Source organism: Streptomyces sp. NPDC001156 (genome assembly GCF_053598275.1).
This window is the reverse complement of the sequence record NZ_JBSFJX010000024.1, coordinates 1-56,900: the sequence shown is the minus strand read 5'-3', so window position 1 is coordinate 56,900 and position 56,900 is coordinate 1. Positions and strand designations below refer to the sequence as shown.

The window sequence follows — 56,900 nt, the reverse complement described above, 5'->3', positions numbered from 1 at the left end:
TGCCGATGATGGAGCGGAGCGACGACTGGGCGACCTGCCCGACGGCGAAGACGTAGTCCTGGACCTCGATGGCGGCCCGCACCGGGTCGGTCACCCGGAAGTACACGACGGCGTCGACCTTCACCGAGACGTTGTCCTTGGTGATGCCTTCCTGCGTGGGCACCGGCATGGTCACCACCTGCACGTTGACCTTCCGCATCCGGTCGGCGAACGGAATCAGGAACGTGACACCCGGCTGCCGGTGCTGCGGCAGCGCCTTCCCCCAGCGGAACACGACACCGCGCTCGACCTGGTTGACCACCCGCATTCCGCTGCGCAGCACGACGAGCGCAAAGACGGCGATCACCACGACCGCGACGACGGTGACTTCCATGGCACTTCACTTCCCTCACAGGGTGCCGAAGAGTGACACCCAAGTGGACATCCACGCACGGATCTTCGGATGCGGAAGCAGCGTCAGGAATTGGTCAAGAAAGCAGACGGCCGGGCTCAGGCGCCATGGCCGTCGTCGGGCGGCCCGAAGGTCGCGGTCGCGGTGAGGGCCGCCCTCGTCTTCCTCGGCGCTCTCACCAGCCCCGTGTTCCTACGAGGGGCCGGGTTGCGTGCGCGGGGACGGCACGCGGCACGGGGCGCCGGGCGGGAGGGCGGGTACCGGGACGGTTTTCGCCGTCCGGCCGGGCGACGACTGGACGCACATGCCGCCGGTCGCGTTCGCCGGGCCGAGGGATTGCCCGGTATGGGCGTTGACGTGCGGGGATGTGCCGCTGGTGGCCCGGGCGCTCGACGGGAGGGCGATCGTCAGCACTCCGGCCACACCGACAGCGGCAACAGCCGTGGTTAGGCGCTTCATTGGAGATCTCCTTCAAGGCGTACGGGAGGATTCGTCCTCAAACGGTTACGCGCCGAAGCGTCCGCCCCCGGGCAACACTCCCGACTGGGCCCACCGAAGCCACCGGACGGACTATCAGATAAGCGGCCACGCGACCGACTTCAGCCGCCCCCCGATGCCCGCCGCCGGGCCCCGGATCCGGCAGTGACATTTGAGAACTCCGCGGCGCAGGGTGTATGGGGCACCTTCTGTGACAGCCGTGTGCCCCCGAGCAGCAGCCGTCAGAACGAGGGGGAATCCGGCGTGGCCCACGGGCGCCACGTCAGCGGCCCCCCGCGTTCATCGTGTGGCCTGGAGCCACATTTCCTGAGGGTGGGGCATGAGAAGAGAGCACAGCGGCAGACGCGCGCGTCCTGCCGGGTTGAGAACGCGTGCCTGGGTGGCGGTGGGCGCGGTCGTCGCCGGAGGCACCGTGGCGGCGGTGGCCGTCGCGCTGACCGGGCCGGGCGGTGGCGCCGCAGCGTCGGCCGTGCAGGCACCGATCAGGACGCATGTGCACTCGCTCTCGCTGACCGGGACCGACGCGTCGCTCAAGACGCTGCAGGCCAGGTCCACAGCCCCGTTCAGCATGGTGGGCGTCACCTGGACCGGTGCCCACGCCAAACTGCGCGGCACGGTGGAGGTGCGGACCCGTTCCAGCGCCGACGGCCGGTGGACGCGGTGGCTGGAGATGCAGCAGCCGGACGACATCCCCGACGCCGCCGAACTGAACCGCCCCGGCGTGCGCGGCGGGATGTCCCCGCTGTGGTCCGGGCCGTCCGACGGCATCCAGGTCCGCGCGAGCGGCGCGCACAGGACGACCGCGCTGCCCGCCGGGCTGCGGGTGGACCTGATCGACCCGGGCAAGGCCTCCAGCAGTGGCGGGAGCGGCACGGGCGCCGGGATGGACCCGGCGGGCTACGCCGTGGACGCGACGGCCGGTGACTCCGCCACTCCGACGGACGACGCCACCGGCACGCCGACGGACACCGGCTCCCCGACCGACAGCGCCACCGGCAGCCCGAGCGCACCGGACACCACGACTCCGTCGGACTCCGCGTCCCCCTCGGTCACGACCGGCAGCCCGACGGCGACGGGCTCCGCTTCGCCGTCCACCACGACCTCCGCCCCCGTCTCCACCTCGCCCAGCGCGACGGCCACTTCATGGCCGAGCCAGCTCCCGACGCTCGCCCAGGCGTACCCGTCCTGCCCGGCAGGCCCCTCCGCCTCGGCGTCGCCGGCGCCCGACCCGATGCCAGCCGCGACCACCTCGAAGGTCGCCCCGCCGACGGTGGTCAGCAGGGCGGGCTGGGGTGCCGACGAGTGCGCCCGGGAGACGGGCTACCCGACGTACGGCTCGGCGGTGAAGGTGATGTTCGTCCACCACACCGACACCCCCAACGACTACTCCTGCTCGGACTCGCCGTCGATCGTGCGCAGTCTGTACGCCGCGCACCTCAGCCAGGGCTGGCGGGACCTCGGTTACAACTTCCTGGTCGACAAGTGCGGGACCATCTTCGAGGGCCGCTTCGGCGGGCAGGCGCTGCCCGTCGTCGGCGCCCAGACGTACGGGTTCAATACCAACAGCATGGGTGTGGCCGCCATCGGCACCTACACCGACCTCAGCGGAGGCGACTCAAATGAGACCACCTACACCGGAGCCGCGCCGAGCACGGCGATGCTGGCCTCCATCGCCCGGATCGCGGCCTGGAAGTTCGGCATGACCGGCGTGGACCCGGCCACCGGTACCGCCTCACTGCCCGAGGGTTCCGCGGACAGTTCCGGCTTCACTCTGGGCAACACCTACGGGTTCTCCGTGATCTCCGGGCACCGCGACGGCTTCGCCACCGACTGCCCCGGCAACCAGCTCTACCGCGCCCTGTCCACGATCCGCTCCTACGCGGCCGGTCCGGTCAGTGCCGTCACTGTCACCGGGATCTCCGGCGGAGCGGTCAAGTCCGGGACGAAGTACTACACCAAGAGCGCGGCCACGGTCAGCTGGACGACCTCCACACCGTCCGTGCTGATCTCGGGGTTCGACGTCCTGGTCGACGGCAAGGCCGTGGCGCACACCTCCGGCTCCGCCCGTTCCGCCACGTTCCCGGTCGCCTCCGGCAGTCACAGCGTCCAGGTACGGGCCACCCACGTCCGTGGATCGACCACGACGTCCGGCGCGGTGTCCCTGGTCGGTGACACCACCGCCCCCACCTTCCCGACCGCTCCCGCCGTGACCGTGCGCACCGGCACGGTCAACTCCACCGCGGTCCCGGTCACGGTGACCTGGAAGGCCGCGGACAGCGCCGCGCTGGCCAAGGTCGTGGCGACCTCGCCCTCGGCGGCCACCTTCGGCCCGACGGTGACCTCCTGGGCGACCAGCGCCAAGCCCGCCGCCTCCGACCTGTTCGCGCTCAAGGCGTACGACGCGGCCGGCAACACCGCCGGCGCCTCCGTCACCCGCAAGCCGAGCATCATCCAGGAGACCTCCACCACGAGGACCGGCACCTGGACCCGTAAGAGCAGCAGCAGCTACCTGGGCGGATACTCCTACAGCTCCTCCTCCGCAAAGGCCTCGATCAGCTGGACCTTCACCGGGCGCTCGGTGGCCTGGATCGTCTCGCGGGCCTCCACCTCCGGCCAGGCGTACGTCTACGTCGACGGCACCAAGGCCGCCACCGTGGATCTCAAGTCCTCCACCACCCAGTACCGGCAGGCGATCTGGACCAAGAGCTGGCCCAGCTCCGGCAAGCACACCGTGAAGATCGTCGTGGTCGGCACCTCGGGCCGCCCCGCCATCACGACGGACGGCATCGCGATCATCGGCTGACCGGCTGACCGGCTGACCGGCTGACCGGCTGACCGGCTGACCGGCTGACCGGCTGACCGGCTGACCGGCTGAAGACGGTGAGGGCCAACTCGTGCGGCAGACGCCCCGAGTTGGCCCTTTCGTCGTGCCGGTGCCGGCGACACCGCCGCCGGTGCCGGCGACACCGCCGCCGGTGCCGGCGACACCGCCGCCGCTGCCGGCGGTCTGTGCCTGCTTCTCGCCGACGGCTGTTTCTCGCGGCCCCATTACCGGGGCGGCAGGAGGAATCTTGACGGCGTATTGATGCCGCGGCCCGTTGATTCTGTGTGCCGCGCGGCGTTGGATCTTCTGTGCCCGTGCGGGGGTGCGGGCGTGGGGGGCGGGGCGATGGCTGAGGGGGAGTGCCCGGGCGGTTCGGCGCCCGGGGGCCGGTGTTCCGCGTATCGGCGGACCGGATGTGAAGCCGGGGCGTTTTTGTCCCACAGCGCCTCCGCGGGATCTCGGCCTTGGGCCGCAGTGCCTCTCCCCTGCTGCGAGGGATCGCAGGCGGCCACATGTGCCCGCCGCTGCACGCCGGCGTCCTCGGACCACGGAGCCGGGCCTTCGACCGGCCGTGGCACTCCGGCGCCCGCGGAGGCCGGGCGGGGACGCCCGGAACACCGCCGGTCGGCTCTGTGTGCCGAGCGTCGTCGCTCGTCCGGCCTGCCGAGCAGGGGCTCCCCGCTCGACGCGCTGTCCCGCCGCCGGCCGAAGCCGTCCACCACCCTTGCCGCCCGGCTGTTGAAAGGATTCCGCGCATGACGTCCGGCTCGGAAGTGACCTACCGTCCCCGCAGCAGAGGAGTCCTGTGGTCCTGCGTCGCGCTCGGGGCGGCCGGGGCGGCTCTGGCCGTGGCGGGCAGTGCGCGCTGGGGCGAGATCCCGCATGTGTGGGTGTACATCGGGCTGTCCGTTGCGGTCGTGGGCATCGTGTCGCTCTTCGCGGTCACCGCCCGGGTCGACGCCGACACGTACGGCCTGCGCTTCCGAACGCTGCTGCACCGACGGAGCGTTCCCTGGCGTGACATCGCCGATTTCCGCGTACGCGTGTACAAGAACAGCGGCAGCGCCCGGGAGACCCGCGGCGTCATCCTGGTGCTCCGGGACGGGCACAAGCGGCTCCTTCCGCTGCCGCGCAGCTCGTCGCCCGACGACCAGGACTTCGACGCACGGGTGGAGGCGCTCCGCGCGCTGCACCGCCGCTACGGAACCCCGGAGTCGGGCCACCTCGTGGTCGTCTCGAGCCGCACCGCCGGGCGCGGCTGGGTGGGTTCGCTGAGCCTGTGCGCGCTGCTGCTCGCCGGCGCGGGCGTGTCCGCGTGGTTCGCGCCGGCCGCCGCGTCGTACCAGCACGAGTGGAGGTCCGCCACCCCCTGCACCGCCGCGACGCCCGCGGCGCAGCGCAGCGAGTGCCTGACGACCATTCCGGCCAGGATCGCCCGGACCGAGGCCCACCGCCCCAAGAAGTACAGCTGGCTGTACTTCACCGACGGCAGGCCGCTGGAGCGTCTGGAGGTCTCCTACGAGGCGGCCCAGGACTTCCAGGCCGGAGACGCCGTCGAACTGACCGTCTGGCGCCGCCATGTGATGAAGGTCGCCGGAGCGGGCCACGTGTGGAACAAGCATGTCCCTGCCCCCGGGGACATGTCCGTCCTCGCCGCCGTGCTGGCCCTCGCCGCGGGCTGCCCAGCAGCCCTGGTGCTGCTGCGCCTGCGCGGGCGCCGACTGCCCGACGACGAGGTCCTTCCGTCGGCCCTCCCGTTCGCGGGCGCCCTCGCCGGTACCGCCCTGTGGCTGCTGCCCCTGTGCTACCTCCACCCCACGACGTTGCTCTCCTCGCACGTGGCGATCGGCTGGGAGGCCGCCGGCTCACTGGTCTCACTGGCCCTCTTCGTGTGGGCCTGGCGAGCCACCCGGATCCGTGCGCCCGAGGCGGTCACGGCGGCCGCCCGGCCCGTCAAGGAAGACCACGAGGTGTTCCTGGCCGCGCGCTTCCTGGAGCACACCGACTACAACCCGCACGGCTTCGGCACCCACATAGTCCTCGGTGACGGCTCCCCCGCGGTGATCCCCCACTCCGGTCCGGGCCGGTTCGCGGCGAAGCGGATTCCGGTGGAGCGGCTCACCGTCAAGAACGTGCGACGCGCCCGCGGCAGCGAGGGCGACATCGTCCCCAGCAGCTGGCACATCGCCGAACTCGACGACGCGGGCCAGCCGGTTCGCCTCGCGGCCGCTCCAGCAGACCTGACCCGCATCATCCGCGAGCTGCGCCCTGCGGCGGCTCAGTGAACAGCGCGGCGCGAGCGATGACGGCTGCGGCACCGCGACGGGCCCGCGACGGCCTGCGTGAGCGTCTCCCCGCAGCGATCGACGAACTCGGGACCTTCGCAGTCATCCAGGGGACGGACCTCCGCCGAGTCTGTCCGCTGCATCTGACTTCTCGTCACTTAATCTGTCGCCGTCACACAGCGATGGGTGAGGTGGGCAACGTGAACGAGACACCGGGAAGACCGCGGCGCCACCTCGTGCTCGGTGGAGCACTGATCGCCGTGCTCGTCGTGCAGTCGGCTTCGCTCGTCGCCCAGCAGATGCAGATCGACGATCTTCACGCACGGCACATGAGGCGCGGCCCCTCCGGTCCGCCCGGCCCCTCCGGTCCGCCCGGCCCCTCCGGTCCCGAAGGCCCCCGCGGGCTGGAAGGCAAGGACGGGAAGGACGGGAAGGACGGGAGGGAAGGGAGAGACGGCAGGGAAGGTCAGGACGGCCAGGACGGCCGGGAAGGCAGGGACGGTACGGGCGGCAAGGATGGTACGAACGGCAAGGATGGCACGAACGGCATGAACGGCATGAACGCCACCGCCAAACCGTCGCTGAGCGAGTCCGGCCGCCACAGCAGGGGCTCGAACAGGGCCCTCCCGGCCGACCCCTTCAGCCCGGGCGAGGCGACGTCCGACCGTTGCGTGACCGAACAGGGATACGCGCAGCCGCAGACGGCGACGCCCGATGGACCGCAGGACCAGCGCGACTGCCCACCTGGTGGGTCGGCACCGCGCCCGGAGCGGGGAGCCGAGCCGGAGCCGCCCGGTTTATGAGTGCCCTGCCGGACCTCCGGTGAAGGTCACCGGCAGGGGCGCGCCCGGTGGCCTTCAGCACTCTCGCGGCCCGGGTGTCATCGGTAGTCCTCCGGGTGGCCCTGCATCCATGAGTTGATCTTGTCGCGCGTTCCGGTGAGCAGGTTCCGGTGCTTCTTGAGGTTCGCGAAGGAGGTGTCGTCGCCCAGTTCGGCCCGCAGTCTCGCGATCCATGCGAGGGGTTTCGCGAAGTGTCCGGCACCCTGGGGGTCCGCTTTCATCGCCTCGTCGAGGCTGCTGAGTTCGTCGCGCACGCGGCCCAGGAAGTACTCGCAGTTGCCCGGGGTCGTGCATCCGTCGTTGTAGGTGGCCTGAAGCCGGGCGAACACATCGCGGACCTTCTCGACGCCCGGAGACGGTTCGCCCGTGCTCTCGGGGGTCGGCTCCTCGGCCGCGGCGGCCGATGCCGTGCTGCGGACACCGGGGCCGGGCGTCTGCCCGTCGCTCGACGTTCCGGCCGGGCTGCCCGAACAGGAGAGCAGGAACGAGGCCAGGGTCACGACGAGTATGGATGCACCGAAGGTGTGCCGTGCGCGCATGTCGATCATGCCCGTACGACTCCTCAGCGGGCGCAAAAGTTGTGTCCCGCATCAACAGCGGCCGGTCGCGGCGCGAGTCGGCGCGGGTTCAAGTCGCGTACCCACCAAGGCTGTCGTGAGGTCAGGGCCGGTGACCCGGCCCTTTCCCGGGCTGCGTGCGGGAACGCGTCACTCGCCGACCGGACCGATGAACGTCCCCGGGTGGGTCGCGCCGTCCTGCTTCAGGACGGCGTCGAACCGCCAGGGCAGGTCGTAGGAGGTGCGCTGGTTCGGTGCGGTGATGACCACCGTGGTCGGACTGAACGCGCCGGAGTCACCGCTGTGCGAGACCAGATAGGTGATGGTGAAGTGGGCGGACGCCCCACTCGCCACAGTGACCTTGTGCGGGGCGGTGCCCTCGCGCATCAGCGACCACTGCTCACCGCTGTTGACCAGGTCGACGCCCGGGAAGCCGTACATCGAGCAGGCGTGCCCGCTCTTGTTGGTGAGCGCCACGGTGGCCTGCATCTGGCCGCTGCCCCCGGAAGAGGCGGTCTTGGTGCCCGCCCAGGCGTAGCCGAGCTGCGAGGCCTGGCAGGCGGGTACCGAGCCACTGGCCGCCGTGCCCGTGCCGGTGGCGCCGCCCTTGCTCCCCGTGGAGCCGGCCGAACCGGTGGAGGCCGCCGGCGGTGCGGAGGCGGTGCCGCCTCCCGTGGTGGCGTCCGTGGTGGCGGAGTCGCCGGGTGCGGGGGCGGCGTTGCCGGAGACGGCCTTCGGCGCGGTGCCGTCGCCGTTGCAGGCGGTGAGCAGGGCCATCAGGGCGGCGGCGCCCGTCAGGGCCACGGCGCTCTTGCGGAGGCGACGGTTCGCGCGACGGTTCGACATGGGGTCCCCCAGGGGTTCGTGGTCCGGTCTTCGGTCCGGCTTTTTTTGCCGGACACCTCATGTGATGTGGCCCTCTGCGGGGAAGTTCGAAGATCGCTGTCACGGGCCCGTCGCGGGTGTGTCACGTCTGTCACGAGGAGTGTCACGAGCCCGTGACACGTGGTCAGGCCCGCGCCTCGGGCGGCGGGCAGCAGCACTGGACACGTGAGCAAGCCGCGCAGTCGGCGGGTCCGGACGCGGGACGAGATGCTCGTCCCGCGTGTTCCGTCCTCCCGTCAGATGACGGTCACCGTGAGGACCGTGGTGTAGGGACCGGGTGTCGTGGAGGTCGGGGCGTCGAGGTCGAGCGTCGCCCCGAGACCCGTGGTTCCGGGGCCGATCCCGGTGGCCAGGGTCCGGGGGTCCTTCAACCCACCGCCGTTGCCGGGGACGAGCGGGGCGCCTGCCGTGACGGTCCGGACATTGCCGCGGTCGACGACGGCGGGGGTCCAGGTCAGACTGGCCGCGTCGATGGTGCCGCCGGCGGAATCCGTGAAGTCGCCGACCTCGCCGGAGGCCGTCCAGCCGACGTTGCCGGGGCGGGTGTCGGTGACGGTGATGGGGTTCATCCGCCCCCAGGTGTGGAGGTACGCGCCTGACGGGTCGAGCACCGGACTCGGCAGCACGATGTGCTCGTCGCCCGCGATCGAGATCGCCAGCGCCCCGGGCTCGAGCGTTGTCCTGATCGACTCCGTCCAGTCTCCCGGGATGTCGCACGACGGGCTGCCCACCCGGTCGCACTCCTGCGGCTGCGGAACGTCCTGGAGCTCAGCGGCGGACGAGGCGACGCAGCCCGACGTGTCGACCTCGCTGAGCGAGGAACCGGGAATGCGGGACATGACGTCGAGGCCGCTTCGGACCGGATCGGGCGGCAGCGGTGCGTAGCCCAGGCCGCTCTGTGAACCCTGGTGGCACAGCGCGTAGGAGGCGAACGAGCTGAGCGTCTGTCCCTCCGCCGTGGTGAATCTGCTGCCCGTCGTGGTCGGGACGATCAGATAGTTGACGAGCGGAAGTGGATAGGTCCGCGGATCCGGATTGCTGTAGGCAGCGCTGAGACCGACGAGGCCGGACGAGTCGGACGGGGCCGTGGAGAGCCCGATCGCCACGGCGCCGGCGCTGGGGGCTGCGTAATATCCCGCGCGATGCAGCAGTTTGGCGGTCGGGCCCTGGGCCCATGTCGAGCCGGCGCCCGTAACCGGCGCTCCGGCCGCGTGGGCGGGGGAGGCACCGCCCATGGCGATGAGGAACACCGCTGTCGCCGTGGCAGCGGCGCCCCTGGACCAGCGCCGAAGCCGTGCCTGTGGGGAGTTCCCCCGTAGTGCCGGCACGCGCGATCGCGTCATCGTCCCCCCTTGTGGTGAAGCACGATGCCCGTGCCCGTACTGCGTCGAGGGCCACCCCGTGGACCTCGATCGCATCGCGCAAGGGTGCACTCGTCGCTGCAATCGAGGACGAAGGAAAGGTGAAGGACGAACGGCCGATACGCCAACTCCCCGGCAGAGACACCGGTTCGTCGCGATAGTGGGGCGCTCAGCTGACGGCAGGGACTTGCCGAGCGAAGCGGCGGACGGCATCGGCGAAGGCGTCCGCGTGGACGTCGTGGACCTCCGCCGGGACGGTGCGGAACTCGCGACCGAACTCGGTGCGGCACCACGGCAGGCCCTGTGCCGGCGGGACCGCAGAACTACCTGGGCAATCAATCGCTAGCCTCAGCCCGACCCGTTGGACACGTTCGCGCCGGGAGAGCCGGTTCGGCACCGTTCACGTAGGGTCGCCAGTCGGACGTGGTGCCCACCATCTGCCTGCAGAGCTCATGCCCGGAGGACGAAAATGACCTCGCAGCCCTACCTCACCGAACTCTTCTCACTGGAGGGCCGGGTCGCACTTGTCACCGGCGGGAGTTCAGGGATCGGGCGGGCCATAGCGGAGGCCCTCGCCCACGCTGGGGCCAGGGTCGTGATCGTGGCGCGCAAGGAGAAGGAACTGGCCGCCGCCGTCGATGAGTTGGTGGCCGACGACTGCCAGGCGGGGTGGGTGAGCGCCGACCTGGGCACGCGCGACGGAGTACGGGCGGCAGCTCGGGAGGCGGCGGCGGTGTTCGGGGAGCCGGACATCCTCGTCAACTCCGCCGGCATCAACCTGCGCCCGCCGATGGGCGAGCTGACGGACGAGGTGTGGGACGCCACCATGGCGGTGAACCTGGAGGCTCCCTACCTCCTCGGACAGTGCTTCGGCCCTGGCATGGCGGAGCGGGGATTCGGACGGATCATCCACATCACCTCGCAGCAGGCCCACCGGGCCTTCGTCCAGAGCGGTGCGTACGGGGTGTCCAAGGGCGGCCTCGAGTCGCTGGCCCGCTCGCAGGCGGAGGCGTGGTCGCCGTACGGCGTCACCTGCAACACGCTGGTCCCCGGCTTTGTGATGACTCCGCTGAACGAGCGCCTGTCCGCCGATCCGGCAAAGGTGGCGGAGCTTGCCGCACGGACGATGATCGGGCGCAACGGTCTGGCGGAGGACTTCGCGGGCGCGGCGGTGTTCCTGGCGAGCCGCGCATCCGCGTACATCACCGGCCAGTCGATCTTCATCGACGGCGGACTCTCGGTCCACTGACGCGTCCAGCGGGTTCTGCGGCCACTCCGAAAGAACCGGTCCCACATCCTGGCCAAGCACGTGGAGATCGGTACTCGGGAACTACGTGCGCGACTGCGGGGCGGGCCTGAAAGGGAGCGTCGCGCGGTGCCTCGGCGAAGCCGGTGACGTCGTACACCGTCCCTGTCGGCCACCCGGCCCGCGCCCCTCTCAGGCGGACCGTGTCCGCCGCGCCTCGCCCGGTAAGGTGGCGACCTTCGGTCGGCAGAAGCCGTACGGAGTCCTCGAAGGCCGGGCACATCATGCATCTCGCCGACCGTCCCGCACGCCGCCGCCTCAGCGCCGCACTGGACAACCTCGCCGTCACCTTCCGCGGTATGACAGCGCGCCCGGACGAGAACAACTGCGAGTGCCACTGGGGCAGTCCGGAGGAGCTCTCCCTGTTGAAGAGGCCGGACGTGGAGCTGGAGCCGGACCTCCTGCGCCGGACCTGGCGGGCCATCGACTGGACCGATCACGCAGCCGTGCTGCGGCGCATCCTGCCGCAGTTCGCCACAGCCCTGGTCGCCGGTCGCGTGGAACCGCTGTTCGGACTCGAAGAGGCCGGGTACTCATTCGCCCGCGGCCGCTGGCAGCAGTGGCCTGACGAACACGCCGGTCCGGTACGCGAGTTTCTGCATGCCTGGTGGGAGCAGAGCCTCACCGATCCGGACGCGGTCGTCCCGGCGCACCAGGTCTTCGTGATGTGTGCCGAGGCGTCCGGAACGCTCGGCCCCTGGCTTGCCGAATGGGAGAAGCAGACCGGGTACCTCAGCGACCGGCGTCTCGCCGAGGCGGCGGCGCAATGGGAGTACGAGCTTCTGGGGGACAGCCTCCCGTGGAGCGTCGACTGGTACGAGCACGACGAGGAGGAGATGCGCACCGAACTGGTCGCCTGGCTCCTCGGCCACGCTGCGGTGCGGCTCCGCGAATCGGGCGCATCGGCGGATCTGCAGCACCGGATACGGCTGCTCGGACTCACCGGCGAGGACCGCTGGACGGATCCCCACTGGCCCGGTCACCGTTACTGACGAGCAGTGCTCCGCTTCGTTTCCAGCTGATCGGGCACGCGTGGGGCACGGTGGACCTGCCCGTCGGTGCCCGATGCGGGCCATGATCTTCGGGGCTCGTGCCGATGGGGCCGGCTGAAGCCGCCTTGGACGTCCCGCAGTTGCCCTTGCAGCCCGCCTGGACTCAGCCGCGGGGGCTGCTGATCCGTTCGGGCTGGATCACAAAGAGGACCCGGACCTGGTCGCGGCCGCCGAACCACGGGTAGGGACCGCCGAGGTACTTCTGCGCGAGCGCCTCGATGTGGTCGGCCGCTCCCTCGGTGGTCACGCGCACCACACGGCCGCGGATCTGGACGTAGGAGGAAGGGTCCGAGGGGTGGGCGACTGCGATGGCCACCCGCGGGTCGCGCGCGATGTTCCTGGTCTTCTGATGCGACTCGACACTGTTGATGAGGACGTGCTCGCCGTCGGTGTCGACCCATGTCTGGGTGAGCTGCGGCGAGCCGTCGGGCATCGTGGTGGCGAGGTAGCAGGTGATGGGGCGGCGCAGCAGCGCCACCAGGTCCTCGCCGAGGGGTACGGGCACGGAGTTCTCCGGGGTGGTTGCGGTGTGGTGCTGGGGCCACGGTAGCCACGGCAGATGACCGGTCTCCCCCCGCCTCCGAACAGCAGCGCCCGCCGGTCAGCCGCGCCGCTCACCACTCGAACACGGTCCGCAGCCCCGGCCTCAGGCGTGTGCCTCCACCCGCTCGTCGGCGATGGATCCCTCCCCTGCCGAGCGGGTGCCCGGCTGGAAGCCGGTCGAGTCCAGCCTCCTGGACGAACTGTGCACCGGGTCCTACGCGGCCGCCACCAGCACCTGACACCGGCGGGCCTCCTTGCCCGATCGTTCGCCCCACGGGGGAAGCCGTGGTTGTGGCGCGGCCTCGTCTGCGTGTGGCCCCGTAGCCTATGCGCCCTGCAGACCGAGGTTGGCGCCGCTGCGCAGATCCGGGAATCCCTGCGCGATGAGAGCCGCGGGCTCGAGGCAGGCGTGACGAGTTGCCGCTCCGGTCGGGTTGCCGGCGCAGCCGAGCTGCTCGTACCGGGTGACAGCGGTCCGGAGCTTGCCCGCGACCGAACGCAGCGTCGCGAAGCCCTCGTGGCGCTCGATCTGCTCCAGAGCGAACGATGCGTCCGCTGCTGTGGCCTCTGCCGCGGAGCCGCACTGGGCAGTGAACATCCCCGCGGACGAGGTGGAGCAGGGTGATCCTGTGCCTGAACCGAACCGGGTCTCGTCGGAGGAGAGGCGGTCCTCCAGGACCGTCTTGACGCGTTCGGCAAGGGCTGCCTTGGACGACTGAGCAGCCTTCGCCTGGCCCGTGAGCGCAGCCGGTGAGGCGGCTCGGTCAGGGCTCGGCTCGGCGGGGGCGTCGCTGCAACCCGCCAGCAGCGCCAGAGCCGCCGTTCCGGCGCAGGCCATCCATATCAGCTGCCGTTTCACCAGGTCCCACCCCTCACCTCGCGCGTGCAGGGCGTGATCGTATCCCGGCCTCGACCATGTCCACTCAAGTTTCCGGACCGGCCATTACGGGAAGCTGCGACGACCCCAAGGGGCTGCGGTCAGGCGGTCAACGCGCCCAACTGACCGAACCGCCGTCAGCCCGAACCCCAGCCGGCGCCGCCGGCGAGATCACGCCCTTCGACCGCGCCCTCGCCGTTCGACTCGCCCACGACGGCCGCGCTCCCTACCAGACCCTGGCCAACGACCTCGGCGTGAGCCTCTCCACCGCCAAACGCCGCATCGAGCAACTCTCCCGACGCGGCCTCCTGCGGTTCCGCTGCGACTTCGCCCGCCCCCTCGGCGGCTGGCCCGTCGCGGTCACCTTCTGGGCCAAGGTCCCGCCCACCGACCTCCCCGAGATCGGCCGCGCCCTCATCCGCCTGCCCGAGACCCGCAACTGCGCCGCCGTCAATGGTCCGCACAACCTCATCCTCCAGGCCAGCCTGCACTCTGTCAGCGACGTCCTGCGCCTGGAAGCCCAGTTCGCCACCGCTCACCCGAGCTTCGAGATCCTCGATCGCGTGATCACCCTGCGCCAGGACAAACTGCTCGGACACCTCCCGGACCCCCACGGCCGCTCCATCGGGGTCGTGCCACCGGACCTCTGGGCCGAGCCGGCGATCTGAGGCACGCGTTGATCCGAGCCGGTCGGCGGAGTCGACACCTGCGGAGAGACCGGCGTCGGACGCGCGGATTCCGGCACCCCAGCCGCTCCCCAAGCCCTCCCCATTGCCGAAACAGCAGGCCGGCCGATCGTCGACCCTGACCGGCTCTCCGCCGGGGGCGTGTGGTTCGCTCACACCGAGCGATTCTTCGTATCGGTGGGAGGACACGATGGCTGCGCGCGGAGTGCTCTTCGCCCTGGATGCCAAAGACACTGAACGTCTCCTGGCGTGCCGGGAGGACGACGAGGTGATGGAACTCGTCGAGGAGATCGAAGAACACTGGGACATGGACCATCTTTGCGAGCTCGACAAGTCCTGGGACGCGCTGCACCGCTGCTTCACGGACGGCGATCTGTCCTTCGAGAACGGCGAGTTCCCGCTGTCGCACGTCATCCTGGGCGGCGTGCCGTTGTACGGCGGCGACGACTACATCGTCTGCTACGTCGACCCGGATCAGGTCCGCGACGTCGCGTCCGCGCTCGAACCCCTCGGCGCGCAGTGGTTGCGCGATCGCTTCGCCACGCTCACGTTCGCCGACTACCAGGGCGTCGCTGACGCGGACGACATCGCCTACACCCAGGCCTTCCTGCCCGGACTCCAGGACTTCTACCGTACGGCGGCGCAGAACGGCCGAGCGGTGATCTTCACGGTGGACCAGTAGACCGGGGCCGCGTCTGGACGAGACTGCGGCGGTGCGACGAAGGGACCTGATCTTCAGCGCCGCGCGCACCGCAAGCCTGGACGCAGCACCGGTCCAGCTACGCGGTGATCCCGTGCTCGCGGCTCGACTCGACGTAGACGGCGAGCACCGCAAACACCGACCGCACTGAGGCGTCCGCGACCTCAACTGCCCACCCGCTCACGGCCGTACGGACGGTCTCGTGACGCGCGAGGTGGGGGCGACCCCAGTGACACATGTCCACCGCCCTGCGCCAAGACCCGGTCGACCCCGTACAACTGGAGCTGGCCGGCGGCGTGGGCCGTGCCGCAGCCAGGCTCACTGCCCCTCTTCACCGGGCTGCCCGTCCTCCGTTTCCAGCGGGCTGCTCGCCATCGTCACTCGGTGCAGGCGGTCAAACACACCTTTCGCCGAGACATCACAGCAAAATGCGCGAACATGGCTGAAGAGGTCGTTTTGGTATGTGCCAGGGAGCCACAGAATGGACGCCTCGGACGAACTCCTTCACGAGCCTGAGCCGGCGGCTCTGCTGACGCCGGACGGATGCATCCGCGATCTCAACGCCGCGATGGCCACCGCGCTGGGCAGGCCGGTGGAGAAATGTCTGGGACGTGACTTCGGTGGTCTATGGCCCGAAAGTCAGCAGATGTTGGCCGAGAATCTCGTGGCCCACGCCGCGAGGACGAAGACGATCGCGATGCGGGCGCTGGAGTTCCCCGGGCCGGGCGGAGCAACCGTTGCCTGCTTGATCGAGGCGCGGCCGGTGGAGGATCCCGCACGTGGCGAGCGGCTGGTATGGGTGCACGCCTTGGACGCGGGAAACGACCTGGCCAGCCTTCTGATCCCGTTCCGGCTGGCGGCAAAGGCCAACGACCTCGGCCTGTGGATGTACTCACCTCAGGAGCAGAGGCTGGAATGGATGGGTGGCGCACCCACCCTGGCCGCGGTCTTCCCGGAGGCCACTGTCGCCATGTCCAGCGTGATCTCGCGAGTCCACCCTGATGACCGGGAGGCCCTGCGGCACCTCATGCGCTTGACCGCCTCCCAGTCCCCTGGATCAGGTTTCGGTACCTCACCGAGCACGATGGCTGGCACCGACTGGCCGCCCAGATCCGCCGGATCCGGCTGGGGTATGACGGCCCTGAACTGATCTTCGGGATGGTCCGCGACGACACCAAGCAGGAAAAACGCAGGGAGAAACTGCAAGCCGCGCTGGGTGCCGAGCGAGAGCGCGCCGAAGAGATCGCCGACTTCTCCTCCGCCTTGATCGCCGCAGCCACGGAACAGGAACTGCACCAGGTCGTCCTGACCCGTCTCACCGCGACCTTCGGCGGTGCAGGCGCCCTGCTCGCACTCGTCGACGACGACCGCCTGCGCGTCTGCGCCGATGCCGGGGTGGCCATGGAGAAGGTCGATGCCCTGCGCGGCCTGCGGCTGGACCAGCCGAGCCCGCTGCCCGAGGCGATACGCCGCGGCCGGGCGCAGTTCATCCCCGACCTGGACGACTACGTCCACCGCCGGCCGCATGGAGCCGGATTCCCATGGATCGACCGGCAAGGCAGCGACTACAGCATCTCCATCACCCCCCTCAGCGAGACCGGCAATCAGCCACTCGGGGCGTGGATGGTGTTCTTCGGCAGCGGACACCAGCCGTCCTTGGACGAGCGGACCCTCATGGGCACGCTGGCCGACCTGGCAGGCCAGGCGCTGCGGCGCATCAGGTTGCAGCAGGCGCGCGTCGAGCTGGCCACGGCGCTGCAGCAGACCATGCTGCCCAGGCTGCCCGAGCACCTGGCGGGCCTTGAGGTCGCCGCCCGCTACCGGCCCAGCCGGGACGGACTGGACATCGGCGGAGACTGGTACGACGCCTTCGTCATGCCCGACGGTGCGATCGCCTTGGAGATCGGCGACGCCCAAGGGCACGACGTGGACGCCGCGGCAGCCATGGGACAGATACGCGCCTCCATACGTGCGATCGCCGCCCATGAACCGGATCCGGCAACCGTGCTGACGCGCGCCAACGAACTGCTCGTCACGATGGGCGTGGCACGATTCGCCAGCTGCACCATGCTGCATCTCGACCCGCGCGACGGACGGATCATCGGCGCCAGCGCCGGCCATGTGCCGATGCTGTGCCCGCGCACGGACGGCAGCCACAGCATCCACGAACTGCCGGGCGGGCCGGTCCTGGGAATCCTGCCTGACACCGAGTACCGCGAAGAGACCTTCATCCTGGACGAGGACAGCGCCCTGGTCATGGTCACCGACGGCGTGGTCGAGGGACCGCGTCTCACGCTGGAAGCCGGACTGGAGCGAGCCGGAACGCTGGCCGCCCAGGCACTCCGCGACGGACTGGACGCGGAGGGGACCGCCGACCGAGTCCTCGACGCCGCGGTCGCGGTCGACCACCTCGACGACGTGGCGGTGCTGGTCATCCGACGGACATGACTGCCACAGGCCGGCGGATGCCATCGATCGGCCGAAGACGACGCCCACTCCGGCACAGGCTTTAAGATCCAGCCTCGTCCTTGCCGGGCCTCATCCTTGTACGAATCCGCCGGGGCTTGGCTGCTGCCCCTCGATCACGGCGCGGTGCAGGATGCCGCTCAGCCGCCAGACGACGGCGATAGTCAGCGCGGCGGCTCCGATGTGCAGAGCATCGCTGAGCATCACATGCCGCAGCGCCTGGCGGGCCTTGTCTGCTGTTACAGCGTGCTTCAGGGGCGAGTAGTCGAGCGTGGCCCAATAGCTGGCGGCCAGAACGGTGAGCCACCACACGGTCAGCAGGGGGTTACCGCGACGGCGTCGCGCCTCTGGCTGGGCGGCAGCCCACAGGTCGTTGACGAACATCTTCGGAACGAACAGCTGCGCCAGTGGAATCAGCCAGCCGAAGAGCACCCAAGCACGGTGGCGGCGCTGTCCCTGAGGCCAAACGGTCTCTGCGAGTGAGCGCATGCTGTCGAGCCAGAGGATGAACAGCAGCATGGTCACGAGGAACACTACCTGCAACCACCCGGTCAGGTTCCCGAACCACATGTCGGCCCTGACCAGAGCCTCGCCGTCGTCCGACTTCCTCAGCGGCAGTGCCAGTAGCACCTGGTACTTGTGCCAGCCTGCCACCTCGGTGGCCACCGTCAGCAACGCGAAGCAGACGAGCATGCCGCACGTCCATGGGGCGAGCCCGCGCGGCCACGCCGCCTTTCCACGCATGTCGTACCCCCGGAGGCCCGCTTGTGCGGACTTTCCGCAGGTCGCAGTGGATTTTAGCCACTGGTCCGAACGGAAGTCACGGCCCGCCTGCTGGGCCTGACGTGGCCCTGACGGGATCGCCGCAGACGGCAAGTCACGACGTGTGGCGCCAGACGCCAAGCATCATCGACCGTCGGCTCGTCGAGTGACCTTCGGTGCGCGGCATGGGCCTGACCACTGCAAACTCGCCTTTCCGGCCCGCTGTTGACCGCTGCGTGTGCCACGAGTGTGGCGCGCGACTCAGCACCTGCTGAGCCCGGCGACGCTATCGCTCGCGAATTGCCGGATACCCGTACAGGGCCTCGATCTGGCTCTCGGCGCGGGGGCACGCAGCCATCATCCCGTTCGGAGTCTCGTAGCTGCTGGACGGCTGTTCCGCGCAGGCCTTCTCGCCGTGCCACGAACAGCCGCCTCGCCTTCCGACCGTTCCCCCTTTGTGCAACGTCGCGTCGTAGGCGTGCTTCACGATGGCCACGAGAGCTCCTGAAGTGCACTGGGTCTGACGGCTCAACGGTAGCGAGAGCCAGCGGCTGAAAACAGGATTCGCGCTAGAAGCGCACGCCGGTGGGGTTTGTCTGGTAGGCCGGGAGTTCGGGCTGACAGGATCGGCTGATCTCGGCTGTCGGTGCAGGGTGCCAAGATCCCGGCATGGGCGTTCTTTTCGGGTACTTCGCCGCCGCTGACGACGACGACGCGGTCCGTGCCGTTGTGCGCGATGACGACGAGCCGACCGCGACGGGCTATGACGGGTTCGATGTCAATGCCATGGACCCAACCCTCGACCTGCTGCCGGCCGAAGTGCTCCTCACGGGCCGGACGGCCGAAGCAGTTCAGGCCGACCCCCGGCACGGTTACCTGGTCGCCCTGATCGAGGACGGGCAGCTCATGTGCCTGTCGCTCACGGCCGCCCTGCGTGATGCGCTCGCTGTGGCCGACCGGGCGTCGCTGCGAGGTATTGCCCTGGATTGGGCCGCATCAGACGTCTTCTCCACGCCGCCGAACCCGGACGGCCTTGCCGAGTTCCTCGACCGGGCAGCCGATTTGGCGGGCAGGGCGGTCGGACGAGGGCATCGTCTGTACTGCTGGATCTGTGTCTAGGGCCCTACCCATGGCCGTTCACCTCCGACCGACACCTCTGTGACACCTGGCGCTGAGCTGACAAGATCCGACTATGCCGGTGGATCCCTTGCTGGCCAGGGCCCGTGCGTTGTGGGAGGGCCTGGCGGCAGCGCCCGTGTCGTTCGCACCGCGGGGAGGCGTCAGCGTTGTCGCCTCGCCTGCGTCGAGTCTTTGCCCTCCCGGCTGGGTCGGCGTCGTGTCTCTGGGCGGTGCAGCGGTCGTGACCGCCCCGACCGAGCGCTCGGCAGCCTTGGTTCGGGATGGACTGGCAGCGCTGCCGGTGGAGGCGGTCACCGATGCCGACGCGGTGCGTGAGGTCTTGCCGGTAGTCCGGGTACTCGGCCCCGCCACGCTGTCCTACGCATCCCCTGACGTGTTCCGGTCGGCCTCCCCGGGCGCCCTGGCTGTGCGGCGACTTCCTGGTGACCATCCTGATCTGCGAAGCCTGGAGGTGGCCGCGGGCGAGGACGATGCCGGGGAGGCCGCTCTCAGGGAAATCACCTCGCCGGCCTTCGCGATTCGCGCGGGCGGTGGGGTGGTCGCCGCTGCCGGATACGAAGCCTGGCCGGGTCGGGTCGCCCATATCAGTGTGTTGACCGATCCTGCCTGGCGGGGAAGAGGCCTCGCTCAGGAGACGGCGTCGGCAACTGTGGCACACGCACTCGCCGCGGGACTGCTGCCGCAGTGGCGTGCTCGGCCACTCGCCTCTCGACGGGTTGCGGCCGCTTTGGGATTCCAGGAACTGGGCGCCCAGCTCAGCATCGAGCTCGCCTAGATTGGAGCGCGTCCCGCAGGGATCGCGATCGCACTGACCTGTGGCGATGGCGCACAGACGTGTGCCACGTGCCCGCCCGCTGTACATCGGCGTCATCACACAGTCAGACACGGTGGCGCATGTCAGCCGGCCTCACCGGACTCGGCGCGGGCCCTCGATGAGACGGCTGTACCCCTCAGGAGGGCGCGTCGGCCGGGGCCTCCGCGTGGGCGGTGGAGGTGGAGGGCTCGAACGCGGCGTCTGTGCTGGTCGTGGCGCCGCGCCGTCCCGCCAGTCGGCAGCCGAGGCAGCCGGGGTGCCCCTCGCGTACGGTGCGGTCCCGCACCCAGGCGCCCCACTGGTCCGCGGGCCGCGGGCCCGGCGGCTTGCCCCAGCCCGCGAGGTGCAGGACCCACACGACCAGTGCCGCCGCCGCCATGATGGCCGACCCGAGCCAGATCCCCGGGCGCCAGCCGACGACGCCCGCGCCGACGACCGTTGCGCCGACCGTGGCGATGCTGAAACCGGACCATCCGGCGATGGTGTGGCCTTCATCGTGGTGATCGCTCATGTGCCTTCCTCCCCGCGCCGTCGCCAACGACGCCTGGCAGTTGTCCCTTGGTGGGTAAGGAATCCGTCGTGCGTGTCATCCCCGTCCCAGTCAGCGCCAAGCAGATGCAGGCCGTCCACGGGCCGTACTGCACGCGCTTCGCGGACATGCTCGCCGAGTACACGCTGCTCTGACCGTGCGTCACCCCTGCCAGACGTCGGCTACCGAAGGGGCCAGTGCGCCGGCCTGGGCATGGCCCGCGCGGGCGGCAGCCGGCCGGCGCGTGTCATCCGTCATGTTGCGGCCCATCACACGGCGCGCAGCGCGGTCCGGGGACAGCAGGATCACACGCGCCCCGTTGTCCGACAGTTTCGTGGCCTGCTGCGAGGCGCTCGGATGCGGCCCGACCGCTTGGGGGATCGGCACGACTGCCAGCACTCGGCGGTATCCGCGTGCGAGTTGGAGGTTGGCGGTCGAACGACTGCCGCCGTCCATCCAGCGTCGGCCCGCCACGGTGACCGGAGGCCATACGACGGGCACGGCGCAGCTCGCCGCGACGGCCTCGAGGAGTGTCACTCCGGAGTGTGCGTCGAACACCTCAAGTTGTCCGGTCTGCGCGTCGATCGCCGTGATCCGCAGCTCTCGCTCGGGCCAGTCGTGCACATCGCCCAGGAGTGTGCCGACCGTGTCGAAGACGTCCGACTCCGGGCCGGTCGGGGCGTGCAGCGCTGCCCGGGCGAGGCGTTCGACGGACCGCTGGGGATCGCGGGGGCCGAGCGCCGCCCAGAGGAAGCGCGCTGTCTGGCGCGCCGTCACCGGGAGACGGACCGCGTCTGCCCCGGAGAGCTGGCGCTCGTACAGATCTGCGGCCGGGATGCCGGACAGGAGACGGGATCCGAAGACGGCACCGGCGGAGGTGCCGATCACGACGTCGGCGCTGCCGAGATCGATCCCGGCTTCGGTGAGCCCGGCGAGCACCCCGGTCAACCAGGCTCCGCCCACCGGTCCGCCGCCACCGAGTACGAGTGCGGTGTCGGACACGATTCCCCCTCCCCGTGAACGACCACGGACCTCCCGCCCGCGGGAGACAAAACGGGGACTGCTCCCCGGTTACTCGGCTGACGATAGCATCCGTACCGGGGAGTGCTCCCCGGTACGGGGGTGAGATGAGGGGAAAGACGATGGGCGACCGTTCGCCGGTAGGGCGCCGCGATGCGCTGCGCAACCGGAAGCTGCTGACGGACAAGGCCCGCGAGGTCTTCGCCGAACAGGGCTTGGATGCCCCGCTCGATGAAATCGCCCGGCGGGCGGGCGTGGGCAACGCGACCCTCTATCGCCATTTCCCGACCCGAGCCGCGCTCGTCGACGAGGTCTTCCGGGGCGCGCTCACGGAGACCACAGCGGCGGGCGAGCAGGCGCGAACCGCCGAGGACGCATGGACGGGACTGACGGAGTACCTGCGAACCGTGTTCGCGGGCCTGGCCGCAGACCGCGGCACCAACGACCTCATGACCACGAACCTGGAAGGCGTCACCTCCCTGGAGGCGATCCACGCCCACAACCGCACAACCATCGACGGGCTGCTCCGGCGCGGTCAGGAGCAGGGCACCATCCGCCCGGACCTCACCACAGAGGACCTGCTCTTCGCCCTGGCGGCACTGGGCCGGGCCGTTCCCGCGCTCACCACGGTCGACCCGGATGCCTGGCTCCGCCCGCTCACCCTGCTCCTCGACGGCCTTCGCGCCCCCTCGGACGCGCCCCCTCTGCCCACGTCGGCCCTCACTTCCGCCCAGCTCGGCCAGGTGCTGCTCAACCTGGGTCCGCACGGGCGGCGTTGAGAGGTTCCTGGCTCACGCGGTTCGCCCGGTCTGCCAAAGATCGTGCTGTGGCAGCCTTCCTCCCAGATGCGGGGCGCACTGCGTGTGGGAAGGTCATGCGGGCGATCGACCAGGATGCCGGCCCGGGCCGTGAACTCGTACTCGTGGGCGGACTGAGCCCTGCGGACGTCGTACTGGTTCATCGCGAGGCGCTTCGCGTTCTGCGCTCCGGCATCGACGCAGCCCACGTCGACGGCTACAGCGACGATGCCTGGCCACCCGCAGCGCTGCACTCGTACGAACGCGTGCTGTCCCTGGCCCGGGAGGCGACCGTCGAAGGCACTCGCTCCCGGCGTGCCGATCCCGGGATGGGCATCGACATCGACGTTCGCGACGACGCGCAGTTCAGGATTCTGTCGGACTTGGCCCCGCACACGATCAACGCCGAGGGCTGGTGGCGAGGCCGGCTGGTCTTCAGCGCCAGTGACTCGGGAACCACACTGTGGATTACCGTCACTCGGGAGCAGGAAGCAGAACTCCTCTCCCGACTGGACATGCTGGGAATCCCACCGAGCGCGCTTGCCGTCCGGGCGTGCGGCCGCTGAGGCGCCCCGCCTGCTGAGGGGGCACCATGATCCTCACACCGGACACACGGGACCGGTTGCGCGAACTGCTCGGTGAGTACGAGTCCACGTACGCCGTCCCGATGCGTGCCGATCAGATGCGACTGACACGGAGGACCCTGGGTGAAGGGGAGGCCGCAGTGGAGCGTGTCTTCCTGGCACTCGAGGTCTCTGTCACCCCGCCGGACGGAGCTCCGCAGCGGTGGCTGCTGAGCCTGGACTTCGACGAGGACGCCAGAGACCTCTTGGGCGACGACGCGCAGGAGGCCGACCTCAGAACTGTGGCTCTGATCATCTCGGCGAACATCGAAGAGTGGTGGCGGTGCAAGGACCGCGAGCCTGCCACGGCGGCCGTGGGGAGAAGGCTCTCGTAAGGAACGCCAGTGCGGTGGAGCGGCCGCCCGTCCGGTCGCAGCCGCCAGAAGTTCGTGGGAAAGCCCGCCGTCCCAGCGGTCTCCGGCGATCGCCGGCCTGCGCCGGGCCGCCCGTGTTCACCCCTCCGGGACGATCTGCCCGTCGCGTAGTTCCAGGACACGGTCGGCGATGGCCAGGAGCTGGGGGTCGTGGGTGGCCACGAGGGCGGTGACGGCCTGGCTGTGGACGACCGCGCGCAGCAGTTCCATGACGGAGCGGCCGGTCTCCGCGTCGAGCTGTCCGGTGGGTTCGTCGGCGAGGAGGAGGGAGGGGCGGTTGGCGAGGGCGCGGGCGATGGCGACGCGTTGCTGCTGACCGCCGGACAGCTCGCCGGGGCGCTGGGCGGCGTGGTCCTCGAGGCCGACCAGGCTGAGCAGCAGGGCGACGCGGTCCTCGCGTTCGCGGCGCTCGGTCCTGTGCAGGCGCAGCGGGACACCGACGTTCTCCGCCGCGGTGAGGACGGGCAGCAGGCCGAAGGACTGGAAGACGAAGCCGATGTGGTCGCGGCGCAGTTCGAGCAGTTCCTTCTCGCCGAGGCCCACCAGTTCGGTCCCGGCGACGCGCACGCTGCCGGAGTCCGGGCGGTCGAGTCCGCCGACCACGTTCAGCAGGGTGGTCTTGCCGGAACCGGAGCGCCCCTTGAGCGCCACGAGCTCTCCGCGCGGCACAGCGAACGACACCTCGCGCAGGGCGCGCACAGCGGTGTCCCTGCGGCCGTAGGTCCGCGTGACCTGGTGAACCGTGACCATGTTGCCGTCCGGTAGTGCCGGTTCACCCCCCGTCGGGCCGTCCGCCCGGTCCAGCACCCGTTCGCTCATGGCGGTCAGCATAATCGCGCCTGTGGATCACCTGACAGACCCCTGACGGACGGGTACGTTGTGCCTCGTGTTCTCATGACCGCAGCGACAAAAGGGAGAACAGGGAAGGCTTCGCCGGGGGACGGGGCCGGCTGCGTACCTCTGCGTGGGTGCGCGGGACGGTGGCGGGGAGAGTTTTGACGGGGTTCGTGTTGCTGCGCGCACGCGCGCACTGGCTGCTGCTGGGAGCCGCGCTGCTCTGTGTGGTGCTCACCACCTGCGTACTGGCATCGCTCGCGGCGTTCAGCGGAGCGGTCGGGGACGCCGGGCTGCAGCGTGCCCTGCAGGACCAGGCGGCCGCGCGCACCCTGGTCGAGGCCAACGCGGATGTCACTCCGACCAACCGGGCCGCACTCGACACAGCCGTGCGCAGGACCGTTCCTGCAGCCTTCGACAGCATGCCGGTACGGGTGGCCGCCAGCATCCAGTCCGCTTCCTACGGCCTGCCCCGCGCAGTCGGCACCTCCCCTGACGCCGACCCCGATCTGACGCTGCTGGCCACCCTCGACCCCTCGCGGGTCACGCTGACCGGCGGAACCCGTCCCGGCCCGCCCGAGGCCGGACGCCCGGTTCCCGTCGCCCTGCCCGAACAGGCCGCCCGGGCGCTGGGCCTGCACACCGGGGACCGCATCACCCTCAGCGACCGGCGCGACGGCCGGCCGCTGCACGTACGGGTGACGGGCTTGTACCGGCCGGTCGACCGCACCGACCTGTACTGGCGGCTCGACCCGCTGAGCGGCCGGGGTGTGCGGACGCTGTCGTTCACCACGTACGGCCCGATGCTTGCGGACCCCGGCGCCTTCACCTCCGGGGCCGTCGCACCGGACCACATGTCCTGGCAGGCCCGCGCGGACTTCTCCGCCATGACCACGGCGCGCATGGACCGTCTGCGGCACAGCATGCAGCAGACGCTGCATGACCTGAATCGGTCGACGAACGGATCCGTCAGAGCCCACAGCGAGTTGCCGGATCTGCTGACGGACCTGCGCCGCACGCTCCTGGTGAGCCGGTCCACGGTGTTGATCAGCACGCTGCAGGTGGTGCTCCTGGCTGCCTTCGCACTGCTCCTGGTGGCCGGCCTGCTCGCCGGGGAGCGGGCAGGCGAGATCGCGCAGCTGCGGGCCCGTGGCGCCTCCCGCGCCCGCGTGGCGGGGCTCGCGGCGGTCGAAGCCCTGCTGCTCGCGCTGCCCGGGGTCGTGGTGGCGCCCCTGCTCGCGGGCCCGCTGCTGCGGTTGCTGGCCGGCCACGGCCCGCTGGCCCGCGCGCAGGTGCGGCTCGACGGCTCACCGGCCGGGACCTGGACCGTGGCCGCCGTCACCGCGCTGGTCTGCGCGCTCGCCGTCGTGGGCCCGGCGCTGCGCCGCTCCGGCACGTACGTCGATGAGCGGAACACCGGCCGGCGCCGGGACAAGCTGCCCGGGATCGTGAAGGCCGGGGCCGACGTGGCGCTCGTCGTCGTCGCGGTGCTGGCCTACTGGCAGCTGTCCCGCCGCGCTTCGGGCTCCGGAGTCCTGACGGTCGACACGGGCGGCGCCCTGGGGGTCGATCCGGTGCTCGTGGCCGCGCCGGCGCTCTGCCTGTGCGCGGGCGCGGTGCTGGCCCTGCGGCTGCTGCCGCTCGCGGCCCGGCTCGGTGAGCGGCGGGCCGCCGGCACTCGCGGACTGGCGACGGCGCTCACCGGCTGGCAGCTGTCCCGCCGGCCCGGACGGGGAGCGGGCCCGGTGCTGCTGGTGGTGCTCGCCGTGGCGATGGGGGTGTTCGCGACCGGCGAGTACGCCAGCTGGGCGCGTTCCCAGCGCGATCAAGCCGACTTCGCGGTCGGCGCGGACCTCCGCGTGGCCGACTCGTCCACCCCGTCCTTCGCCCAGGGTGGGGTCTACGACGGCGTTCCCGGCGTCGTGGCCGCCGCCCCCGCTGTCCGCACCCAGGTCTCCCTGCCCCAGGACCGCGACGCCACCGTGCTGGCCATGGACACCGAGGCCGCGGCCGGGGTGCTCCACTGGCGCGACGACCTGGCGGACCGCTCACCGCGCCGGCTGCTCGGGCCCCTCCACTCCGGTGCGCAGGCGCAGGGCAGATCTGCGGGCTTCGTACTGCCGGAGAACGCCGGCCGGCTGAGGATCACCGCGCGCCTCGAGGTGCTCGGCCCGGCAGGCACCTCGCCTCGGAGCACGGTCGCCCCGCGTCTCATCGCCACCGTCACGGACCGGTACGGCGTCCCGTACACCTTCCCCCTCGGCACGCTGCCCCCCGACGGCCGCCCGCACGTGCTGACGGCGGACTTCGCCGCCGAGTCCGGCCGGGCCCAGGGCGCTGCCCCCGCCGGCCCGCTGCGGCTGACCGGCATCAACGCCGGCTACCGCCTTCCGCGACACGCCGAGGAGCACCGTCTGACGGTCACCGGACTCAACGCCGTCCTGACCGACGGACGCACACGCGCCGTCCCGGTGCCGGCCGGTGCCGTCTGGGGCGCCCGCGTGCTGACCCCTATCCCGGGTGCCTCCGCGCCGCGGGCCACGGCGTCCCGCTCCACCGCCGCGGCCCCGCTCTCCGTCAGATACGGCACCGGGCACGAGTCGTCGCCGCAGGATCCGAGTGGGGTCATGACCGGAGAGCTCGTCCTGCGGGCCGACACCGCCGCCGTCCCCGTACCGGCCGCGCTCGCCACCGATGCCTTCCTCCGCGCCACGGGTACGCATGTGGGCCAGACGGCGGACGTCAACCTGGGCAGTACGACGCTGACGGTCCGCGTCACCGCGGCCGTACGCGCCCTGCCCACGGTCGTGCCGCCGGCCACCGATGACGGCGGTGCCCTGCTGCTCGACCTGCGCGCCGTGAACCGGGCCCTGGCGGATCACGGCGGGGTGGTGCTGCAGCCCGACGAGTGGTGGCTCGCCACGGACCACGGCGCCGCCTCCCGTGTGGCGACGGTGCTGCGCGGCCGTGCCGATGCCGCCTCCGTGCTCGTCCAGGACGAGGAGCGGGAGAGACTCAAGGCCGACCCGCTCGGTGCGGGCCCGCAGGCGGGCCTCCCGGCAGCGGTGGTGGCCGCGGCGGTGCTGGCCGCCGTGGGCTGCGCCGTCGCGGCGGTCGGCGCGTACCGGGAGCGTGCGGACGAACAGGCGGTACTGCGGGCCCTGGGCGCCTCCCGGCGCTCGCTGGCCCGTGGGGCCGCCGCCGAGCAGGGGCTGCTGCTGGCCGTCGCGGTGGCCGTGGGCGTGGCCTTGGGCGTTCTGCTCACGCGCCTCGTCGTACCGCTGATCGTCCTCACGGCGCAGGCGGCCCGTCCGCTCCCGGCCCTCCGTGTCGAGCTGCCCGCGGGCCCGGTGGCACGGCTGCTGATCGCGGTGACGGCGGTACCGCTGCTCGTGGTCGTACTGACGGCCCTGCGGTCCGGCGAACCGGCCCAGGCCCTGCGCCGCCAGGGAGGTGAATGACATGCCCGCCCTCCCGCGCCGCCGGCCCACGTACGCCGGAAGCGGCACCGCGCCCACCGGCACCGCACCCTCGGCCGACGCCCCCTGGATACGCACCCGTCTGCGCGCGGCACCCGGCGCCACGCTGGCCTTGTCGCTGCTGGTTCTGGTCACCGCGTTCCTCGCGGCGGCGCTGCCCCGCGCGATCGACGTCCAGGAGGACTCCGCCCTGCGCGACATCGTGGCGCGGGCGAGCGTGGCCCATCGCAGCGTCACGGCGTCGCTGGACGTGTCGTGGCTGTCCTTCCCCTACGACGCCAGGTCCCTCGTCACCCCCCGGTCCCTGGCCTCGACCGAATCGACGTTCCAGAGCGTCGTACGCCCGCCCCTCGCTCTGGACGGGCGGCAGACCGTCTACGGCGTGCGGACGGCTCAGGCCGTGCCCGCCACGGATCCGTACCTGCCCCGGCCGATCCGGCACATCGACCCGCAGGCCACCCTCGTCGCCCAACCGGACCTCGACCGCTTCACGCGCGTCGTGGACGGACGACTGCCCCGGCCGGGCTCCGGCGCCGGCAGCGTCGAGGCGGCCGTCACCGAGCGCACGGCGCACATCATGCGTCTGCGCACGGGTTCCGTGGTCCATCTCGCCGAAGCGGGCGGAGCCAAGCTGACGGTGCGGATCACGGGCGTCGTCCGGCCCCAACACGCCGAGGCCTCCTACTGGAACGCGGAGCCGGACCTCCAGGCGCCGAAGCTGTCCACTGTGCCCGGCAAGCCCCGCCAGGACCCCGAGTTCTACTGGCACTTCACCGCCCTCGTCGACCAAAGGGCCGCGAGCGCCCTACTCGGCCTGCACGAAGGCGTCACCACCTACTGGCACCACCCCGCCGACACCGACGCCCTGACCGCGCGCAACGCCTCCGCCGTGGTGGACCGTGTCACCTCGCTCACCAGCGGCCCGCAGGCCGCGCGGCTCCAGCAACTGACCGGGCTGCGCGGGTTCACCGTCCAGGAGGAGGGTCTGGCCACCCTCGTGGAGCCGTTCGGAAGGGAACGGGCTGCCACCGAGCCATTGATCATGGTCGCGGCGGTCGGCGTCGGGACGGTCGCCGTCATCGTGCTTCTCATGGCCGGCGAACTGGCCGCCGCCCGGCGGCGCACGGAGCTGACGCTGATGCGCGCCCGCGGAGCGGGCCTGCGCGGCCTGGCGGTGCGTCTGCTCGGTGAGAGCACCCTCACGGCGGTGCCGTCCGCGGCCGCCGGACTGGTCCTCGCCCTGCTGCTGATTCCGACGCAGCGCTCCACGGCCGCCGTATGGGCGGCGAGTGGGGTCGCGGCCGTCGCGTCGCTGGCTCCGCCCCTACGTGCCCTGCTCTCCGTCCGCGCCGTGCGCCCGGGCGAGCCGGAGGACCTCGTGCGCGCCCGCCCCTCGCGGCGCCGCACCGTGGCCGAGCTGACCGTCGTCCTCGTCGTGACCGGCGCCGTGCTGGCGCTGCGCCGCCGCGGTACGGCGGACGGCGGTCTCGACCTGCTCACCGCGGCCGCTCCCGTCCTCGTCGCGGTGGTCGCCGCAGTGGTGCTGCTCCGGCTGTATCCGCTGCCGCTACGGCTGCTCGCCCGGCCCGCGGCTCGCCTCCGGGGAGCGGTCCTCCCCCTGGGCGTGGCGCGCGCCGGCCGTGCTCCCGCCACGGCCACGCTGCCGCTGCTCGCCGTCCTGGTGGCGCTCACCGTGACCTCGTTCGGCGGTGCGGTCCTGTCCGGGGTGGCCGCCGGGCGGGACCGGGCGGCCCTCGCGGCCGTCGGCGCGGACGCCAGCATCGAGGCGCCGGCCGCCCTGCCGTCCGGTCTTGCGGAACGCGTCCACCGCCTCGGCGGCGTGCGCGACGTGGCGGCCGTCCGCATCGATGCCGATCAGCACACGGAGCGCGGTGGGATCACGTACGACCTGCTCATGGTGGACCCCGGGTCCTATGCGCGGCTCGCCGCGGTGACGGGCGTGGACGGCCACTTCCCGGCGGCGGTGCTGGACGGTCGCCGTGCGGGCGCGCTCGCAGCGGTGGTGTCCCCACGGCTGGCAACGGAGTTCGGCCGCGACCCGATCACCATGCAGACGTCCGCCGGCCCCTTCGACGTGCGGGCTGTGGCGACAAGGGACGCCGCCGCCGTGGTGCCGGACGGCCGGAACTTCGTCATCGTGTCGACGAAGGCCGTGGCACGTGCCCATCCCGACTGGCTGGAGGCGTCCGCTCTGGACCCCACGGCGCTGTACGTGACCGGCGACCACGTCGACGGCACGGCCCTGCGCACCACCGCTCACCAGGCGTCGGCCCGACTGACCGTCAAGCTTCGGTCACAGGAGCGGGCGGCTCTGAAGGCCACCGCGCTCCAGTCCGGTGCCCAGCGCGTGTATCTGGCGGTGGTCGCGGCTGGCGGCGGCTACTGCGCCCTGGCCCTGCTGCTCTTCCTGTTGCAGAGCTCACCGCAGCGCCGTACCGCGCTGGCCCGGCTGCGCACCATGGGCATGCAGGCGCGCCAGCGTCAGTGGCTCGCCGTGCTCGACATGCTGCCGCAGATCCTGCTCGGGGCGGTCGGCGGCATGCTCACCGGTCTCGCCGTGGTCCCGCTGCTGCGGCCCGGGGTCGACCTGACCGCTCTGGCCTTCACCAGCCGGCCGCCGATGGCCGATGTGCCGGCGGTGGTGCTGGACACCGACCCGCTCGCACTCGTCCTGCCGTCGGCGGGACTGCTGGCCGTGGCGTGCGCCGTGCTCGCGGCCCAGGCGTGGCTGACCGGACGGCGCGGCGAAGGCGCGAACCTGAGGATGGGGGACCAGACATGACGGAACAGACCTCGGCGGCGCCGGACGAGCTCACGCTCGCCGACCTGGAGCGGCGCGTCGCGCAGCAGCGGGAGCAACCCGCTCACGGCCACGACGCGCTGATCGTGTGCGACCGCCTCGTGCGCATCTTCGCCGGCCAGGGAGGGGAGGTGCAGGCCCTGCAGGGGCTGGACCTGCTGGTCGCGAAGGGCGAACTCATGGCCCTGGTCGGCGCTTCGGGCAGCGGCAAGTCCACGCTCCTGAACATCCTGGCGGGCCTGGACGTCCCCACCGCGGGCGGCGCCTCGGTCGCGGGCTTCGACCTGCTGGCCATGGACAGCAGCTCCCGGCTGCGCTACCGGCGCGAAGTGGTGGGCTTCGTCTGGCAGCAGACGGCGCGCAACCTGCTGCCCTACCTCACGGCCGCCCAGAACGTGGCCTTGCCCATGCGCCTCGGCGGCATCGTCAAGGGCAGGCGGCAGCGCGCCGACCGCACCGCTGAGCTTCTGGAGATGACCGGCGTGGCCCACTGCCGCGACCGGCGTCCGGATCAGATGTCGGGCGGCGAGCAGCAGCGCACCGCCATCGCCGTGGCGCTGGCCAACCACCCGGCCCTGGTCCTCGCCGACGAGCCCACGGGCCAGCTCGACTCCGCCACCGCCGAGCAGGTCTTCGCCACCTTCCGCACCGTCAACGAGGAACTCGGCACGACGGTCGTCCTGGTCACCCACGACACCGCCGTCGCCTCCGCGGTCGACCGCACCGTCGCCATCCGCGACGGCCGCACGGCCTCGGAGGTCCTGCGCCGCACCACCACCGACGACCAGGGGCGCACCACGACCACGGCCCGCGAGTACGCCACCGTGGACCGCGCCGGCCGCCTCCAACTGCCGCGTGACTTCACCCAGGCCCTGGAGATCCGCGAGCGCGTCCTGCTGGAACTGGAGCCCGACCACATCACGGTGCGGCCCGACGAGACGCCGTAGCCCGTAGCGGTGCCCGGTTGCCCTCGGGGGGTGTCTCCGAGTTGCGGCGTCGGTGACGCTGACGAGGTGCGCAATGCCGTCGGGGGTACGGCGCCTGCGCTCTTCGCATCCGGTTCGGCGGCGCGTCTCGTACGGGCCGGTGAAGTCGGGGAGTACGGCCTCCGCAGCCGGGCTCAGACTGACGTCATCCAGTCGTCAGTGACCACCGGCGTCGCTCGCGTCAGGGCCCGGACCGTAATCAGCCCGGGACCTTGCGCTGGGCCTCACGCCCAATAGCCTCAGGACATGCGGACCTCGGTGGCACATTTCTATGACGAGCTGGCCGATGACTACCATCTGATCTACGCAGACTGGGACGCAAGCATGCGTCGGCAGGGAGAGGCCCTCGACGGTCTGATCGGCCGCGAGCGCGCGTCGGTGCTCGACTGCTCCTGCGGCATCGGCACGCAGGCCATCGGCCTGGCGTTGCGCGGGCACCGCGTCATCGGGACGGACCTCAGCACCCGCGCCGCGACGCGCGCTGCCGGTGAAGCCGCTCAGCGGAACGTGACGCTGCGCACGGCCGCCGCCGACATGCGACGCCTGCCGTTTCGCGATGCCCAGTTCGACACCGTCGTCTGCGCCGACAACGCCCTGCCTCATCTGCTGACGGAGCAGGACGTCCACGCCGCCCTGGCGGAGATGCGCCGCGTACTGCGTCCCGCCGGCCTGCTGCTGCTCAGTACCCGCCCCTACGATGACCTGCTGCGTAACCGCCCCGTTTCAGCGCCTCCACAGGTCCACCAGTCCGCGGACGGGGGAGAACGGACCGTCACCTTCCAGCTCTGGCACTGGCACGAGGACGGCGAGCGCTACGACCTGGAGCACTTCCAACTGCTGCCGGCTGACGGAGAATGGCGCGTCAAGGTCCGCCGGACCGCCTACTGGGCGCTCGGTCGGGACCGGCTGGCCGGCCTCGTGACCGACGCGGGGTTTGTGGACCCCGAGTGGCGGATGCCGCAGGAGACGGGTTTCTTCCAGCCGCTGCTCGTGGCACACGCGGGCGGGTAGGTGACTCCACCACCCTGCGGACGGTGTGCCGGTGGTTCGCTACGATTCGGCGGCTGTGTCCCCGTAGTGGGTCGCGCCCTGATGGAAGGAACCCATCACGTCAACTGCCTCGTGGCCGAGGGCTAGTTGGGCCAGTTGTCGCTTCAGGCGATCCAACGCTGTCCATGCACATCGGGGTTGACCTTGAAAGCTCTGTGTAAGAGAGTCACGGAGCTTTGGCACCGGTGGTGTCCTGGGCGCCTCCGCGATGACAGCATCCTCTCCTGATCAATCGTGTCGACGCTGGGTGAGGCTGTGGTTCAGGGAGACGAAGTGGTCAAGGCTCTTCTGACGGCGATGGCGACCTTGGAGGATCTCGGTCAGGTCGGGCACGACTCGCACATGGCATTGAGCACCTTGGAAGGCATCGCTGCTGAGCTGAGCAGGATGGCTTCCGGTGAGCGCCGGCGGTTCCTCGAGGCGCTGGAGCGCGTGGCCTCGCACGAGCCGGACCGAGCCACCTGGATCCGGGGTCTTCCAGACGCACTGGGCCTTGATCGTTCGTGATCAGGCGCTGAGTGTCGCCGGCGCTGCCGCGGTGTCGTTGTCGCATGGACCGGTGTCCCAGGTACCCGTGGCCCTCCTTCATCTGCCCGACCGGGATCTTCGCGGAACACGTTCGTGATCACTCGGCGGTAAGCGATCTCCGCTGAGAACGGTCACTCCCTGCTGAGACCGGTCACGCGCCTTGGGCTGTCACCTGCGGCGGTCTTGGACGCCCCCGATGACCTGGGACGACCTCTGTCGTTCGGCTGCCGCGTACCCTGTCCGAGTCGCTGGGGGCCGGCGCAAATTTCTTCGAACTCTCGCGTTGCACCGTCATGGGTGGTGGACACGTAGGGACGGAAGCAGCGAGAGGAAGCCATGGCCATCGACAGCGAGGACGAGTTCACCGATGTCTACCGCGCTCACTACGAGGACGTGCTGCGGTTCGTCCGCCGGCGTGCTCACCCGATGAACGTGGACGACATCGTCGGTGAGACGTTCCTCGCCGCGTGGCGTCGTCGCAGCGGGCTGCCGGAGGACCCACGTCCGTGGCTCTTCGGCACCGCGCGCAACGCGATGCTCAACGCCCACCGCGGGCAGCGCCGCCAGACGGCTGTCGCGGTGCGTGTCATGGAGAACGGTGGCGACGACAGCTACGACGGTTTGACCCAGGCCGAGGAGCGTATGGACCTGGTGGCCGAGAAATAAGACGTCCTCTTTGGTAAATGTGAAAATGCCCCGGAGGCCGGCCTGCCAGTAGATGGGGTGCGGCGTACGCTGACTGGATGTAGGCGAGTCCCGCAGCGCAGCATGTGAAGGGACAACTTTACGGCTGGACCACAACAGGGGACGTGGCCCGTCGCGACGCAGCACGGCGTGCCGGCGCAGCACGTCCCGCCTCGCAGACAACCGTGGGATACGGCCCTTTAACCAGTTCACCTCCGCGCATTGGCTCGCAGGTTCGGCCCCGCCCCGCGAATCCCTGAGGAGTCCGAAGCCGTGTCTTCCAGAAGAGTGCTGATCTCCGGCGCGTCACGAGGCATCGGCCGTGAGGTGGCCGATCGTTTGAACGCCAACGGCCACCATCCGATCGGGTTGGCCCGCTCCGCTCCACAGGAATTCCCCGGTGAGTTCTACACCGTGGACCTCGCTGATCGCACCGCCACCGCGCGCACCCTCGACGACATCCTGCAGCGCGGCACCGTCGACGCCCTGGTCAACAACGTCGGGATCGTCCGCCCCGCCCTGCTGCCCGAAGTGGACCTGAACGACCTGCTGACCGTCTACGACCTGAACGTCCGCACCGCCGTACAACTGACCCAGGCAGTTCTGCCCGGAATGGCCGAGCAGCGCTGGGGTCGCATCGTCAACGTCACCAGCCTCGTCACCCTCGGCCTGCCCGAGCGAACCTCGTACGGAGCCGCCAAGGCAGCGCTGGACTTCTGCACTCGCGCCTGGGCCGGCGAACTCGCCGGCGAGGGAATCACCGTCAACTCGGTCGCTCCCGGTCCGACGGAAACCGAACTGTTCCGCCAGCACAACCCGCCCGGATCGCCCGGTGAAGCCCGCTACGTCGCCGGTGTTCCGCTCGGTCGCCTGGGTCAACCCCGCGAACTGGCCGCCGCAGTCTGCTTCCTGCTCTCCGAAGACGCCGCGTTCATCACCGGCCAGACCTTGCGCGTCGACGGCGGCGCCAGCGTCGGCTGACCGAGAAGCGGGCACGGCGATCGAGTACTTCGACACCGGAGGGCAGGCCCGGCTGTTCACACGGGGGTTGATGGCGGTGCCGTGTGTATACCGCATCGACACGCTCTGCTGTGACGGCTCAGACAGTCGTTTGCTACTGGTTCACGCTCTTGTCGGGGTCGCCGAGGGGGACGCTCTCCACCGGTCAGATCTCTATGGGTGCTGCCAGGAGGGGCCTGGTCGCGTCCCTGATCCGCTGGAGGTTCGAGCTGTGGACCCTCGCCCGCTGTGGTGGGACACCTTTGGTGACCAGGACCAATCATGCCTCATGCCTCAGAGGGCTGGCGCAGTCGCCCCGCCACGGACGGAGTTCACCGAGTCGTCAGAGCGTGTATGTAGCAACTGCCAGATCGACTGCCTAACGTGCCTGGCCACTCCTCCAGTTGGAAGGACACGCACATGAGACGCGCCACCAAGGTCTCCGCCGCAGCTGTCGGTCTGATCGTCCTCGCGGTCACCGGCACCGCCGTCGCCGCCGCGAACCAGAGCGACAACGACTGGCCCTACGCCCACCACAGTGCGGCGTCGTACACCCTGGCGACTGTCGGCGACATCGCCTGCGAGCCCGACGACGCCGAGAACGCCACCACTCCGACGTCGCTCAAGTGCGGCAGCCCGACTCTGGGCGGCATGAGCGCCGAGTTCGCCACGGCGAAGCAAGCCACGGACATGCACCCCGATGCGGTGGCACTGCTGGGCGACGAGCAGTACCAGGTCGGCAAGCTGACCGACTTCGAGCAGTCCTTCGAGCAGGCATGGGGCGGCCTGAAGATGCTCGAGCGTCCGGCGCCGGGCAACCACGAGTACTACCCGTACACCAAGAAGGGCGACAACGAGGCCGGGCAGAACGGTGTCGGCTACTTCGGCTACTTCAACGGCCACGACCAGGCCGGCACGCCGAACACCCAGGGCCAGGCCGGCGACGACACCGCCGACAACCAGGGGTGGTACTCCTACAACCTCGGCAACTGGCACATCATCTCGCTCAACGCCGAGTGCGACTCCGACACGTTCAAGCACGACTGCTCCACGACGGGCAACGGCCTCCTCGGCCAGGAGACCCAGTGGCTCTCGCAGGACCTGGCCACCAACACGCGGCCGTGCACGATCGCGTACTGGCACCAGCCGACCTTCAGCGCCACGGCGGCCTCGACCGCCACGGTGCCCGCGTCCGCGCCGGGCGCCGGCGGCACCGAGGGTGCTGCGACCGACGCATGGTGGAAGCTTCTCTACCAGCGCCACGCCACGCTCATCCTCAACGGCCACGAGCACGCGTACGCCCGGTTGCGTCCGATGAACCCGGCCGGGCAGTCCGACCCGACCCACGGCATCCCGGAGTTCATCGTCGGTTCCGGCGGCGAGGCCATCGACACCCTCGCCGGCACGCCGGGCAACTACGACAACTCCAATGTGGTCACCGCCCAGGCCAGCGCCTTCGGCGTCATGAAGCTCACTCTCAAGTCCCACAGCTACAGCTGGGACTACAAGCCCGTCCTGCCCGGCCCCGGCTTCGACTCCACGGCGCTGCAGTACAGCGACTCAGGCAGCGGCACCTGCAAGTGAGGCCCCAGGACCGACCCTTCCCTCACACCAATCCCCGACGTCCCCATCTGGACGGAAGGGGCGTTGGTGGCACACGCCAAGGAGACCGATAACCCGGCTCTGATCAGGCGCCGGTGTACTGATCGGCCATCGGGCTGACCCGCGAGACAGAACAAGCCCACGGCTCTGACCAGTTCGGATGCCGTGGGCTTCTGTCGTTGTTGGCCACCCTCGGCCGACCTCGCACGGCTCGGGGACGGCCTGGGGACGGCCCGAGAACGGTCACTCGGTAGACGTCTCCCGCTCTCACCGCCACACCCAACACCCGGTAGTTGTGCTCGGCGTGCCAGTCACCTCTCCGGTGCTGTGGGTGCGGAGCGGGCCGGGTTGCCACAAGCGGCTTGACGAACCAACGACCGGCTGGACGTAACGGTGTTGATGCCCGCTGCCCCGGCGCCGGGACAGTCGGTCATGGTGGTCGGTCAGCTGAGCGAGATGAAAAGGGTGTTGAGTGCCTTGACCTCGGTGGTCTCGTCCGGGTTCGGAGCGCGTAGCGCGGTCAGGACATGGTCGATTTCGCTGTCGAGGAAGTGCCAGGCCTGCTCGTCCTTGGGCTCGAGGGTGGGCTGGTCGGCGTCCCATGCGGTCTCGAGGTCGGTCACCCGGGTGGTCGCGGCCGTCTGATCGCCCGAGTTGAGCTTCACCAGGGTGTCGGCTGCGATCGTGCGGAACTTTGCGATCTCGGCTGGAGGAAACGGTGACGTTGCCTGCTTCGGGGTGAGATGGGCGGTTGCGGGTGCTGGGGTGCCATTTTCGCCGGCCGCCGCCACGTGGGGTTGTTGGTGTGCCCAGACGGGAAGCGCCGCAGTCGCGACCGCTACGACGGCGTAGTAACCGAGCATGATCCGCTCACGCGCCGGGTTCACCGCCCGTGGGGTCGGGTCGGAGGCCTCGATGACATCGCTGCGGCTGAACGTGAGGTAGACGACCGTGGTGAGGATCGCGACGAGGAAGATCACGCTGGTTGCCGCGGTGCCGAGGCCCAGACCGCCCTCGCTGCTGGGCGAGCCGAGCCAGTCACCGAGGTTGGCGCCGAGCGGGCGGGTGAGGATGTAGGCCAGCCATAAGGAGAGAACCGCGTTGGCGCCCAGGCGCCACGTGACGACGATCGCGAAGATCAACCCGAGAGGAAGGAGCACGGAGACACCCGCCGTCCAGCCGGTCAGCTCCAGGGTCCAGTCGCCGGTCGCGGTGCCGAGGGCGAAGGTGACCAGGACCGCGAGCGAGTAGAAGAGTTCACGGGGACGAGTGATGATGCTGTGGACCGACAGGGTCCGCTCGCGGGCGCACCAGATCCCGAAGACAACAGCGAGAACGCCGGCGAACACGCTGGCGCTCAGCGCGAGGGGAACACCTTGGCTGTCGGTGTAAAGGGTGCCGGTCACGCTCACCACCACCGTGAGCCAGTACACGAACGGGATGTAGCGTTTGGTGCTGAGCTGCCAGCCCAGGACGCCGGCCAGAACGGCGGTGAAGATCAATGCGGTGCTGATCAGACCGACACCGAGGTTCACGTTGATCCAGTCAGCGAAGCTTTCGCCGACCGTGGTGCACAAGATCTTGATGACCCAGAACCAGATCGTGACCTCGGGGACCTTGTTCAGCATCTCCCGAGAGGGCGTCCGGAGGCTGTCGGGCGTCGTGGTGGTCGTCACGTAACCCCTCACGTGCAACGGGTGGCAGCACAGAGGGGGTGACCCGCTCGTCTGCGCAACGGTAACTGTCTACAAATGTGTAGACAAACGGAGTGACGGATCCGTAGGCTTGCCGGGTGAATTCGATCGCTCGTCATGCCCGTTCGGGCAGCACTGCCGCAGGCGCCTTCCGAGGCGCGGTTCGCGTCCCCGGAATCGTCGCCGCCTTCTGGATCGCAAAGGGGTTGTCGACGGCGCTGGGGGAGGGGGCCTCGGACTATCTCGTCCAGGTCATGGTGCCGCAGCTCGCCGTGGTGCTCGGGTTCGGCGCCTTCCTCGTCGCGCTTGCGGTCCAGTTCCGCCAGGGTCGCTACCAGGCGTGGTCGTACTGGTTCGCCGTCGCCATGGTCGGGATCTTCGGGACGATGGCCGCTGACGTGATGCACGTGGCCCTCGGCGTGCCCTACACCGTCTCCAGCGTGCTGTACGCGGTGCTGCTGCTGGCCGTGTTCTGGCTGTGGCGTCGCACCGAGGGCACTCTGTCGATCCACAGCATCGACTCCCCGCGCCGTGAGGCGTTCTACTGGGCGACCGTGGTCGCCACCTTCGCCATGGGCACCGCGCTGGGCGACTTCACCGCCTTCACCCTGCACCTGGGCTACTTCACCTCCGCGGCCGTGTTCGCGGTGCTGATCCTCATCCCGGCGGTGGGGTACCGCTGGCTGCGCTGGAACCCTGTGTTCTGCTTCTGGGCCGCCTACGTGATCACCCGTCCGCTCGGGGCGTCGATCGCCGACGGCCTCGGAAAGCCCCGCTCCGTCGGAGGTCTCGGCCTCGGCGACGGGCCGGTGGCTCTGGTCCTGCTTGCCCTGATCGTGGTGATGGTCGGCTACCTGGCGGTGACCAAGGCGGACGTCCAGGGCGAGCATGAGCCCGCCGCCGCACCGGAATCGGCCCCCGCGCGCGTGTAGCGGCAGGTGGAGGGAGCGATGGCCTGCGCCGGTGGCAGTGGTGGAGTCCCCATGGCCGACTCAGGCCATCGCTCGACGTGCGCGCCCCTCGATGCGAACCAAGGGCGTGACGGTCGCTGAGGTCTGGCCGGCTGGTCAGCTGGTCGTCTGAGGTCCGTGACGGTCGGCTGCCGGCGCGGTGGTTGCTGTGCTGCGCTGCTGTACGGAGCGCCTACCCGGGTCGGTGGCGTTTCCGCCACTGGCGCACCCTCATGACCACCGCCACGGCGACCATGAGCGCGGCCACCCTCACGGCGGAGTCGGCGAGGTCCTCCGGGCCTCCGAGGATGCGGGCCAGACCCCATCCGGCAAGTGACAGCGTCGGCCAGACGATGAGCACGGTGGCTGCGAGTCGACGCCGGAGCGGTGTGATGTCGGCCATGAGCTGAGGTTACTGGTCAACCACAGCCCCACCTTTGCCCCCGTCATCCAGCCGACCCTGGACACCGGCGTCAGCGCCCTGACCGTCGCGGCCCGCGCCTGGTTCGGCACGTGACAGGGGTCCTGCAACGGCCCAGCAGATACTGGCGGTCGTACTCCACCAGCTCACTGAACATCGACCAGGCGTAAGTGTGCGTAACACCTTCTGAGTTGACCAACGCTTGGTTGCGTGAGCGGCACCGTGTGGGTGACCTCGCGGCCAATTCCGCGATGTCGTCGCTCTCTGGCACGTAGCTCAGCGTCAGCGCTTGCATGCCCTCCCCCCCCGTGTTCGCCTTGGTTCCCCGTCCCTCGCGCCGTTCTGTGAGCCGGTAGGCGCGTGGTCGTTTCCGGGAGCTGAAGCAGAGCTCGGACGGCTCTGGTCAAGAGCCCGATCCCTCATGTATCCGGTTCGGGAAAGATGCTGGATCGTCGGACTCATCCCGCCTTACGGTGGCGCCATGAGCAATCACTCGGAAGCGCCTGTCGCGCCCGTCGAGGCCTTTGAACCCCCCTACTACGTGGCTGTCTTCACCACGGTGCGAAGCCAGGACCAGAGCGGCTACAGCGAGACCAACGCACGCATGGAAGACCTGGTGAAGGACGTCCCCGGGTTCCTGGGGATGGACCACGCGCAGACTCCTGGCGGGCTGGGCATCACCGTCGGGTACTTCCGCGACGCCGACGCCCTCACGGAGTGGCGGACCAACGCCGAGCACCGCGCGGCGCAGAAGCGCGGGCAAACCGATTGGTACGAGAGCTACACGCTGCATGTGGCGAAAGTGGAGCGGAGCCACGGGTTCACGCGAGCGTAGGCCCCGCAGCGCCCGATGGCAGGCTGACCAACCGAGTCACCTCAGCGACTGCCCCGCGAGTAGCCCACGGTCGCCAGGAAGTGCTCCAAGCCGACCAGCCGACACCGCTCCTACCAGCGGCGATGACGTTTCGCGAGGTGTCGGATCCCCGGGCCCTGCGGTCCAGGAGGGCTACTCGGAATAGTCCATGGCGACGTGGCAGTGCACAGCCGCCATGCGGTTGTGCTCCTCGGTGCCGGACTCCGAGTCGTGGGAGTGGCGCTCGCCGCTTTCCGTCTCGGGAGCGTGAGGGGCGTCCTCGCCCTGATGTGTGACCGTGGTGGACTCTGATGCTGTCATCGCCGATCGCTTCCTCTCCTGGGCACGGGGCGGGGGAAGCCGTCCCCGCACTGTTCGAGTACACCCCCGCATCCGCTGCTCACGCCGGCCTTGACACGAGAATGATGGAATTCCGCTTGTCTTTGACGACACCCATACGCGCAGGTCACTGGCCGTGGGGTGCCACCGGTGCACAGGAGATTCCGTAGTTGACAGGGCGCTTCGAGCCTGCGCCATACTGTCCGGCGCGACACCTCGTTCGGTGAGGCGTCTGTGCGGCTACAACCCACTGACCCGACGACGTCGAGGGACGCCCAGGTTCAGGACAGGTCCCCCCGGATCAAGGGGTGGCCGTGGCTTCCCGCCCAGGACGGGTGGGGATACGCCGCGCAGTGCTGAAACGCCTGCGTGGAGGGTGTCGGCCAAGTGCGGCCGTGGTCCGGGAAGGACTCCGTGCTGCCCCGGGGCGGGCGGCGATGCCGTCGTCCGCGCGAACGAGCGCACCGAGGTGCGCGGTCACGAGAGGAGGCAGTCGGGATGTGTCCCGGCAGTAGTCCGAGTACCCGACCCGCTCTCGCTCAGGCTGTCTCCCGCACCTGAGCCCGTAGCGGTGCTGTAAATCCAACTTCACTGTGGCAGAGCCCAGTTGTGTTCCGTTCGGAGTCCTTCCTGCGAGCGGCAACTCAACGAGCCTGGCCTGTCTGTCCGCGTGCCTTCGCCAGTGTCGGCTCCCTGCCGTCACGGGTTGTCCTTCCATGTGCGCGCGGGCGCCGTATCGCGAACGCCGACCCGCCCCGGTCGTCTCACCCGACGCGCACTGCCCCGGGCGTGCCCTCACCCCTGCCCGTGACGCCGTGCGGGGTTGCCGGTGCCTCCGTCGCCATGGCCCGCCGTGCGAGTGCTCGGCGGCTTGTCGCCGTCACGGCACGGACTTGTCGCGATCCGCAGGCCTCGGCCGTCGGTGGCTGTCCAGTGACGTTCCGTCGATTCCCCGATGCCCGCTCAGGCACCCAGATACAGATAGAGAAGCACCATGCTCACCACTGCCACGCAAGCTGCCGGCGATCTGCTGCGCGACGGCTACGCCCGAATCACCCTCCGCGACGGCGGAGAAAGCCTGTTGCACCGAGTACTCGGCGAGAGCCGGCAGTTCTTCGGCCGACCGGTCGGCGAAAAGGAGCGCTACGTCGCCGCGGACTTCAACTTCGGCTACCGCCCGCTGGGCCGCGAGTTCTCGGTCAGCGTGGAGCGCCCGGACCTCAACGACTGCTTCACCCTCTGGCACGACCGGCTCGACCTGATCCCGAACTCCGCCGAGATAGCGGAGTTGACCGAGGCACTGCTGGCCTGGCGTGCGTACCTGTCCGCGTTCGTCGCGGACGCCGTCGGCGAGGTGGCCGCACAACTCGGCGGTCACAAGGCGCTTCCGTTCGAGGCGGCCTCCTACCTGCAGCTCAACAACTACGCGACGGCGGACTCCGACCGCGACCTGCTGCAGGACAAGCACGAGGACGGCCACCTGGTCACGGTGATTCACACCACCGCACCCGGCCTGGAACTGTGGCTGAACGGCGAGGCCTGCCCAATGCAGACCGCGGCCGACGAGGTGCTCCTGATGCCGGGCTCGGTGTTCGCCGACCTGACCGGCGGCCGGATCCCGGCGCTCTACCACCAGGTGCGCAACCTGCACCTGACCAACCGCACCGCGCTGATGTACTTCGTCAACCCGGAGCTCGCCGAGCCGATCTACGCCTGGACCACCGAGCCGGACACGACACCGGTGGACCTGCGCGAGAAGATCCGCAGCAACCCCTCGATGTTCGGGCTCCCGGACGTCCCGGCCCTCTGACCGCTCCCCGCGCACCGCTTCGGCCGCCGCGCAGACCCGGCGGCCGAAGGAAGCCAGCGGATGGTGAGCCTGCGCTGGTCGGACGTGGACGTGAACAACCGGGTACTGTTCCGATGCCTGCCCTGTGCATCGCACCGCTGCGCCGGCACCCCTGGCACGCACGGGCGTCGCCTGGACGGAGGACGGCTATGTCTTCGCGACGAGGAACGGCCGTCCGGTTGGTGCCGTCAAAGGCCCCGGACCATGATCGGTCCGTGGCCTTTTGGCTGGAGCCCCCGGCAGGATTCGAACCTGCGACACCCGCTATAGGAGTTCATCCCCGCAGGTGTAGGCGCAACAGTGGGGCCCCTCCCCATGGCCGGTCCCAGTCCGCTGACTTACTGCCTCGTGCCTCGTCGTACGTCCCCGTTGCCGTCACCAGGTGCCGTCAGGCGCGGTTCACGAACCCCTGCCATTGAGCGGTTCCTGACCTCAGCGTTGAGTACCACTCCGTTCGGCAGGACGCGTAGGTGGCCCGAGCCGACAGCGTCCGCATGGAACAGTGACGACGACGCCTACTACGTCAGGCGAGCGCCTACAGCCAGCCCCGGCGAGCGGCCTGCAGACCTGCCTGGAAGCGGGTCTGCGCTCCGAGTTCAACCATGAGGTCGCGGACGCGGCGCTGGGCGGTCCGGGGGTGCCAACCCATATGCCGAGCTATCGCCTCGTCCGTCAGGCCGGCGGCCAGCAGGCCGAGCAGGGTGCCGTGGTGTGTCTTGTCCGGCGTCGGCGCGGCGCCCGGCGGACCGAACCGGATCGGCACCGCGTCCGCCCACGCCCGCTGGAACAGAGCGATCAAGGTGTCCAGTAGCGAGGATTGATGAATAATCAGCGCACTGTCGCTGGTCGGGGAGCGCTCCAGAGAGATCAGCCCGATCCGGTCGTCGGCGATGAACATCTTGACCGGAACCCCGGTCGTCACCCGCGCCTCCTCGCCGCTCGCCACCAGTTCGCGGATCGCGGCCAGTCTGCCCGGCAGTTCGAGCCCGGACCGGTCGTAGACGCAGCGGTACCGCACTCCCGTCGGCAACAGCTCTGACTCGATGCCGTTGGTCCCGAGGCCCTGGATGTACGGGGGCCGGTCGAAAATGCTGACCTGCTGAATGGCGCTGCGCTGGAGCTGGGCGAGTCGCTGCACGATGCCCTCGCGGGTGGTGACGGTCTCGACGATCTCGTCGGGGCTCACCGCCTTCTGCCCGGCGCGGTAACGCTCCATCAGCCCGGCGGCGAGCACCCGTACTTGCTGCAGCGCCTGCTCTTGGGAGCGGACCAGCACTTCCATCGCCATGTCAGGGCGCGCGGGTTGGTACCGTACGGGGCGGCCCGGCAGCCGGGAGACCAGCCCTTTCGTCTCCAGCGCCGTGAGCGACGCAGTCACCCCCGCGCACGCCACGCGGGCGCGGATTTCGGCGGCCGTGGCGGGGCCACCGTCCAGGAGGCCCAGGTAGACCTCCTGTTGTCCCGGTGTCAGCCCCAGCGCTTCCAGCACTTCCCATCACCACCGTATTCACGACACTGACGCGAACTACCCGCCCATGCTCCCTTCCAGCGGACTTCACGGCGTGCCAGCGTGACGAAAAACACAGCGATCTTGGGAAGGAGGCGCGAGTGCGCATCCAGCGCAACCGCGGGGGCGGCTCTGCGACAGCCGCTCAGCAGGAGGCCGCCGCACCGCCCGCGAAAACCGTCGCGACCAGCACGGGCTTCGATCCGTCCCACGCCCATGTGCCGGGCTCGCCGGCACTGGACAGCTACCGCCGCGGCCGCAGTCGTGTGGTTCTGGACCGGAGGGTTCCCAAATGAACGACCCAAGACGATGGCGGGCGGCGGGCCTTCCCGCTGCTTCGCTACTCACCGCGGTGTCCGGCACTGCGCTCGCCGTTTTGCACACCATCAGAAACAGTCCGCGCAGAGGGCGGAGCGTCTCCGCCGGCCTGGCTGTGCTCAGCAGCGTCGCGGTGGCGGTCCTGGGCATACAAACCCCGGCGCAAGCGGTGACGCCGTCAGCCGACTCCACCGCGCCGAGCAGCACCATCCGCGTGGAGCACACCTGCGCCGCCGCAAAGCCGGGCGAGTTCAGCTGCTTCGCAGAGCGCCGCACCGACATCAAGGCCGTCAAGAGGCTGGCGCAGACAGCCACTCCCAACGGTTACGGCCCCGCCGACCTGTGGAGCGCCTACAACCTTCCGTCCGACGGCGGTGCCGGACAGACCATCGCGATCGTCGACGCCGACGACGACCCTACCGCCGAGGCTGACCTCGCCGTCTACCGCAAGCAGTACGGGCTTCCCGACTGCACCACCGACAACGGCTGCTTCTCCAAAGTCGACCAGCGCGGCGGCACCCACTACCCGACGCCCGACCCGAGCTGGGCAGGGGAGATCGCGCTCGACCTCGAAATGGTCTCCGCGATCGCGCCCAACGCGCACATCCTGCTCGTCGAGGCCGACTCGCCCAGCATCGACGACCTGGGCGCCAGCGTCGACGAAGCGGTCGCCCTCGGCGCCAAGTACGTCTCCAACTCCTACGGCTCGGCCTACAGCTCCGACCCCGGCAGTGGTGAGGTCGGCGAGGAGCTCTCCTGGGACGCGCACTATGACCACCCAGGCGTCGCGGTGGTGGCTTCCTCCGGCGACTTCGCCTACGGCGTGACATATCCCGCGGCCTCCAGCCATGTCACCGCCGTCGGTGGCACCTCGCTGGTGCGTGACTCGAGCGCCCAGCGCGGCTGGAAGGAGTCCGTGTGGAAGGGCAACGACGGGAGCGGCGCCGGTTCCGGCTGTTCGATCTATGAGCCCAAGCCCGCCTTCCAGACCGACTCGGGCTGCGCCAACCGCACCGTGGCCGACGTCTCGGCGGTCGCCGACCCGGCTACCGGTGTCGCGGTCTACCAGACCTACGGCGGAGGCGGCTGGGCAGTCTTCGGCGGCACCAGTGTGTCCTCGCCGATCATCGCCGGCGTCTACGCCGATGCGGGCACGCCCACGGCCGGCAGTTACCCCAACGCCTACCCGTACGCGGCGACCAAGGCCATCAACGATGTGACCGCAGGGAACAACGGCACCTGCTCCCCGGACTACCTGTGCACCGCCGGCCCCGGCTACGACGGTCCCACCGGCCTGGGCACGCCCAACGGCCTGACGGCCTTCCGCAGCGGCCCGCATGGCCAGATCACCGGCAAGGTCACCGACGGCACCACCGGCGCCGCCGTGTCGCGCGCGCTGGTCACCGCCGGTTCGGCGTCCGCCTACACCCGGGCCGATGGCACCTACTCGCTGGTCGCACCGGCCGGCCATTACGACATCACGGTCGCGGCATACGGCTACGCATCCCGCACCGTCACCGGAGTGGACCTCGCCGACGGCGCGAACCTCACCGAGGACGTCGTTCTGACCCCGGTCCCCAGTGTCACGGTCTCCGGCAAGGTCGTGGACGGTTCCGGTCACGGCTGGCCCCTCTACGCCACGGTCTCCGCCCTGGGTGTTCCGGGTGCGCCGACCTGGACCGACCCGGTGACCGGCGCGTTCTCCCTGAAGCTGCCGCAGAACGCGTCCTACAAGCTGCGCGTCAACCCCGCGTACACCGGCTACCAGACCGCCACCAAGACGATCGAGGTCGGCACAACGCCACTGAGCGTCGAGGTACCGTCCACCGTGGACGTCTGGGACGCCGACGCCGACGGGTACCAGCTCAAAGAGACCGGCCGGACTGAGCCCTTCGACTCGACTTCCACGCCCGACGGCTGGAGTGTGGTCAGCGCCGACGGCACCACCCATGGCTGGGAGTTCGACGACCCGGGCTCCTATGGCAACACCACCGGAGGCAGTGGCGGTTTCGCCACGGCACGCACGGACGTCTACGGGTACGAGCAGCAGGACACGTACTTGACGTCCCCGGTGTACGACCTCAGCAACGCGTCGAACCCCGAACTGACCTTTGACACCGACGTCGCAACCATCAACGCGGACGCGGTCTCGGCACAGGTCAGCGACGACGGCGGCCAGAACTGGCAGACCATCTGGTCGTCGGCCTTCACGAACGGAAAGATCGTCCTGCCACTCACCGGCTATGCCGACAAACCTGCCGTACAGGTCCGTTTCCACTTCAACACCACGTTCGGCTCATGGGCTCTGGACAATGTCTTCGTCGGCCAGCGCGACTTCGCTCCGGTTCCCGGCGGCCTGGTCACCGGTACCGTGACCGACGCCAACACCGGTCATGGACTCGTCGGCGCCACGGTGACGGCCGATGGCTCGTCAACGGTTCGTGCCATCGCTGCCGCCACACCTGACGACCCCGGCCTCGGCGACGGCTTCTATCACCTGTTCTCGCCGGCGGGATCCGTCAAGCTCACCGCGGAGAAGTGGCGCTACGGCACACTGGACAAGGCTGTGGAGGTGGGCGCCGACACCGTGGTGAACACCCCTTTCGTCCTCCAGGCCGGTCAGATCTCCAGCACGGCTTCGATCAGCTCTTCGGTGGCCTGGGGCGGCAGGAGCACACAGAACCTGAAGATCACCAACACCGGCGGCCTGCCTGCGTCCGTCACGCTTGGTGAGCACCCCGACGGCATGGCGATCGCCACTGTCAAGGGCGCGCCCCTGCAACTCATCAAGGGCACATTCTCCCCGCTCCCCTCGGTGACCAAGAGCGACACGTCCGGTTCCACGGTCGCGCAGCAGGACGGCACCGGAAGCGGCGTCTGGGAGGCTGCCCCCAACCTGCCCGTCAACAGCGCCTCGGGTTCCGTCGACAGCTACCGCGGCAAGATCTATTCCGCTCTCGGCTACGGGGGGAACGGCAAGGACAGCTCGGCTCTGTACGTCCTTGACCCGGTGGCCGGGACCTGGACCAAACTCGCCAGCGCGACCGACGCTCGCGAGGGCGCGGCCCACGGGTTCATCAATGGCAAGCTCTACATCACCGGCGGAGCCGGACCCGGTGGCGGAAACGATCCCAAGCTCGAGATCTACAACACCACCACCAACACCTGGAGCACCGGCAGTTCGACCGACCCCGACCCGCGCTTCAGCGCCGGAAGCGCCGTGCTGAACGGCAAGCTGTACACGGTCGGCGGCTGCAGCGGCTTCGCCTGCGGCATGACCGACGTCGAGGCCTACGATCCGGCCGCAGGCAGCTGGACCCAGCTCGCCGCGTACCCGGAGCCAATCTCCTGGGAGTCCTGCGCCGGCATCCAGGGCGAGCTCTACTGCGCAGGCGGCACCTCCTCGCAGGGCGGCGCCAGCCGGCACGCGTACAAGTTCGACCCCGCCGCCAACACCTGGTCGAAGATCGCGGACCTGCCGATCCCACTGTGGGGCTCGGCCTACGCCGCCGCCAACGGCCAGCTGGTCGTGTCCACCGGTGTCACCGAGTCACTCGGCGCGCAGGAAGCCACCAACCAGTCCTTTGCCTACGACCAGTCCAGCAACAGATGGACCGCTCTGGCGAACGCCGATCAGGCCGGCGCCAAGGCCGGCGGCGCACTGGGCTTCTACAAGGTCGGCGGTGAGCTGGGCAACGGAACTCTGACCCCGGCCGTGCAGCGGCTCGCCGGTTACGACCAGGAAGAGCCGGTCGACGTCACCTGGATGAGCACCGACGCCCAGAAGTTCACCCTGCAGCCCGGCCAGAGCACGACCGTGGTCGTCACGCTGAACGCCTCGGTGCCCGAGGTGTCCCAGCCTGGCGTCTACACGGCCTATCTGTCGGTGGGCGCCGACACGCCGTACGTCACGGGGAAGGTCCCGGTCGCGCTGACCGTGGCCCCGCCCAAGACGTGGGGCAAGGTCTCCGGCACCGTGCTCGGGACGACCGACACCGGCGGCACCGCACCGATCAGCGGAGCAACGGTCGAGCTCGACTCGTCCAGCTCCCAGTACACCCTGTTCACGGACGCCAATGGTGGTTACGGCCTGTGGCTCGACGCCGGCAACAGCCCGCTCACGGCGATCGTGGCCAAGGACGGTTACAAGCCGGTCACCTTGAAGGTGCGGTTCCAGAAGGGTCGGGCCACCGTCACCAACGTGACCCTGACGAAGCTGTAACCGGGCAACCTCGGTCTGCCTCAGCCGAGGTCGACCGACCGCAGCGCCCTTCCTCCGTGCCGCCTGGCTCCCGGTCAGGCGGCACGGAGGAAGTCTCGTACCGCCGGCTCCACGGCGGCATCGTTGTGCGCAGGATCGGCGTCATGATGAACAAAGTTGCGGATGGTGGTCTCATCGAACCGTGTACATGATCCCCAGACGGTCGGCCTCGGCTACGGTCGTGCAACCGCGTTGTCACCTGGTGATGTCAGCACTCCGCGATCTGCTGCTCCCTCGGGATGTCGATCAGTTCACCGCCCACCAGTCATTGACGATCCTGGCGTATTCCTCCGGGGCCTGTTCCCAGACGTAGTGGCCGATGTCGACGATGTCGAGCCTGCTGTTGGGCAGGCGCCGGTGCAGGTACTCGGCGTTCTCAACCGGCACCACGTGGTCGTCGCGGCCGCCGATGACCTGCACAGGCATTTCGATGCCGGGCAGCAGATCGCGCAGGACCGGTAGGTCCTCGCGGTAGGCGCGGAGGTATGCCATCTGGTCGACGATCCGCTGGCCCACGTAGGCCCCGATGTAGTCCTCGCGCACGATCTCCGGCATGTCGTAGCCCTTGATCTTGCTGATGGCGATCGTGACGATGTCCTTGGGGTGGAGTGCCCGGTATGGTGCAAGGTCCTCGGCATGCACCCACTCATCCAACGGGCCTGCCAGCTGCAGTGGGGCCGAGGCGCCTCCGCTGCCCACGACGGCGCTGCGAAAGCGGTCGGGGTGCTGGGCCGCGGCGAACAGCACCGCGCTGGTGCCGATGTCCGGGCCCACGATGTGTGGCTTCGCCAGTCCCAACTCGTCGGCGATCCGCACGATGAAGTCGCTCATTGCCCTCGGCGACAGCAGGTCCTCCCGCATGTTCGAGTGCCCGAACCCCGGCAGGTCCACGGCGATCAGGCGGGTGTTATCGGCCAATCGCGACCAGGTCGCGTGGTAGGCGTAGAGGCTTTCCGGAAACGGGCTCAGCAGCAGCGCTTCTCGGTCGCGGGGTCCGTCCTCGCTCTCGGCGTAGCGAATGGACAGTCCGTCGACCCTCCGGAACCGGGGCTTGATCTCACTCATGTACTCGCCCTCTCTGATTGGCGTCTTTTCGTATACCAAGGGCGGTCGTCCTGACGTGGTCCGAAGACGCCGCCCAGAGGCGCGCGGTACAGGTTCGAAGCGGGCGCTCGAGCCAAGAATACGCGCACATGCTCATATATTACCCGCGTGGCGTCCTGGAGGGAGGTCTGCAGATAACAAAAGGCGCGTCCATGCAGGTAGGAGGCATGATGGCAAGCGGGTGGGGCGCCGTCTTGACGGTCACGTCCGCAGATGCCGGGATGGGGGCGGCGCCGCTCGGAGTGCTTCCGGCGACGGCGGGAGGGAGCGCCGCCAGCGAGGCCGCGATCGGACCCGCGTCCATGGTGCTGTTCCATGACTGCGCGAGGAGCGGGTTCGGCCAGAGTGGAGGGCCACGAGGGGTCCGGCGGATTCTGTTCGTGGGATTGGCCGGGTCCGTGATCGACACCGCGGGCGTTGGTGCGATCTTTGGCCGGTGGCCTGCATGGGCTGGGCTGCACCTTAGCTTGGGAAGCTGAGGTGATCCAGGGTTCGCGGCAAGGCTGACCAGCGGTGGAAGGGTGTCGACGCCTGGTGGCGGGTCCGTTGATTCCACGGTTCCCCGTCGTTCCCCGCAGGACCTGGCACGCGTCTGGCACGACCTCTTCGTCCCGAACGAACTTTGCTGGGCGCTTGACCTTGCGCTGGTATGTCCCTCACCTGCTGCGGCGGTCCGCAGGCGTCCGCGGTTGTTCGCCGCTGCTCGTCGGCGTTGTCACGCAGTTGGACACTCATCCCAGGAGGCAGGTAGTGAGGTGTCAGGATGGTGGCGTGGTGATCCCTGGATATGAGGACGACCCTCTTGCGGTCAGTGAGGAATGGCTCGGCCTTCCCGGTTTCTGGCCCGCGCACCTGTTGTGGCTTGCCGAAGGGGAGGACGTGGATCCTGAGCCCGGATGGTTCGGTGTCGACGGCGCGGACACCGAGGAGGCCTACGGGACTCTCACTGACCCGGCTGCCTGGCCAGTCCTCCGGCTGCCCTTGCAGCGCGGACACACGATTCTGATCCTCTATCGCAACTTCCCCGAGGACTGTGGGATCGACTACTACTTGACCCACCCCAGCTGGGAGCGACCACGGTCCCTCGGCAGCATCGAGGGCCACTTCGCCGGCCCCGGTCTCGCCTGGCGCGAACTGGTCCACATCGCTCAGAATCCAGGTATGGGCCCCGGGGTCACCACCCCGCACGCTCGCCTGCTCCTCCTATTGCCCGTTCTCGGCGACGAGGCACTACCCCCGGATGCCGTCGAAGTTGTCGAGAGTGCCCTGGACGCCATTGGCGCTCCGCCGCAGACGCGCACGGTTCTCGCCGAGGCGTTGCTGGACCACCCTTTCTGGGGAGCTCCTCCCTGGTACTTCCATGAGCCTGACGCTTCCCCTCTCAGTGGCGGGAATGCAACTCCCCGCCCCAGTCGAGTTCTGCGCTGTATGGGCAACTGGAGTCCGCGTACGGGGGGCTTCGGCCTCTCGCTTGATCAGGACATCTGCCTTGCAGAGGCCTTGGGCACTGTCAGCTGATCGCAGAACGTTGGAAGCGCTCAGACTCAATGACGTGGACGTAACGTCACGGAGCACCGCTCCAGGAGCTTGAGCGACTCCGAGGCTGACCCGCGGAAGCAGCACGTCGGTGGACATGGGGTACACGCCCTGCCGGCGCCCACCCTCCCCCGTGGCTCCCCGCTCGCTCTGGCACGGTTGTGGCACGGGGAAAGGGCCTTGCCAAGAGATTCATCGCCCGGCTTCGATCGTAGCCATGACCAACGGCGCAACCATCAGCCTCGCCGATGACCAGATCTTCGGCAACCAGATCCTCCGCGACATCAAGATCCTGCGTGACCATTTGGGCTGCTCGCTCCATGAGGCCCTGAACGCCTTTGTCGCCCGGTACGAAGTGTTGAGGGCAGAGCGGCCAGAAGACTTCGCGTGCGGTCATGAGGAGTACTGGGTCGGCTTCTACTCGTGAGGCTCCATGGCCAGCGCGGTCAGGTTGTGGGTGATCGCTCGGCTGGCCCCAACTCGCAGGCCAAGCGCTTATAGGCGCCTGGCGTGATCGTCGGCGCATCCCTCCTGACCTGGTGCTCCACGGACGCCGAGCGCGATAGATCGGCGCCTTCGACACGTTTTCGACAGGGGGGCGCCAACGTCCACTGGCTACGGCCGCTCCTGCCGGGTATCTGGCTGAGCATGCTTGCCCTGATCTATACCGCGCACAGCGCAGCAACCACGGTGTGGGCCTTCGTGGGAGCCATTCTCACCGTGCTGGCGGTGGGTGGGTACATCCCGGTGAATCTCGCCTGAGGCGCGATCCAGATTTTTCGGAGTTCGGCGGTTTGGGGATGTCGAGAACGTAGCACCGGCTCCGTCCCAGGGACATCGGCGGCCACCACCGGCCGCACGAGGCAGAAGGAGAAACCAGCATGGCGATTCAGCGGATGGACAACGTCGGCATCGTCGTCGAGGACATGGAGGCCGCCATCGCGTTCTTCCTGGAACTCGGTATGGAGCTGGAGGGCAGGGCGGAGGTCGAGGGCCCCTTCGCCGACCAGTGCACCGGACTCGACGGCGTCCGCTGTGACATCGCGATGGTCCGGACCCCGGACGGTCACGGCCGGCTCGAACTGGCGAAGTACCGCAGCCCCGCGGTGATCAGCGCCGGGCCGCGCAACCGGCCGCACAACATTCTGGGCACGCACCGCGTCATGTTCGCCGTCGATGACATCGAGGACACCGTTGCCCGTCTGCGCCCTCACGGTGCCGAACTCGTCGGTGAGATAGCCCGGTTCGAGGACAGTTATCTGCTCTGCTACATCCGCGGCCCGGAGGGCATCATCGTCGGACTGGCCGAGCAACTGCGCTGAGAAGGAGGAACCGACCATGCAGCCGAACGGAAGCCATGAGATGGACCTCGGAGAGAGGTGGCTCGCCACCTTCGAAGTCGTGCCGAACCGCTCTATGCCCTCGCCGTCGACGCCGAGTTCCTGAAACGCGTTGATCACACTCTGCTGCGCAACTCCTGAGCCGCCGTCACGGAACACGATGAGGCGGATGGTGCAGTTCTCCGAACGCCGAACCACCCCGCCGGCCCATCGCACGCCTTCCTCGTCGGGCTCCGTGGCCACGATGTCCCCGCAGGCGATGCCTCGGACGATGTCACGCAGTTAGACACTCAGGCGAGTCCGGCTCCAGCGCATTGAGCCCCGGCTGGTCGCTTGCCGGCGTCGTTCTCCCGGAGGACGGCCCCCGGAGCTGGTTCCCGCTGTACGCGCCACGAGGAAACCGGCGGGGTAGGGGAACGGCCGTCTGGCCCGGCCCGTTGGACAGGCATGGGGCTCATTAGGCGAGCGGGACATCAGGGGACCGGGCCCGGGGTGATTACCCCGGACGGCTGCGCGGTCGAGCTGTACTCGCGGCTGCCGGTTGGGGCCGAGCCGGACATTGTCGCCGCGGCCGTGCCGGCGGGTGCGCACGTCCTGGAGCTGGGCTGCGGCGTGGGGCGCGTGACCCACCCGCTCCTGGAGCTGGGTTTTACGGTCACCGCTGTGGACGAGTCCCCAGAGATGCTCAACCGAGTCCGCGGGGCGCGCACGATATGCAGCCCGATCGAGGACCTTGACGTGGGCGAGACATTCGACGTGGTGATGCTCGCGTCGTTCCTTGTGCACGCCGGAGACGCTGAAGTGCGGCGGGCGCTGCTGCGCACCTGCGTCCGGCACCTCGCGCCGGGCGGCTGCGTGCTGATCCAGCGAGAGGGCGAGGACTGGCATACGAACCTGCCGCGTGAGCGTGTCGAGCCCAACGGGTTCACGGTGCGGATCGTGTCGGCCGAGCCATCCAGCGATGGGGTGGACTCCGTATATGCGGAGTACGAGTTCCCTGATGCCACATGGACACAAACGTTCCTCTCCCGGCCGCTGACGAAGGAGCAGTTCGAGAGGGCGCTCGCGGAGGTGGGCCTGAAGGTGGACAAGTACCTGACGGAGGACCGGACATGGGCGCGGGCGGGTTTCGCGGCCTAGGGGTATGTGCCTCGACGACTGGACGTCGGGCTCGTCGCTGTTTGGAAGACGCCGTATGCGGATGACGGCTGACCCGGCAACTCCCTGACCTGGGTCGGAGCGCGATCGGCACCGCTGTTCCCCGTCAGTCCCCGCTGCGTCCCGGCACGCAGGGCACAGCCGGCCTTTTGCTTTTCAGGCGATCAGAAGCCGAGGTCCTGTCCGGCGGATCACGCTCTACTGCAAGTCCAACTCGCCAACTGTCTGGTCCCCACTGCTCTCGCCCGTCGGACGGAACCCGAGTGCTCGGTAGAAACGTTCTGGCCCGCTGGGCGGACCCGTATGCCGATCGCGGCGTCGAAGTTGTCCGGAGTGATCTTCTCCAGACGACGTGTGCTCGTCATGCGGGCACCATAAGTCAAATGATCTAGGCCGGGGCTTGGCTCGGTGCTGTCAACGGATCATGCCTCCATCCCGACGCTCGTATTTCGGTATCGGACGGTTGAGGGCTCGGTGGCCCAAGTGATGCCTTCCCCTCGCACCTCGGGTCACCGACGAATTGCGTATCAGGGCTGGCAGTTCGGTCCTGCACCGGGCAACCCGGGGATGTGTAGGGGTGTTCCGTGCCCTGTCATTGCCGTGATTGACCTGCATGCCGGATGCTCGCGGCGGAGGGGGATGGCTCGGTTACTTCTTGCGCGCGGAGGGTGTGCCGGAGGCCCGTGCGTGTGAGGGTGCGGAGTCCAGGTCTTGTTCGGCCCAGATGACTTTGCCGCCCGACGCTGGGCGGGCGCCCCATCTGCGGGACAGTTGACTGACCAGGAAGAGGCCGCGGCCGTTTTCGTCGATGGCGCGTGCGTGACTCAGACGCGGGGAGCTGGCGTCGGTGTCGAATACTTCGCAGGTCAGGGCTTGGTGGTGGATCAAACGCAGTCCGATCGGGCCGGTGCTGTGGCGGACGGCGTTGGTGACCAGTTCGCTGACGATCCGTTGTGTGGGGTCCTGGGGACCTTCCAGGCCCCATTCGGTGAGCTGGCGGGCTGCCATGTGCCGCGCCCTGCGGACAGCGGTCCCATCGTTCGGCAGCGTCCAGGAGGCGACCTGGGCGGGGCTGAGTGAGCGCGTCCGCGCCAGGAGCAGGGTGACATCGTCGGACGGTGCCTGACCCGGGAAGGTCTGCGTCGCTCGGGTGCACAGGTCTTCCAGGGAGTGACTGGGTTGGGCCAGGGCGGTGGCCAGGCGGTGCATTCCCACGTCGATGTCGTGGTCGCGGGTTTCGATCAGGCCGTCGGTGTACAGGGCGAGGAGAGTGCCCTCGGGCAGTTCCAGCTCCACGGCCTCGAAGGGGATGCCCAGGCCGATGCCGAGTGGGCTTCCGGCGGGCAGGTCGGGGAAGGTGACCTGTCCCTGTGGGCCGATGATCGCGGGCGGGGGGTGCCCGGCCCGTGCCATGGTGCACTTCCGGGTGGCCGGGTCGTAGACGGCGTACAGACAGGTGGCGCCTACCACCGAGGGGGTCTGGTCCGCGGCGTCGGCGTCTTGCTCGGCCAGTCGCTGGAAGGTGTCATCGAGATGGGCCAGCAGTTCGTCGGGGGGCAGCTCCAAGTCGGCGAGCGTGCGTACGGCGGTGCGGAGCCTGCCCATGGTCGCGGCGGCGTTGATGCCGTGTCCGACGACATCACCGACGACGAGGGCCACCCGGGCGCCGGACAGCGGGATCACATCGAACCAGTCGCCTCCGACGCCGGCTTCCGTATCGGCCGGCAGGTAGCGCCAGGCCGCCTCGACCGCCGCGCCGCCCGTCAAACGGTGGGGCAGCAGGTTGCGTTGCAGCGCGAGGGCCGCGGTGTGTTCGCGCGTGTATTGCCGGGCGTTGTCCAAGCACAGCGCGGCCCGGGTGACGAGCTCCTCGGCGAGCAGCAGGTCATCCTCGTGAAACGGAACGGGGTCCTGGGCGCGGACGAACACCGCGATACCCAGGACGGAGCGCCGCGCAATGATGGGCACGATCATCAGGGAGTGCGACCCGTGCTCACGTATCTTTTGCGCCCGTGCTGGGTCGTGGTCGATCCATGTCCCAGGGGAGGTGTCCAGCACCGGTTCCAGGTGGGACCTTCCCGTGCTCAGCACGCCGGCATGGGGCGAGGTCGGGGGGACGAAAACCGTCGTAAAGGTCGACTCTGGGGTTCCTGGGTGGATCGAGGCCTGACCGGCACGGAGGAAAACGGGAGGGCGACCGCTCATCGTGTCGATTCGGGTCGAGGCCTCTTCGCCGAACGGGGCGGATTCCCCCAGGTCGACGTAGGCGTAGTCGGCCAGCAGGGGCACGGCAAGGTCGGCCAGTTCCTGCCCGGTCCGCATGACGTCCAGGGTGCTGCCGATACGCGTGGCGGCCTGGCTGAGGATGGCAAGGCGCTCGCGCGCCCGCTGACTGCCGGTGACATCCACGCTGATGCCGCACACCCCCAGTGTCTTGCCGTCCGCGTCCTGGAGGCAGAAGTACGAGACCGAGAATGCATGCTCCCGGCGCGGATCTTCCGTCGGCCACGCCCGGTACTCGTGGACCGCCGTGGTGCCGTTCCGCAGCGCCTGCCGCATCACCGCCTCCAGGGCTTCGGCCTCGAAGCCGGGCTGTGCATCGGTGATTCGCCGGCCGAGCCGCCGGTCACGGGAGATGCCGTCGTGGCTCTCCATCGTGTCGTTCGCCCAGACGCAGCGCAGCTTCGGGTCGCGAACGACGATGCCGATCGGCGCGTGGGTGAGGAGCGACTCCCGCACCGATCCGTTTCTCGTTTCCCGGGAGAGCGTGCCGATGTCGGTGACGGACACAAGCCACCGGAACGTTCCGTTCTGCCCCCCAACATCGAGATCCGGTGGTTGATGTCGAGCATGCGGCCGTCGCGGTGGCGCACCGTCATCGTGCCCGACCAGTCATTGTGGGTACGGCACTGCTCGATGAGCGTCGATATCGTCGGCGTTTCCTCGGAAGGCAGCAGCACGAGTGCGGCAGACCGACCCACCACGTCCCTGGCGGAGTACCCGAGAAGCTGCTCGGCGGCCTGCGTCCATGCGACCACCGTCCCGCGCTCGTCGAGCATCGCGACCGCCGACTCGGATATCTCGCGCGTGTTCGATCGCTTACCAAGGGTCACCCTGTTGGTGCTGGTCATCGAGCTGTCCTCCTCACCTAGTGTGACGCGCCGGAAATGGCGAGTCTAAGTATTTAGCTTGTTTCAGTTCCGGGTGGGGAGATCTTGGCGAGGTAGTCGGCGAGCGAGTTCAAGATCTCGTCGG

Annotated in this window: 50 protein-coding genes, 4 pseudogenes and 1 riboswitch (1 of these 55 running past the window's edge); of the genes and pseudogenes, 33 read left to right on the top strand and 21 right to left on the bottom strand. The window is 69.6% G+C overall.

Features of this window, described 5'->3' with window-relative positions; translation table 11 throughout:
- Both ACWDA7_RS15240 and ACWDA7_RS15235 read right to left on the bottom strand, forming a co-directional pair.
- Positions 1-373, bottom strand: the 5' end (the start) of a protein-coding gene (locus ACWDA7_RS15240) for a slipin family protein (protein WP_450604669.1). It extends 515 nt beyond the left edge of the window; 373 of the gene's 888 nt are visible here — the first part of the coding sequence; the start codon lies at positions 371-373; the stop codon falls past the left edge of the window.
- A 210-nt stretch (positions 374-583) separates the two neighbouring features.
- Positions 584-850: a hypothetical protein gene (locus ACWDA7_RS15235; protein WP_450604667.1), complete on the bottom strand. Its 267-nt coding sequence runs from the start codon at positions 848-850 to the stop codon at positions 584-586.
- 400 nt (positions 851-1,250) lie between these two features.
- On the opposite strand from ACWDA7_RS15235, the gene ACWDA7_RS15230 reads away from it, so the two are divergent.
- The 3 genes from ACWDA7_RS15230 (at position 1,251) to ACWDA7_RS15220 (ending at position 6,801) form a co-directional block, all read left to right on the top strand.
- Complete coding sequence (locus ACWDA7_RS15230) at positions 1,251-3,692, top strand: N-acetylmuramoyl-L-alanine amidase (RefSeq protein ID WP_450604665.1); 2,442 nt, start codon at positions 1,251-1,253, stop codon at positions 3,690-3,692.
- A gap of 776 nt (positions 3,693-4,468) precedes the next feature.
- Positions 4,469-5,998: a PH domain-containing protein gene (locus ACWDA7_RS15225; protein ID WP_450604663.1), complete on the top strand. Its 1,530-nt coding sequence runs from the start codon at positions 4,469-4,471 to the stop codon at positions 5,996-5,998.
- Positions 5,999-6,198: 200 nt separating this feature from the next.
- Positions 6,199-6,801 (top strand): hypothetical protein, encoded by a 603-nt coding sequence (locus tag ACWDA7_RS15220; protein ID WP_450604661.1) that lies wholly within the window; start codon positions 6,199-6,201, stop codon positions 6,799-6,801.
- A 77-nt stretch (positions 6,802-6,878) separates the two neighbouring features.
- Here ACWDA7_RS15220 and ACWDA7_RS15215 read toward each other — a convergent pair whose 3' ends face one another.
- The 3 genes from ACWDA7_RS15215 to ACWDA7_RS15205 form a co-directional block, all read right to left on the bottom strand.
- Positions 6,879-7,388: a hypothetical protein gene (locus ACWDA7_RS15215; RefSeq protein ID WP_450604659.1), complete on the bottom strand. Its 510-nt coding sequence runs from the start codon at positions 7,386-7,388 to the stop codon at positions 6,879-6,881.
- Between the two features lie 159 nt (positions 7,389-7,547).
- Complete coding sequence (locus ACWDA7_RS15210) at positions 7,548-8,243, bottom strand: DUF4232 domain-containing protein (protein ID WP_450604657.1); 696 nt, start codon at positions 8,241-8,243, stop codon at positions 7,548-7,550.
- A 275-nt stretch (positions 8,244-8,518) separates the two neighbouring features.
- Positions 8,519-9,625 (bottom strand): hypothetical protein, encoded by a 1,107-nt coding sequence (locus ACWDA7_RS15205; RefSeq protein ID WP_450604655.1) that lies wholly within the window; start codon positions 9,623-9,625, stop codon positions 8,519-8,521.
- Positions 9,626-10,112: 487 nt separating this feature from the next.
- Here ACWDA7_RS15205 and ACWDA7_RS15200 point away from each other — a divergent pair, with 487 nt between their 5' ends.
- Positions 10,113-10,892, top strand: a complete 780-nt coding sequence (locus ACWDA7_RS15200; protein WP_450604654.1) for an SDR family NAD(P)-dependent oxidoreductase — start codon at positions 10,113-10,115, stop codon at positions 10,890-10,892.
- Positions 10,893-11,173: 281 nt separating this feature from the next.
- Complete coding sequence (locus ACWDA7_RS15195; RefSeq protein WP_450604653.1) at positions 11,174-11,941, top strand: hypothetical protein; 768 nt, start codon at positions 11,174-11,176, stop codon at positions 11,939-11,941.
- A 163-nt stretch (positions 11,942-12,104) separates the two neighbouring features.
- Here ACWDA7_RS15195 and ACWDA7_RS15190 read toward each other — a convergent pair whose 3' ends face one another.
- Complete coding sequence (locus tag ACWDA7_RS15190) at positions 12,105-12,506, bottom strand: PPOX class F420-dependent oxidoreductase (protein ID WP_359408710.1); 402 nt, start codon at positions 12,504-12,506, stop codon at positions 12,105-12,107.
- Between the two features lie 363 nt (positions 12,507-12,869).
- Positions 12,870-13,403 carry a hypothetical protein gene (locus tag ACWDA7_RS15185; RefSeq protein ID WP_450604651.1) on the bottom strand — a complete coding sequence of 178 codons (534 nt, stop codon included), beginning with the start codon at positions 13,401-13,403 and terminating at the stop codon, positions 12,870-12,872.
- A 56-nt stretch (positions 13,404-13,459) separates the two neighbouring features.
- On the opposite strand from ACWDA7_RS15185, the gene ACWDA7_RS15180 reads away from it, so the two are divergent.
- From ACWDA7_RS15180 to ACWDA7_RS15165, 4 genes are all read left to right on the top strand, one after another.
- Positions 13,460-14,089, top strand: a complete 630-nt coding sequence (locus tag ACWDA7_RS15180) for an Lrp/AsnC family transcriptional regulator (protein ID WP_450604649.1) — start codon at positions 13,460-13,462, stop codon at positions 14,087-14,089.
- A gap of 208 nt (positions 14,090-14,297) precedes the next feature.
- Positions 14,298-14,789, top strand: coding sequence for a YfbM family protein (locus ACWDA7_RS15175; RefSeq protein WP_450604648.1), 492 nt, complete (start codon positions 14,298-14,300; stop codon positions 14,787-14,789).
- A gap of 499 nt (positions 14,790-15,288) precedes the next feature.
- Positions 15,289-15,957, top strand: coding sequence for a PAS domain-containing protein (locus ACWDA7_RS15170; RefSeq protein ID WP_450604646.1), 669 nt, complete (start codon positions 15,289-15,291; stop codon positions 15,955-15,957).
- An 8-nt stretch (positions 15,958-15,965) separates the two neighbouring features.
- Positions 15,966-17,255, top strand: a complete 1,290-nt coding sequence (locus tag ACWDA7_RS15165) for a PP2C family protein-serine/threonine phosphatase (RefSeq protein WP_450604644.1) — start codon at positions 15,966-15,968, stop codon at positions 17,253-17,255.
- Positions 17,256-17,345: 90 nt separating this feature from the next.
- Here the strand turns inward: ACWDA7_RS15165 and ACWDA7_RS15160 are convergent, their stop codons facing one another.
- Together ACWDA7_RS15160 and ACWDA7_RS15155 are read right to left on the bottom strand one after the other, a co-directional pair.
- Positions 17,346-17,966 (bottom strand): DUF4328 domain-containing protein, encoded by a 621-nt coding sequence (locus tag ACWDA7_RS15160; RefSeq protein WP_450604642.1) that lies wholly within the window; start codon positions 17,964-17,966, stop codon positions 17,346-17,348.
- Between the two features lie 355 nt (positions 17,967-18,321).
- Positions 18,322-18,531 (bottom strand): hypothetical protein, encoded by a 210-nt coding sequence (locus ACWDA7_RS15155; protein WP_450604640.1) that lies wholly within the window; start codon positions 18,529-18,531, stop codon positions 18,322-18,324.
- A 173-nt stretch (positions 18,532-18,704) separates the two neighbouring features.
- Between ACWDA7_RS15155 and ACWDA7_RS15150 the strand changes: the two genes are divergently transcribed.
- Positions 18,705-19,154 (top strand): hypothetical protein, encoded by a 450-nt coding sequence (locus ACWDA7_RS15150; protein WP_450604638.1) that lies wholly within the window; start codon positions 18,705-18,707, stop codon positions 19,152-19,154.
- 241 nt (positions 19,155-19,395) lie between these two features.
- Positions 19,396-19,950 carry a GNAT family N-acetyltransferase gene (locus ACWDA7_RS15145; RefSeq protein ID WP_450604637.1) on the top strand — a complete coding sequence of 185 codons (555 nt, stop codon included), beginning with the start codon at positions 19,396-19,398 and terminating at the stop codon, positions 19,948-19,950.
- 175 nt (positions 19,951-20,125) lie between these two features.
- On the opposite strand, the gene ACWDA7_RS15140 is transcribed toward ACWDA7_RS15145, so the two are convergent.
- Entirely contained in the window at positions 20,126-20,500 is a 375-nt protein-coding gene (locus ACWDA7_RS15140) for an HGxxPAAW family protein (RefSeq protein ID WP_450604635.1), read from the bottom strand.
- Between the two features lie 180 nt (positions 20,501-20,680).
- Positions 20,681-21,520 carry a patatin-like phospholipase family protein gene (locus ACWDA7_RS15135; RefSeq protein ID WP_450604633.1) on the bottom strand — a complete coding sequence of 280 codons (840 nt, stop codon included), beginning with the start codon at positions 21,518-21,520 and terminating at the stop codon, positions 20,681-20,683.
- A gap of 140 nt (positions 21,521-21,660) precedes the next feature.
- Here ACWDA7_RS15135 and ACWDA7_RS15130 point away from each other — a divergent pair, with 140 nt between their 5' ends.
- The 3 genes from ACWDA7_RS15130 (at position 21,661) to ACWDA7_RS15120 (ending at position 23,293) form a co-directional block, all read left to right on the top strand.
- Complete coding sequence (locus ACWDA7_RS15130) at positions 21,661-22,317, top strand: TetR/AcrR family transcriptional regulator (protein ID WP_450604631.1); 657 nt, start codon at positions 21,661-21,663, stop codon at positions 22,315-22,317.
- A gap of 95 nt (positions 22,318-22,412) precedes the next feature.
- Positions 22,413-22,901: a hypothetical protein gene (locus tag ACWDA7_RS15125; RefSeq protein WP_450604629.1), complete on the top strand. Its 489-nt coding sequence runs from the start codon at positions 22,413-22,415 to the stop codon at positions 22,899-22,901.
- A 26-nt stretch (positions 22,902-22,927) separates the two neighbouring features.
- Positions 22,928-23,293 (top strand): hypothetical protein, encoded by a 366-nt coding sequence (locus ACWDA7_RS15120; protein WP_450604628.1) that lies wholly within the window; start codon positions 22,928-22,930, stop codon positions 23,291-23,293.
- A 117-nt stretch (positions 23,294-23,410) separates the two neighbouring features.
- Here ACWDA7_RS15120 and ACWDA7_RS15115 read toward each other — a convergent pair whose 3' ends face one another.
- Complete coding sequence (locus ACWDA7_RS15115) at positions 23,411-24,151, bottom strand: ABC transporter ATP-binding protein (RefSeq protein ID WP_450604626.1); 741 nt, start codon at positions 24,149-24,151, stop codon at positions 23,411-23,413.
- A 176-nt stretch (positions 24,152-24,327) separates the two neighbouring features.
- On the opposite strand from ACWDA7_RS15115, the gene ACWDA7_RS15110 reads away from it, so the two are divergent.
- From ACWDA7_RS15110 to ACWDA7_RS15075, 8 genes are all read left to right on the top strand, one after another.
- On the top strand, positions 24,328-27,627 hold the full coding sequence (locus tag ACWDA7_RS15110; RefSeq protein WP_450604624.1) for an FtsX-like permease family protein: 3,300 nt from the start codon (positions 24,328-24,330) through the stop codon (positions 27,625-27,627).
- 1 nt (position 27,628) lies between these two features.
- Positions 27,629-30,448: a hypothetical protein gene (locus ACWDA7_RS15105; RefSeq protein ID WP_450604622.1), complete on the top strand. Its 2,820-nt coding sequence runs from the start codon at positions 27,629-27,631 to the stop codon at positions 30,446-30,448.
- Positions 30,445-31,413, top strand: a complete 969-nt coding sequence (locus ACWDA7_RS15100) for an ATP-binding cassette domain-containing protein (RefSeq protein WP_450604620.1) — start codon at positions 30,445-30,447, stop codon at positions 31,411-31,413. The genes ACWDA7_RS15105 and ACWDA7_RS15100 overlap by 4 nt, the downstream gene beginning before the upstream one ends.
- 285 nt (positions 31,414-31,698) lie before the next feature.
- Entirely contained in the window at positions 31,699-32,463 is a 765-nt protein-coding gene (locus ACWDA7_RS15095) for a class I SAM-dependent methyltransferase (RefSeq protein ID WP_450604619.1), read from the top strand.
- Between the two features lie 273 nt (positions 32,464-32,736).
- The gene (locus ACWDA7_RS15090) at positions 32,737-33,009 is read left to right on the top strand and encodes a hypothetical protein (RefSeq protein ID WP_450604618.1); all 273 of its coding nucleotides are present in this window, start codon (positions 32,737-32,739) and stop codon (positions 33,007-33,009) included.
- Positions 33,010-33,366: 357 nt separating this feature from the next.
- Positions 33,367-33,696 (top strand): RNA polymerase sigma factor, encoded by a 330-nt coding sequence (locus ACWDA7_RS15085; protein WP_450604616.1) that lies wholly within the window; start codon positions 33,367-33,369, stop codon positions 33,694-33,696.
- Positions 33,697-33,987: 291 nt separating this feature from the next.
- On the top strand, positions 33,988-34,695 hold the full coding sequence (locus ACWDA7_RS15080) for an SDR family oxidoreductase (RefSeq protein ID WP_450604614.1): 708 nt from the start codon (positions 33,988-33,990) through the stop codon (positions 34,693-34,695).
- A gap of 438 nt (positions 34,696-35,133) precedes the next feature.
- Complete coding sequence (locus tag ACWDA7_RS15075; protein ID WP_450604613.1) at positions 35,134-36,297, top strand: metallophosphoesterase family protein; 1,164 nt, start codon at positions 35,134-35,136, stop codon at positions 36,295-36,297.
- Positions 36,298-36,758: 461 nt separating this feature from the next.
- Here ACWDA7_RS15075 and ACWDA7_RS15070 read toward each other — a convergent pair whose 3' ends face one another.
- Positions 36,759-37,991: a COG4705 family protein gene (locus ACWDA7_RS15070; RefSeq protein ID WP_450604612.1), complete on the bottom strand. Its 1,233-nt coding sequence runs from the start codon at positions 37,989-37,991 to the stop codon at positions 36,759-36,761.
- A 116-nt stretch (positions 37,992-38,107) separates the two neighbouring features.
- Between ACWDA7_RS15070 and ACWDA7_RS15065 the strand changes: the two genes are divergently transcribed.
- Positions 38,108-38,941, top strand: coding sequence for a COG4705 family protein (locus ACWDA7_RS15065; RefSeq protein ID WP_450604611.1), 834 nt, complete (start codon positions 38,108-38,110; stop codon positions 38,939-38,941).
- A 211-nt stretch (positions 38,942-39,152) separates the two neighbouring features.
- On the opposite strand, the gene ACWDA7_RS15060 is transcribed toward ACWDA7_RS15065, so the two are convergent.
- On the bottom strand, positions 39,153-39,362 hold the full coding sequence (locus ACWDA7_RS15060; protein ID WP_450604610.1) for a hypothetical protein: 210 nt from the start codon (positions 39,360-39,362) through the stop codon (positions 39,153-39,155).
- Positions 39,363-39,377: 15 nt separating this feature from the next.
- On the opposite strand from ACWDA7_RS15060, the pseudogene ACWDA7_RS15055 reads away from it, so the two are divergent.
- Together ACWDA7_RS15055 and ACWDA7_RS15050 are read left to right on the top strand one after the other, a co-directional pair.
- A pseudogene (locus ACWDA7_RS15055) lies at positions 39,378-39,476 on the top strand (peptidase dimerization domain-containing protein); the annotation flags it as partial.
- 385 nt (positions 39,477-39,861) lie between these two features.
- A complete protein-coding gene (locus ACWDA7_RS15050; protein WP_450604609.1) occupies positions 39,862-40,215 on the top strand; it encodes an antibiotic biosynthesis monooxygenase family protein in 354 nt (117 codons plus the stop codon).
- Positions 40,216-40,386: 171 nt separating this feature from the next.
- Here ACWDA7_RS15050 and ACWDA7_RS15045 read toward each other — a convergent pair whose 3' ends face one another.
- A complete protein-coding gene (locus ACWDA7_RS15045; RefSeq protein ID WP_450604607.1) occupies positions 40,387-40,554 on the bottom strand; it encodes a hypothetical protein in 168 nt (55 codons plus the stop codon).
- Between the two features lie 226 nt (positions 40,555-40,780).
- A riboswitch (M-box (ykoK) riboswitch) is annotated at positions 40,781-40,955 on the top strand.
- A 611-nt stretch (positions 40,956-41,566) separates the two neighbouring features.
- On the opposite strand from ACWDA7_RS15045, the gene ACWDA7_RS15040 reads away from it, so the two are divergent.
- Positions 41,567-42,382: a 2OG-Fe(II) oxygenase family protein gene (locus tag ACWDA7_RS15040; RefSeq protein ID WP_450604606.1), complete on the top strand. Its 816-nt coding sequence runs from the start codon at positions 41,567-41,569 to the stop codon at positions 42,380-42,382.
- Between the two features lie 574 nt (positions 42,383-42,956).
- Here the strand turns inward: ACWDA7_RS15040 and ACWDA7_RS15035 are convergent.
- Complete coding sequence (locus tag ACWDA7_RS15035) at positions 42,957-43,910, bottom strand: TrmB family transcriptional regulator (protein WP_450604605.1); 954 nt, start codon at positions 43,908-43,910, stop codon at positions 42,957-42,959.
- A gap of 119 nt (positions 43,911-44,029) precedes the next feature.
- Here ACWDA7_RS15035 and ACWDA7_RS15030 point away from each other — a divergent pair, with 119 nt between their 5' ends.
- Together ACWDA7_RS15030 and ACWDA7_RS15025 are read left to right on the top strand one after the other, a co-directional pair.
- Positions 44,030-44,224, top strand: coding sequence for a hypothetical protein (locus tag ACWDA7_RS15030; RefSeq protein ID WP_450604604.1), 195 nt, complete (start codon positions 44,030-44,032; stop codon positions 44,222-44,224).
- Between the two features lie 155 nt (positions 44,225-44,379).
- Positions 44,380-48,468 carry a carboxypeptidase regulatory-like domain-containing protein gene (locus ACWDA7_RS15025; RefSeq protein ID WP_450604706.1) on the top strand — a complete coding sequence of 1,363 codons (4,089 nt, stop codon included), beginning with the start codon at positions 44,380-44,382 and terminating at the stop codon, positions 48,466-48,468.
- Between the two features lie 285 nt (positions 48,469-48,753).
- On the opposite strand, the gene ACWDA7_RS15020 is transcribed toward ACWDA7_RS15025, so the two are convergent.
- Positions 48,754-49,572 carry an alpha/beta fold hydrolase gene (locus ACWDA7_RS15020; RefSeq protein WP_450604603.1) on the bottom strand — a complete coding sequence of 273 codons (819 nt, stop codon included), beginning with the start codon at positions 49,570-49,572 and terminating at the stop codon, positions 48,754-48,756.
- An 810-nt stretch (positions 49,573-50,382) separates the two neighbouring features.
- Here ACWDA7_RS15020 and ACWDA7_RS15015 point away from each other — a divergent pair.
- The 4 genes from ACWDA7_RS15015 to ACWDA7_RS15000 all read left to right on the top strand — a co-directional run bounded on the left by ACWDA7_RS15015 (position 50,383) and on the right by ACWDA7_RS15000 (position 52,469).
- Entirely contained in the window at positions 50,383-51,129 is a 747-nt protein-coding gene (locus tag ACWDA7_RS15015) for a hypothetical protein (RefSeq protein WP_450604602.1), read from the top strand.
- A 235-nt stretch (positions 51,130-51,364) separates the two neighbouring features.
- Positions 51,365-51,574, top strand: coding sequence for a hypothetical protein (locus tag ACWDA7_RS15010; RefSeq protein WP_450604601.1), 210 nt, complete (start codon positions 51,365-51,367; stop codon positions 51,572-51,574).
- An 83-nt stretch (positions 51,575-51,657) separates the two neighbouring features.
- Entirely contained in the window at positions 51,658-51,909 is a 252-nt protein-coding gene (locus tag ACWDA7_RS15005) for a hypothetical protein (RefSeq protein ID WP_450604600.1), read from the top strand.
- A gap of 119 nt (positions 51,910-52,028) precedes the next feature.
- Positions 52,029-52,469, top strand: a complete 441-nt coding sequence (locus ACWDA7_RS15000) for a VOC family protein (protein WP_450604599.1) — start codon at positions 52,029-52,031, stop codon at positions 52,467-52,469.
- Between the two features lie 102 nt (positions 52,470-52,571).
- Here the strand turns inward: ACWDA7_RS15000 and ACWDA7_RS14995 are convergent.
- A pseudogene (locus ACWDA7_RS14995) lies at positions 52,572-52,748 on the bottom strand (DUF4265 domain-containing protein); the annotation flags it as partial.
- A gap of 186 nt (positions 52,749-52,934) precedes the next feature.
- Between ACWDA7_RS14995 and ACWDA7_RS14990 the strand changes: the two are divergent.
- Entirely contained in the window at positions 52,935-53,627 is a 693-nt protein-coding gene (locus tag ACWDA7_RS14990) for a class I SAM-dependent methyltransferase (RefSeq protein WP_450604598.1), read from the top strand.
- Between the two features lie 216 nt (positions 53,628-53,843).
- Here the strand turns inward: ACWDA7_RS14990 and ACWDA7_RS14985 are convergent.
- From ACWDA7_RS14985 to ACWDA7_RS14975, 3 genes and pseudogenes are all read right to left on the bottom strand, one after another.
- Positions 53,844-53,951: pseudogene (locus tag ACWDA7_RS14985) on the bottom strand (GNAT family N-acetyltransferase); the annotation flags it as partial.
- A gap of 342 nt (positions 53,952-54,293) precedes the next feature.
- Positions 54,294-56,435, bottom strand: a complete 2,142-nt coding sequence (locus ACWDA7_RS14980) for a SpoIIE family protein phosphatase (protein WP_450604597.1) — start codon at positions 56,433-56,435, stop codon at positions 54,294-54,296.
- Positions 56,436-56,512: 77 nt separating this feature from the next.
- Positions 56,513-56,704: pseudogene (locus ACWDA7_RS14975) on the bottom strand (PAS domain S-box protein); the annotation flags it as partial.
- Between the last annotated feature and the right edge of the window lie 196 nt (positions 56,705-56,900).

What these genes read in the sequence shown, in the direction of transcription:
- ACWDA7_RS15130 (WP_450604631.1), top strand. Translation starts at nt 21,661, where the DNA reads ATGGGCGACCGTTCGCCGGTAGGGCGCCGCGATGCGCTGCGCAACCGG.
- ACWDA7_RS15105 (WP_450604622.1), top strand. Translation starts at nt 27,629, where the DNA reads ATGCCCGCCCTCCCGCGCCGCCGGCCCACGTACGCCGGAAGCGGCACC.
- ACWDA7_RS15175 (WP_450604648.1), top strand. Translation starts at nt 14,298, where the DNA reads ATGGCTGCGCGCGGAGTGCTCTTCGCCCTGGATGCCAAAGACACTGAA.
- ACWDA7_RS15225 (WP_450604663.1), top strand. Translation starts at nt 4,469, where the DNA reads ATGACGTCCGGCTCGGAAGTGACCTACCGTCCCCGCAGCAGAGGAGTC.
- ACWDA7_RS15210 (WP_450604657.1), bottom strand. Translation starts at nt 8,243, where the DNA reads ATGTCGAACCGTCGCGCGAACCGTCGCCTCCGCAAGAGCGCCGTGGCC.
- ACWDA7_RS14990 (WP_450604598.1), top strand. Translation starts at nt 52,935, where the DNA reads ATGGGGCTCATTAGGCGAGCGGGACATCAGGGGACCGGGCCCGGGGTG.
- ACWDA7_RS15195 (WP_450604653.1), top strand. Translation starts at nt 11,174, where the DNA reads ATGCATCTCGCCGACCGTCCCGCACGCCGCCGCCTCAGCGCCGCACTG.
- ACWDA7_RS15215 (WP_450604659.1), bottom strand. Translation starts at nt 7,388, where the DNA reads ATGATCGACATGCGCGCACGGCACACCTTCGGTGCATCCATACTCGTC.
- ACWDA7_RS15075 (WP_450604613.1), top strand. Translation starts at nt 35,134, where the DNA reads ATGAGACGCGCCACCAAGGTCTCCGCCGCAGCTGTCGGTCTGATCGTC.
- ACWDA7_RS15050 (WP_450604609.1), top strand. Translation starts at nt 39,862, where the DNA reads ATGAGCAATCACTCGGAAGCGCCTGTCGCGCCCGTCGAGGCCTTTGAA.
- ACWDA7_RS15165 (WP_450604644.1), top strand. Translation starts at nt 15,966, where the DNA reads ATGGTCCGCGACGACACCAAGCAGGAAAAACGCAGGGAGAAACTGCAA.
- ACWDA7_RS15200 (WP_450604654.1), top strand. Translation starts at nt 10,113, where the DNA reads ATGACCTCGCAGCCCTACCTCACCGAACTCTTCTCACTGGAGGGCCGG.
- ACWDA7_RS15085 (WP_450604616.1), top strand. Translation starts at nt 33,367, where the DNA reads ATGGCCATCGACAGCGAGGACGAGTTCACCGATGTCTACCGCGCTCAC.
- ACWDA7_RS15060 (WP_450604610.1), bottom strand. Translation starts at nt 39,362, where the DNA reads ATGGCCGACATCACACCGCTCCGGCGTCGACTCGCAGCCACCGTGCTC.
- ACWDA7_RS15150 (WP_450604638.1), top strand. Translation starts at nt 18,705, where the DNA reads ATGGGCGTTCTTTTCGGGTACTTCGCCGCCGCTGACGACGACGACGCG.
- ACWDA7_RS15115 (WP_450604626.1), bottom strand. Translation starts at nt 24,151, where the DNA reads ATGAGCGAACGGGTGCTGGACCGGGCGGACGGCCCGACGGGGGGTGAA.
- ACWDA7_RS15095 (WP_450604619.1), top strand. Translation starts at nt 31,699, where the DNA reads ATGCGGACCTCGGTGGCACATTTCTATGACGAGCTGGCCGATGACTAC.
- ACWDA7_RS15170 (WP_450604646.1), top strand. Translation starts at nt 15,289, where the DNA reads ATGGACGCCTCGGACGAACTCCTTCACGAGCCTGAGCCGGCGGCTCTG.
- ACWDA7_RS15160 (WP_450604642.1), bottom strand. Translation starts at nt 17,966, where the DNA reads ATGCTCGTCTGCTTCGCGTTGCTGACGGTGGCCACCGAGGTGGCAGGC.
- ACWDA7_RS15235 (WP_450604667.1), bottom strand. Translation starts at nt 850, where the DNA reads ATGAAGCGCCTAACCACGGCTGTTGCCGCTGTCGGTGTGGCCGGAGTG.
- ACWDA7_RS15000 (WP_450604599.1), top strand. Translation starts at nt 52,029, where the DNA reads ATGGCGATTCAGCGGATGGACAACGTCGGCATCGTCGTCGAGGACATG.
- ACWDA7_RS15010 (WP_450604601.1), top strand. Translation starts at nt 51,365, where the DNA reads ATGACCAACGGCGCAACCATCAGCCTCGCCGATGACCAGATCTTCGGC.
- ACWDA7_RS15045 (WP_450604607.1), bottom strand. Translation starts at nt 40,554, where the DNA reads ATGACAGCATCAGAGTCCACCACGGTCACACATCAGGGCGAGGACGCC.
- ACWDA7_RS15140 (WP_450604635.1), bottom strand. Translation starts at nt 20,500, where the DNA reads ATGAGCGATCACCACGATGAAGGCCACACCATCGCCGGATGGTCCGGT.
- ACWDA7_RS15120 (WP_450604628.1), top strand. Translation starts at nt 22,928, where the DNA reads ATGATCCTCACACCGGACACACGGGACCGGTTGCGCGAACTGCTCGGT.
- ACWDA7_RS15040 (WP_450604606.1), top strand. Translation starts at nt 41,567, where the DNA reads ATGCTCACCACTGCCACGCAAGCTGCCGGCGATCTGCTGCGCGACGGC.
- ACWDA7_RS15180 (WP_450604649.1), top strand. Translation starts at nt 13,460, where the DNA reads ATGTCCACTCAAGTTTCCGGACCGGCCATTACGGGAAGCTGCGACGAC.
- ACWDA7_RS15205 (WP_450604655.1), bottom strand. Translation starts at nt 9,625, where the DNA reads ATGACGCGATCGCGCGTGCCGGCACTACGGGGGAACTCCCCACAGGCA.
- ACWDA7_RS15125 (WP_450604629.1), top strand. Translation starts at nt 22,413, where the DNA reads ATGCGGGCGATCGACCAGGATGCCGGCCCGGGCCGTGAACTCGTACTC.
- ACWDA7_RS15020 (WP_450604603.1), bottom strand. Translation starts at nt 49,572, where the DNA reads ATGAGTGAGATCAAGCCCCGGTTCCGGAGGGTCGACGGACTGTCCATT.
- ACWDA7_RS15100 (WP_450604620.1), top strand. Translation starts at nt 30,445, where the DNA reads ATGACGGAACAGACCTCGGCGGCGCCGGACGAGCTCACGCTCGCCGAC.